Raw genomic sequence first — 57,671 nt, 5'->3', positions numbered from 1 at the left:
TCTCCAGGGTCGAAGGGGTGGCGCAGGCATTCGCGGTTGTCCGTTCGGATGATCATCGGGACGACCGCCTGGTCGGGTACGTCGTACCGGAAGCAGGCTCGGTTGTGGAAAGCTCGGTCGTTCTCGATGAGGTTTCGCAATTCTTGACTGCGTATATGGTGCCGTCTGCGGTGGTGGTGCTCGAGCAGGTGCCGTTGACGCCGAATGGGAAGTTGGATCGTAAGGCGTTGCCGGAGCCGGTGTTCGAGGTGCGGCAGTTCCGGGCGCCGTCGACTCCGGTGGAGGAGATCGTCGCGGGGGTGTTCGCCGAGGTGCTCGGGGTCGAGCGGGTCGGTGCCGATGATGATTTCTTTGCTCTCGGTGGTAATTCGTTGATTGCCACGCAGGTGGCGGCGCGGTTGGGTGCGGCGTTGGATACGTCGGTGCCGGTGCGTGTGTTGTTCGAGGCGTCGACGGTGGAGGCGTTGGCGGCTCGTGTCGAGGCGCATACTTTTGATGGTGGTCGTGCTCCGTTGGTGGCGCGGGAGCGTCCGGAGCGGGTGCCGTTGTCGTTGGCGCAGCAACGGATGTGGTTTTTGAACCGGTTCGATACCGGGTCGGCGGTGAACAATATTCCGGTGGCGATCCGGTTGTCCGGGGAGCTGGATGTGGCGGCGTTGCAGGCGGCGGTGGCCGATGTGCTCGGCCGGCACGAGTCGTTGCGGACGGTGTATCCCGAGGTCGACGGTGTCGGTTTCCAGCAGGTGTTGTCGGTGGCGGAGGTGGTGCCGGATCTGTCGCCGGTGGCGGTGGCGGAGTCCGATCTGCTCGCCCGGGCGACCGAGGTCGTCGGTGCCGGTTTCGATGTGACCGTTGAGGTGCCGTTGCGGGTGCGGTTGTTCGCGGTGTCGGAGTCCGAGCATGTGTTGGTGTTGGTGGTGCATCATATTGCGGCGGATGGTTTTTCGATGGGTCCGCTCACGCGTGATGTGGTGACGGCGTATGCCGCGCGGGTGGCGGGTGACGCTCCGCGGTGGGAGCCGCTGCAGGTGCAGTATGCGGATTTCGCGTTGTGGCAGCGGGAGGTGCTCGGTTCGGAGGATGATCCGGAGTCGCTGATCTCGTCGCAGGTCGGTTTCTGGAAGAACGCTCTGGCGGGTGTGCCGGAGCAGTTGGATCTGCCGGCGGATCGGCCGCGTCCGGCGGTGGCGTCGTATCGGGGTGCTGCGCATCGGTTCTCGATCGGTGCGGATCTGCGGTCGGCGATCGTCGATCTGGCGCGGCGGACGTCGACGACCGAGTTCATGGTGGTGCATGCGGCACTGTCGGTGGTGTTGGCGCGGTTGGCGAACACCGACGATGTGGCGATCGGTACTCCGGTGGCCGGTCGTGGTGAGGCCGCACTCGATGATCTGGTGGGGATGTTCGTCAACACGTTGGTGTTGCGGACGCGGGTCGATGTGGGGGAGTCGTTCGCCGAGTTGCTGGCACGGGTGCGTGCGGGTGATCTCGAGGCGTTCGGGCATGCGGATGTGCCGTTCGAGCGGTTGGTGGAGGTGCTCGATCCGGAGCGGTCGCAGGCGCGGCATCCGTTGTTCCAGGTGATGCTCTCGTTCCAGAATCTCGCGCAGCAGGTGTTCGAGTTGCCGGGGTTGAGGCTTTCCGGTGTCGATGCGGGCGCGGTGACGGCGAAGTTCGATCTACAGGTCACGGTTTCCGGCGACAGCACGGACGGTTATCTGGTCGAGTTGACTTATGCGACGGATCTGTTCGATGCCGCGACGATGGAGGTCTTCGCCGATCGGTTCACCCGTGTCCTCGGTGCAGCTGTGGCCGATCCGGTCCTGCCGGTGGGGGATGTGGATCTGCTCGACGAGGTCGAGCGCACCGAGGTGCTCGAGGTGTGGAATGCCACCGAGCACGAACTCGGTGGGGTTCGGACTCTGGTGGATGTGTTTGCCGGGCAGGTGGAGCGCACGTCGGATGCGGTCGCGGTGGTGTTCGAGGACGAGTCGCTGACCTACGCCGAGTTCTCCGATCGTGTGAATCGTCTTGCGCGGCATCTGATTGGGTTGGGTGTCGGCCCTGACGTGCGGGTGGGTCTGGCGATGCGCCGCTCGACGGAGTTGTTGGTGGGGATGTACGCGGTCGTCACGGCCGGTGGTGCGTATGTGCCGATCGATCCGGATCAGCCGGCCGAGCGTAATGGTTACATTCTCGATACGGCGGCGCCGGTGGTGGTGCTCACCTGTGAACGCGACGGTTTCGTGGTGCCGGGGGAGAGGTCTGTCCCGAGCCTGGCGATCGATACGCTGGATGTGTCGGGTGTCTCGGCCGAGCCGGTCACCGATGCCGATCGGGTTGCGGCGTTGTGTCCGGGCAATACGGCGTATGTGATCTTCACGTCGGGGTCGACGGGGCGGCCGAAGGGTGTGGCGGTGCCGCACGAGGCGGCGGTCAATCAGATCCGGTGGATCACGGCCGAGTACGGGTTGGGTCCGGCGGATGTGGTGTTGCAGAAGACGCCGGTCACCTTCGATGTGTCGGTGTGGGAGCTGTTCGGCACTCTCGCGGTGGGTGCGCGCATGGTACTGGCGACTCATGACGGTCACCGTGATCCGGTGTATCTGGGTCGGGTGATCCGGGAGCAGTCGGTGACGGCGACGTCGTTCGTGCCGTCGATGCTGGCGGTGTTCGCGACCTCGGTGACGCGGGAGGACTGTGTTTCGCTGCGCACGGTCTTGGTGGCGGGTGAGGCCTTCCCGTTCTCGACGGCCGAGCAGTTCTGGCGGATCTGTGATGCGCAGTTGCACAATCTTTATGGTCCGACGGAGACAACGGTGCACGCCACCGCACGTGCGGTCGACGTCGATGTGGTGTCGATGCCGATCGGTGGGCCGGTGTGGAATACGCGGGTTTATGTGCTCGATGGGCGGTTGCGGCCGGTTCCGGTGGGTGTTGCGGGTGAGTTGTATCTGGCGGGTGTGCAGTTGGCTCGTGGGTATGTGGCGCGGCCGGATCTGACGGCGGATCGGTTCGTGGCGTCGCCGTTCGGCGGTGGGGAGCGGTTGTATCGCACGGGGGATCTGGTGCGGTGGACCGCTGCCGGTGAGCTCGAGTACATCGGGCGTACCGATTTCCAGGTGAAGTTGCGGGGTCTGCGGATCGAGCTCGGCGAGATCGAGACTGCGCTGCTCGAACACGCGGCCGTTTCGCAGGCGGTGGCGGCGGTGCGTCGGGAGCAGTTGGTGGCGTATGTGGTGCCGGACGGTGGTGTGGTCTTCGATCAGGAGGCGGCGCGGTCGGCGCTGGCTGCGGTGCTGCCCGGTTATATGGTGCCGTCGACGTTCGTGGTGCTCGATCGGATGCCGGTGAATGCGTCGGGGAAGACCGATCGTAAGGCGTTGCCGGAGCCGGTGTTCGAGGTGCGGCAGTTCCGGGCGCCGTCGACTCCGGTGGAGGAGATCGTCGCGGGGGTGTTCGCCGAGGTGCTCGGGGTCGAGCGGGTCGGTGCCGATGATGATTTCTTTGCTCTCGGTGGTAATTCGTTGATTGCCACGCAGATTGTGTCCCGTCTCGGGGGGGCGCTCGACACCCAGGTGCCTGTGCGGGCGTTGTTCGAGACGTCGAGTGTCTGCGAGCTGGCGACATGGGTTGAGCAGGAGTCCGGTCGTAAGGTTCGAGTACCGCTCGTGGCGCGCATACGGCCCGAGTGGATTCCATTGTCCCCAGCGCAGCAGCGCATGTGGTTCCTCAACCGCTTCGACCCGGAGTCCACGGCCTACAGCATCCCGCTCGCGCTGCGCATGACCGGCACGCTTGACGTCGATGCTCTCGGAGCCGCCATCGGCGATCTTGTCGTGCGGCACGAAACGCTTCGTACGGTTTACCCCGAGACTACGAACGGTCCGATCCAGCAGATCCTGGCTGCCAGTCAGGTGCGGCTGGACTTCGAGCCCGAGGACGTTGCACCCGACGCTCTCGAGTCGCGTGTGCGCGCGATCGTAGCGGTCGGCTTCGATGTCACGGCCGACGTACCCGTGCGCATGCACCTACTTCGAGTGACCGACGAGGAACACGTGCTCGTCGTCGTGGTCCATCACATCAGTGCTGACGGTTTGTCGATGGTTCCTCTCGTTCGAGACATCATGACGGCCTACGTGGCTCGCACTGCCCACACCGTGCCGGCCTGGGAGCCGCTGGAGGTGCAGTATGCGGATTTCGCGTTGTGGCAGCGGGAGGTGCTCGGTTCGGAGGACGACCCGAACTCGGCGGCTTCGGAGCAACTCGATTACTGGCGCGAGGCTCTTGTCGAACTGCCCGACCAGATCGATCTGCCGCTCGATTATCCGCGACCTGCACAGCAGAGCTTCCGCGGCGATCGGATCGAGTTCACAATTGGTGCGCATCTCCACGCGAGCCTGCGTGACCTGGCGCGAGCTCGCAACGCCACGGTGTTCATGGCGGTACATGCGGCGTTCGCAGCCTTGCTTGCTCGGATCTCCGGCTCGTCGGACATTGCGGTGGGCACGCCCATCGCCGGACGCGCGGAGCAGGCTACCGAAGACATCATCGGCATGTTTGTCAACACTCTGGTGCTGCGGTTGCAAGTGGACGGCGGTGCGTCCTTCGCTGAGTTGCTCTCCAATGCCCGAGAAACCGACCTGCAGGCTTTTGCAAATGCCGACGTACCGTTCGAGCGGCTGGTCGAGGTGCTCAATCCGGTGCGTTCGACGTCGCGGCACCCGTTGGTTCAGGTGGGTTTCTCGTTCCAGAACTACGAACAGTCCGCACTCGAACTCCCGGGCCTGGAGATTGCGCCGCTCGACCTCGAAAGTGGTACTTCCCAGTTCGACTTACACTTGATCGTGATCGACCGTTACGGCGACGACGGCTCGCCGCAGGGCATCGACGCGATCCTCACCTACGCGACGGATCTGTTCGACCGCGAGACCGCGGAAGCCGTCGCGGCCCGTTTCGAGCAGTTGCTCGAAGCGCTCGTCGAGTCGCCGGCACTGCCCGTCGGTGATCACGCGTTGCTCCTGCCGCAGGAGCGCGACGCGGTGCTCGGCGCGTGGAACGACACCGCCCACGGAACCGACACCGGAGCGACCCTCGTCGGTTTGTTCGACGAGCAGGTCTCCGTGCACCGCGACGATGTTGCGTTGGTGTACGAGGGCCGGCGGTGGACCTACGGGGAGTTCGATTCGTCGGTCAACCGTTTGGCCCGGCACCTGCTCGGTCTCGGTGTGGGACCGGAGGATCGGGTGGCGTTGGTGATCCGTCGTTCACCCGAGTTGTTGGTGGGCATGTATGCGATCGCGAAGACCGGCGCTGCCTACGTGCCGGTCGATCCGGAGCAGCCTTCCGAGCGCAACACCTACATCCTCGACACGGCCGCTCCCGTCGCGATCGTGACGACGAGCGGCGACCGGGTCGAACACGGCACTGCGCCGGTCGTCGAACTCGACCTCCTCGACCTCGATGGGCTCTCCGACGATCCGGTCACCGACGACGACCGGTCGGCTCCGCTGCGGCCGGGCAACACGGCGTACGTGATCTTCACGTCGGGTTCGACGGGCCGGCCGAAGGGTGTGGCGGTCTCCCACGCTGCGATCGTCAACCAGTTGCTGTGGAAGCGTGAGTATTTCGGTATCGGGTCCGACGACGCGGTGCTGCTCAAGACCGTCGCGACGTTCGACTTGTCGGTGTGGGAGTTCTGGTCGGCGCTCACCTCCGGCGCCCGTCTGGTGATCGCCACCGCCGACGGACACCGCGACCCCGACTATCTGCTCGCGTTGCTGCGCGACGAGCAGGTGACCACGCTGCACACGGTGCCGTCCATGCTGTCGATGCTGATGACGGTCGCGGCCGGTGAGGTGGCGCCGTCGCTGCGGCAGATCCTCGCGATCGGTGAGGCACTGCCCGCGGCGGTGGCCCAGCAGTTCCGCGCGGACAACACCGCGACGCTGTACAACCTCTACGGTCCGACCGAGGCGGCGGTGTCGGTGACCGTCCACGAGGTCGGCGAGGCGGATCGGACCGTGGTCCCGATCGGTGTGCCGGAGTGGAACACCGCTGTCTATGTTCTCGACGACCGGTTGCGGCCGGTGCCGCCGGGCGTTGCGGGCGAGTTGTATTTGGCGGGTGCGCAGTTGGCGCGGGGCTACCACGACCGTCCGGACCTGTCCGCGGACCGGTTCGTCGCCGACCCGTTCGGACGCGGACGCATGTACCGCACGGGCGATATCGTGCGATGGAACCGTGCCGGTCGGCTCGAATACCTCGACCGGGCCGATTTCCAGGTCAAGGTGCGCGGTTACCGCATCGAACTCGGTGAGGTCGAGACCGTCCTACGAGAGTTGCCGGACGTGAAGGATGTCGCCGTCCTGGTGCGCAGCACCGCCCATCTCGGTGATCGTCTCGTCGCGTACGTCGTGCCGACCTCGGAGGCGTTCGACGCGGCGGCGACGGGTGCGGCGCTCGCGGAGCGACTGCCGTCGTACATGGTGCCGTCGGCCTTCGTCGAACTCGACGCGCTGCCGCTGAACACCAACGGCAAGCTCGACCGGCGGGCCCTGCCCGACCCCGAACTCGACGCGGGGCAGTTCCGCGCTCCGACCGATCCGGTCGAGGAGATCGTGGCCGTGACCGTCGCCGAACTGCTCGGTGTCGAGCGGGCCGGGCTCGACGACGATTTCTTCGAACTCGGCGGCAACTCGCTGCTCGCGACGCAGCTTACTGCCCGGCTCGGTGCGGCACTCGACACCCGCGTGCCGGTCCGGACCGTCTTCGAGGCGTCCACGGTGGTGGCGCTTGCTGCCCGGTTGCGGCCGTCGGTGGGGCACGGGGCACGTCCGGCGCTGACTGCGGTTCCGCGGCCGGACCGGATCCCGCTGTCGCTGGCGCAGCAGCGGATGTGGATTCTCAACCGGGTCGATCCCGAATCGGGTGTCTATAACATCCCCGTCGCCGTGCGGCTGACCGGTGCACTCGACGTGGACGCCCTGCGCGCAGCGGTAGCCGACCTGTTCGCACGGCACGAGGTGCTGCGCACCGTCTACCCGGACAGCGGTGACGGTCCGGTGCAGGTCGTGCTGCCTGTCGCGCAGGCCCTGCCCGAACTCGCCCCGGTGGACGTGACCGCCGACGAGCTCGTCGACCGCCTCACCGAGATCCTCGGCAGCGGATTCGACGTGACAGCATCGGTCCCGCCGGTGCGCGTCGCGCTGCTGCGTCTCGCTGCGGACGAACACGTCCTCGCGGTCGTCGCACACCACATCAGCGCCGACGGGTACTCGATGCGACCGCTCGTGCGCGACGTGATGACCGCCTATCTCGCGCACGCCGCGGGGGAGACCCCGGGCTGGGAACCGCTCGAGGTCCAGTACGCCGACTACACGCTGTGGCAACAGAGCATCCTCGGCTCCGAGGACGATCCCGAGAGCGAGCTGTCGCGTCAGCTCGACTACTGGGCCGACGAACTCTTCGGTGTCCCGGAGGTTCTCGCCCTGCCCACGGATCGTCCGCGCCCCGCCCGCCAGTCGACGGTCGGTGAGTCGTTCACCTTCACGATCGGTGAGGAACTCGCGCAGCGGATCGAGAAGACCGCCCGCGAGCACAACGCGACGGTCTTCATGACGATGCACGCCGCCTTCGCGGTGCTGCTCGCCCGCCTGTCGGGCAGCGAGGACATCGCGGTGGGTACACCGACCGCCGGTCGTGGTGAGGAAGCGCTCGACGACCTCGTCGGTATGTTCGTCAACACCCTCGTGCTCCGCACCCGGGTAGCCGGCTCGGCGACCTTCGCGGACCTGCTCGCGCAGGCCAAGGAGAAGGACCTCGCGGCGTTCGGTAACGCCGACGTGCCGTTCGAGCGGGTCGTCGAACGTCTCGGTGTGCGACGCAACAGCGCGTACACCCCGCTGTTCCAGGCGATGCTCACCTTCCAGAACATCGACACCGGCACCTTCGCCCTGCCGGGACTCGAGGTGGCCGCGCTCGAGACGGGAGCCGACCAGGCTAAGTTCGACCTGCAGTGCACGGTGGTCGAACGGTTCTCCGAGGCGGGAGCGCTGACCGCGCTCGATGTGACCTTCACCTACGCCACGGCACTGTTCGATGCCGCGACGGTCGAGACCTTCGGCGATCGCTTCGTCCGGATCCTCGAGGCCGTCGGCGCCGATCCGCAGGTCGTCCTCCGTTCGATCGACATCCGCACGGATGCCGAGCGGGCGCGGGCGGCCCGGCCGAAGAAGGCGCGCACCGTCGCCGATCTGCCGGCACTCGTGGCGGCAGCGGCCGCCGTGGCCCCGGACACCGTCGCCTTCCGGCACGGTGAGCGCGAGGTCACACTCGGCGAGTTCGCCCAGCGTCTGGACACCATGGCCACCACCACCGGCGGTGCGCTCACCGCCGAAGCGCTCGTATCGGTGGTTTTGAACGGCCTCGTACCGGGGATGCTGCCCCAACTCGGCGCCGACGGTCTCGCACAGTTGGTGCGCGATGTGATCGCCGTCGCGGAAGGCGTCGATGCCGATGCGGTGGGAGACGCGGATTAGTCCTGTGTCGGACACTTCGGGATAATGGAAGATCGGCTGTCGTTCGACTGCCCGGCCAGTACGGTGCCGGGTGGCAGCGGGGGGCGGTGTCGCGCACACAGCGTGGTGCCGAGCGCAGGTTATTTCAGGAGGCTGACGTAGATGACGGGTGACATGGCGGGCAAGCCGGCGCGGGCGATCGAGGACCTTCCCCGGTTGCTCGCCGCCGTCGCGGAGATCGAACCCAACCGCGTTGCCCTCACCGACGGCGACACCCGTATCGGCTACGCGCGCCTGCGCGACGAGATCGCCACGCTCGACATCGCCATGGGTGGCGCGCTCGGTCTCGACGCGCTGTTCCCGGTCGTCCTGTCGAACATCGCGCCCGCTCTGCTGGGTGCTCCGGGTCTCGCGGGGGTGGTCGACGCCCTGCTGGACGACGCCGTCGAGGTCCTCGGCGACGATGCGGCAGCACCGGCCACGGTCGATCCCGACACCCTCGTGGCGCGTTTCGACGCCCAGGTGGCGCGGACCCCCGATGCGGTCGCTCTCGAGTTCGACGGGCAGGCCCTGACCTACCGCGAATTCGATGTCCGCGCCAATCGTCTCGCACGTCACCTCATCGGTCTCGGTGTGGGCCCCGACGCACGCGTCGGTCTCGCCGTCCGCCGGTCGTTCGATTTGCTGGTCGGCATGTACGCGATCGTCAAGGCCGGCGGCGCCTACGTGCCGCTCGATCCCGACCATCCGGCCGACCGCCTCGCCTACGTCCTCGAGATCGCCGAGCCGGTCGCGGTCGTCACCACTGGACGCGACGCCGTCGATCTCCCCGGTTCCGTCCCGGCGCTGACGATCGACACCCTCGACCTGTCCGAGGCCTCCGGCGATCCGATCAGTCCGGAGGAGCGTCGCGGCGCGCTCACGGCCGATCACCTCGCCTACGTCATCTTCACGTCGGGTTCGACGGGACGACCCAAGGGCGTCGCCGTCGAGCACCGGGCGATCGTCGCGAACATCGACTGGCGTCAGTCCGAGTACGGCATGCGCGCCGACGACGTGGTTCTGCAGAAGACGCCGTTCACCTTCGACGTGTCGGTCTGGGAGTTCTTCTGGCCCCTGCAGGTGGGTGCCCGTCTCACGATCGCCGTGCCTGACGGGCACCGCGACCCGGCCTATCTCGCGCAGACGATGATCGAACGCGGCGTGACGACCGCGCACTTCGTGCCGTCGATGCTCGCCGTCTACCTCACCGAGCCCACCGCCGCGTCGGTGAGCACCCTCCGCTACGTCTTCGCCTCCGGTGAGGCGCTGCCCCCGCAGACCGTCGCCCGCTTCTACGAGATCTCCTCGGCGCGTCTGCACAACCTCTACGGGCCCACCGAAGCCGCGGTCGACGTCACCTATTTCGCGACCTCCGCCGACGACACCGTCGTGCCGATCGGTGCCGCCGTGGCCGATACCGGTCTCTACGTCCTCGACGAGGGTCTGCGCCCCGTCCCGGACGGTGTCGAGGGTGAGCTCTACCTCGCGGGCGTCCAGCTCGCGCGCGGCTACCTCCGTCGCCCCGATCTGACCTCCGATCGCTTCGTCGCCGACCCGTTCGGCGAGCCCGGCGACCGCATGTACCGCACCGGCGACCTCGTGAAGACGAACGAGGACGGGCAGATCGAGTACATCGGCCGCACCGACTTCCAGGTGAAGCTGCGTGGTCTGCGTATCGAACTCGGCGAGATCGAATCGGCGCTGCTCGACCACCCGGGCGTGCGGCAGTCGGTCGTCGTCGTGCACTCCGACCCCGCGCTCGGCGATCACCTCGTCGCCTATCTCGTCACCGACGGCCGCGACATCGAACGGTCGGAGCTCGCCGACGCCGTGCGCCGGCGCCTGCCCGACTACATGGTGCCGTCGCTGTTCGTCGAACTCGACGAGTTCCCGCTCGGCGGCAGCGGCAAGCTCGACCGGAAGGCCTTGCCCGCACCGGACTTCAGCTCCCTGCAGCGCGAGTACCGCGCACCGTCGACGGCCACCGAGCACGCCGTCGTCGCCGCCTTCGAGCAGGTCCTCGGCATCGAGCGGCTCGGTGTCGACGACGACTTCTTCGAACTCGGCGGCAACTCCCTGAGCGCGACGCGGGTCGTCGCGCGGCTCAGCGCCGATCACAAGGTCCGCATCGACGTCCGCGAGTTCTTCGATGCCCCGACAGCGGCCGAACTCGCTTCGCTCGTCGACGCCGCCATGGCCTCGGGCGGCGACGGACGCGCGCCGCTGGTCCCGCAGGTGCGTCCGGAACTGGTGCCGTTGTCGCTCGCGCAGCAGCGGATGTGGTTCCTCAACCGCTTCGAGCCCGAATCGGCGGTCAACAACATCCCCGTGGCGATCCGCCTGTCGGGGGCACTCGACGCGGCGGCCCTGCAGGCCGCGGTGACCGACGTGCTCGGCCGGCACGAGTCGCTGCGGACGATCTACCCGGACGTCGACGGCGTGGGCTACCAGCAGGTGCTGCTGGTGGACGAGGTGGTGCCCGACCTGACGCCGGTCCCCGTGGCCGAGTCCGATCTGATCGCCCGGGCCACCGAGATCGTCGGCACCGGCTTCGACGTGACGACGCAGGTCCCCTTCCGGGCCCGGTTGTTCGCCGTCACCGAGACCGGGACCGCGGCCGAGCACGTGCTGGTGCTGGTCGTGCACCACATCGCGTCCGACGGCTTCTCGATGGGTCCGCTGACGCGCGACGTCGTGACGGCCTACGCTGCGCGCGTCTCGGGCGACGCCCCACAGTGGGAGCCGCTCGCCGTGCAGTACGCCGACTTTGCGATCTGGCAGCGGGAAGTGCTCGGCTCGGAGGAGGATCCGGAGTCGCTGATCTCGTCGCAGGTCGCGTTCTGGCGGGAGACCCTCGCCGGTCTGCCCGAGCAGCTCGATCTGCCGGCGGACCGTCCGCGACCGGCGGTCGCGAGCTACCGCGGTGCCTCGCACCGGTTCGTCTTGGACTCCGGACTCCGTTCCGCCGTCCGCGATCTCGCCCGCCGCACCTCCACCACCGAGTTCATGGTCGTGCACGCGGCACTGGCGGTGCTGCTGGCGCGTCTGTCGGGCACCGACGACATCGCGATCGGCACTCCGGTGGCCGGTCGTGGCGACGCGGCGCTCGACGACCTGGTGGGCATGTTCGTCAACACCCTCGTGCTGCGCACCCAGGTGGAGGGCGGCGAGTCGTTCGAGCAGGTGCTCGGACAGGTGCGCGGCGCCGACCTCGAAGCGTTCGGGCAGGCCGACCTGCCGTTCGAGCGGCTCGTCGAGATCATCGCCCCCGAACGGTCGACGGCACGGCATCCGCTCTTCCAGGTGATGCTGACATTCCAGAACCTGGACTCGGAATCGCTCGACTTGTCCGGCCTGACGGTTGCGTCGTTCGACTTCGACGCTGCACTGGCGAAGTTCGATCTGCAGGTCACAGTGTCCGACGACGCCGAAGGTGGCTACCTCGTCGATCTCACTTATGCGACGGATCTGTTCGATGCCGCGACGATGGAGGTCTTCGCCGAGCGCTTGACGCGGATCCTCACCGCGGTGGTGACCGAACCCGCACTTGCGGTGGGGGATGTGGATCTGCTCGACGAGGTCGAGCGCGCCGAGGTGCTCGAGGTGTGGAATGCCGCCGAGCACGAACTCGGTGGGGTTCGGACTCTGGTGGATGTGTTTGCCGGGCAGGTGGAGCGCACGTCGGATGCGGTCGCGGTGGTGTTCGAGGACGAGTCGCTGACCTACGCCGAGTTCTCCGATCGTGTGAATCGTCTTGCGCGGCATCTGATTGGGTTGGGTGTCGGCCCTGACGTGCGGGTGGGTCTGGCGATGCGCCGCTCGACGGAGTTGTTGGTGGGGATGTACGCGGTCGTCACGGCCGGTGGTGCGTATGTGCCGATCGATCCGGATCAGCCGGCCGAGCGTAATGGTTACATTCTCGATACGGCGGCGCCGGTGGTGGTGCTCACCTGTGAACGCGACGGTTTCGTGGTGCCGGGGGAGAGGTCTGTCCCGAGCCTGGCGATCGATACGCTGGATGTGTCGGGTGTCTCGGCCGAGCCGGTCACCGATGCCGATCGGGTTGCGGCGTTGTGTCCGGGCAATACGGCGTATGTGATCTTCACGTCGGGGTCGACGGGGCGGCCGAAGGGTGTGGCGGTGCCGCATTCGGCGATCGTGAACCGGTTGGTGTGGATGCAGCACGAGTATCCGTTGGGCGTCGATGATGTGGTGTTGCAGAAGACGCCGGTCACCTTCGATGTGTCGGTGTGGGAGTTCTTCTGGCCGTTGCAGGTCGGTGCGCGGTTGGTGGTGGCGGCGCCCGACGGTCATCGGGATCCGGGTTATCTCGTCTCTGTGATTGCGCGTAATTCCGTCACGGTCGTGCATTTCGTGCCGTCGATGTTGGCGGTGTTCGTGGCGGAGTCTGCGGTTGTTGAATGTTCGTCGCTGCGTTATGTGTTCGCTTCGGGTGAGGCGTTGCCGCCGGCGTTGGCGGCCCGGGCGAGGGCCTTGTTGCCCGGTGCGGGGCTGCACAACCTGTATGGTCCGACCGAGGCTGCGGTGGATGTGACTTTCCATGAGGTCACCGATGCGGATGTGGTGTCGGTGCCGATCGGTGGGCCGGTGTGGAATACGCGGGTTTATGTGCTCGATGGGCGGTTGCGGCCGGTTCCGGTGGGTGTTGCGGGTGAGTTGTATCTGGCGGGTGTGCAGTTGGCTCGTGGGTATGTGGCGCGGCCGGATCTGACGGCGGATCGGTTCGTGGCGTCGCCGTTCGGCGGTGGGGAGCGGTTGTATCGCACGGGGGATCTGGTGCGGTGGACCGCTGCCGGTGAGCTCGAGTACATCGGGCGTACCGATTTCCAGGTGAAGTTGCGGGGTCTGCGGATCGAGCTCGGCGAGATCGAGACTGCGCTGCTCGAACACGCGGCCGTTTCGCAGGCGGTGGCGGCGGTGCGTCGGGAGCAGTTGGTGGCGTATGTGGTGCCGGACGGTGGTGTGGTCTTCGATCAGGAGGCGGCGCGGTCGGCGCTGGCTGCGGTGCTGCCCGGTTATATGGTGCCGTCGACGTTCGTGGTGCTCGATCGGATGCCGGTGAATGCGTCGGGGAAGACCGATCGTAAGGCGTTGCCGGAGCCGGTGTTCGAGGTGCGGCAGTTCCGGGCGCCGTCGACTCCGGTGGAGGAGATCGTCGCGGGGGTGTTCGCCGAGGTGCTCGGGGTCGAGCGGGTCGGTGCCGATGATGATTTCTTTGCTCTCGGTGGTAATTCGTTGATTGCCACGCAGGTGGCGGCGCGGTTGGGTGCGGCGTTGGATACGTCGGTGCCGGTGCGTGTGTTGTTCGAGGCGTCGACGGTGGAGGCGTTGGCGGCTCGTGTCGAGGCGCATACTTTTGATGGTGGTCGTGCTCCGTTGGTGGCGCGGGAGCGTCCGGAGCGGGTGCCGTTGTCGTTGGCGCAGCAACGGATGTGGTTTTTGAACCGGTTCGATACCGGGTCGGCGGTGAACAATATTCCGGTGGCGATCCGGTTGTCCGGGGAGCTGGATGTGGCGGCGTTGCAGGCGGCGGTGGCCGATGTGCTCGGCCGGCACGAGTCGTTGCGGACGGTGTATCCCGAGGTCGACGGTGTCGGTTTCCAGCAGGTGTTGTCGGTGGCGGAGGTGGTGCCGGATCTGTCGCCGGTGGCGGTGGCGGAGTCCGATCTGCTCGCCCGGGCGACCGAGGTCGTCGGTGCCGGTTTCGATGTGACCGTTGAGGTGCCGTTGCGGGTGCGGTTGTTCGCGGTGTCGGAGTCCGAGCATGTGTTGGTGTTGGTGGTGCATCATATTGCGGCGGATGGTTTTTCGATGGGTCCGCTCACGCGTGATGTGGTGACGGCGTATGCCGCGCGGGTGGCGGGTGACGCTCCGCGGTGGGAGCCGCTGCAGGTGCAGTATGCGGATTTCGCGTTGTGGCAGCGGGAGGTGCTCGGTTCGGAGGATGATCCGGAGTCGCTGATCTCGTCGCAGGTCGGTTTCTGGAAGAACGCTCTGGCGGGTGTGCCGGAGCAGTTGGATCTGCCGGCGGATCGGCCGCGTCCGGCGGTGGCGTCGTATCGGGGTGCTGCGCATCGGTTCTCGATCGGTGCGGATCTGCGGTCGGCGATCGTCGATCTGGCGCGGCGGACGTCGACGACCGAGTTCATGGTGGTGCATGCGGCACTGTCGGTGGTGTTGGCGCGGTTGGCGAACACCGACGATGTGGCGATCGGTACTCCGGTGGCCGGTCGTGGTGAGGCCGCACTCGATGATCTGGTGGGGATGTTCGTCAACACGTTGGTGTTGCGGACGCGGGTCGATGTGGGGGAGTCGTTCGCCGAGTTGCTGGCACGGGTGCGTGCGGGTGATCTCGAGGCGTTCGGGCATGCGGATGTGCCGTTCGAGCGGTTGGTGGAGGTGCTCGATCCGGAGCGGTCGCAGGCGCGGCATCCGTTGTTCCAGGTGATGCTCTCGTTCCAGAATCTCGCGCAGCAGGTGTTCGAGTTGCCGGGGTTGAGGCTTTCCGGTGTCGATGCGGGCGCGGTGACGGCGAAGTTCGATCTACAGGTCACGGTTTCCGGCGACAGCACGGACGGTTATCTGGTCGAGTTGACTTATGCGACGGATCTGTTCGATGCCGCGACGATGGAGGTCTTCGCCGATCGGTTCACCCGTGTCCTCGGTGCAGCTGTGGCCGATCCGGTCCTGCCGGTGGGGGATGTGGATCTGCTCGACGAGGTCGAGCGCACCGAGGTGCTCGAGGTGTGGAATGCCACCGAGCACGAACTCGGTGGGGTTCGGACTCTGGTGGATGTGTTTGCCGGGCAGGTGGAGCGCACGTCGGATGCGGTCGCGGTGGTGTTCGAGGACGAGTCGCTGACCTACGCCGAGTTCTCCGATCGTGTGAATCGTCTTGCGCGGCATCTGATTGGGTTGGGTGTCGGCCCTGACGTGCGGGTGGGTCTGGCGATGCGCCGCTCGACGGAGTTGTTGGTGGGGATGTACGCGGTCGTCACGGCCGGTGGTGCGTATGTGCCGATCGATCCGGATCAGCCGGCCGAGCGTAATGGTTACATTCTCGATACGGCGGCGCCGGTGGTGGTGCTCACCTGTGAACGCGACGGTTTCGTGGTGCCGGGGGAGAGGTCTGTCCCGAGCCTGGCGATCGATACGCTGGATGTGTCGGGTGTCTCGGCCGAGCCGGTCACCGATGCCGATCGGGTTGCGGCGTTGTGTCCGGGCAATACGGCGTATGTGATCTTCACGTCGGGGTCGACGGGGCGGCCGAAGGGTGTGGCGGTGCCGCACGAGGCGGCGGTCAATCAGATCCGGTGGATCACGGCCGAGTACGGGTTGGGTCCGGCGGATGTGGTGTTGCAGAAGACGCCGGTCACCTTCGATGTGTCGGTGTGGGAGCTGTTCGGCACTCTCGCGGTGGGTGCGCGCATGGTACTGGCGACTCATGACGGTCACCGTGATCCGGTGTATCTGGGTCGGGTGATCCGGGAGCAGTCGGTGACGGCGACGTCGTTCGTGCCGTCGATGCTGGCGGTGTTCGCGACCTCGGTGACGCGGGAGGACTGTGTTTCGCTGCGCACGGTCTTGGTGGCGGGTGAGGCCTTCCCGTTCTCGACGGCCGAGCAGTTCTGGCGGATCTGTGATGCGCAGTTGCACAATCTTTATGGTCCGACGGAGACAACGGTGCACGCCACCGCACGTGCGGTCGTCGGTGTCGAGGGTGGCTCGGTGCCGATGGGTGGGCCGGTGTGGAATACGCGGGTTTATGTGCTCGATGGGCGGTTGCGGCCGGTTCCGGTGGGTGTTGCGGGTGAGTTGTATCTGGCGGGTGTGCAGTTGGCTCGTGGGTATGTGGCGCGGCCGGATCTGACGGCGGATCGGTTCGTGGCGTCGCCGTTCGGCGGTGGGGAGCGGTTGTATCGCACGGGGGATCTGGTGCGGTGGACCGCTGCCGGTGAGCTCGAGTACATCGGGCGTACCGATTTCCAGGTGAAGTTGCGGGGTCTGCGGATCGAGCTCGGCGAGATCGAGACTGCGCTGCTCGAACACGCGGCCGTTTCGCAGGCGGTGGCGGCGGTGCGTCGGGAGCAGTTGGTGGCGTATGTGGTGCCGGACGGTGGTGTGGTCTTCGATCAGGAGGCGGCGCGGTCGGCGCTGGCTGCGGTGCTGCCCGGTTATATGGTGCCGTCGACGTTCGTGGTGCTCGATCGGATGCCGGTGAATGCGTCGGGGAAGACCGATCGTAAGGCGTTGCCGGAGCCGGTGTTCGAGGTGCGGCAGTTCCGGGCGCCGTCGACTCCGGTGGAGGAGATCGTCGCGGGGGTGTTCGCCGAGGTGCTCGGGGTCGAGCGGGTCGGTGCCGATGATGATTTCTTTGCTCTCGGTGGTAATTCGTTGATTGCCACGCAGGTGGCGGCGCGGTTGGGTGCGGCGTTGGATACGTCGGTGCCGGTGCGTGTGTTGTTCGAGGCGTCGACGGTGGAGGCGTTGGCGGCGCGTGTCGAGGCGCATACCTTCGATGGTGGTCGGGTGCCGTTGGTGGCGCGGGAGCGTCCGGAGCGGGTGCCGTTGTCGTTGGCGCAGCAGCGGTATTGGTTTCTCAACCAGTTCGACACAGAATCGTCCGCGGTGGACAATATCCCGATCGTCGTGCGTCTAGAGGGAGAACTCGATCTTCGAGCGCTACGGACGGCCGTCGCCGATGTCATTGCGCGTCACGAGACTCTCCGTACGGTATACCCGAATTCTCCGGGCGGACCGTACCAAGTAATTCTTCCGCCGGACCGCACTCTCCCTGATCTCGCCGTTCCAGAGGTTGCAGAGTCCGATCTGGAATCAGAAACTCTTGCGTTCCTGTCGACAACTTTCGATGTCACGCGCGAAGTGCCTGTTGCTATGCGCATTTTCCGCGTCCGTGAATCCGAGTACATTCTCGCTCTTGTTGTGCACCACGTCTCCGCAGATGGTGCGTCGATGACGCCCTTTGCTCGTGATGTGATGTCTGCTTATGTTGCGCGTATGCAGGGCGAGACTCCATCGTGGGAGCCTCTATCCGTGCAATATGCAGATTTCGCGTTGTGGCAACGCGAAGTGCTCGGCTCGGAGGACGATCCGGATTCGATTGTGGCGGCCCAAATCGAATATTGGAAACGGCAATTGTCAGGTTTGCCCGAGCAGATCGAACTGCCAACCGATCGGCCGCGGCCGCCGGTGCAAAGTTATCGCGGTGCGTCGTTGCACTTCACCGTGGATTCCGATCTCCACCATCGTTTGCTCACGGTGGCGCGTCGCAACAATGCGACCTTGTTCATGGTGGTGCATGCGGCGTTAGCAGGCTTGCTTGCTCGTTTGACGAGGACGAGCGACATCGCGATCGGTACTCCGATTGCGGGTCGGGGTGAGCGTGAACTGGACGATCTGATCGGTATGTTCGTCAATACGCTTGTATTTCGAACGCGAGTTGATCTGGCACAGAGCTTCGAAGAGTTGTTGAAGAAGACCCGTGATATCGATCTGGGTGCGTTCGGGCACGCCGACGTTCCGTTCGAACGTTTGGTAGAGCTGTTGAATCCTGTGCGATCAACCGCTCGTAATCCGCTCTTCCAGGTCGGGTTGTCATTCCAGAATCTTGCACCGGTTGGCTTCGACCTTCCCGGGTTGAAAATATCGACGCCTGATTACGAGTTGCCGCTCGCAAAAACGGACCTGCAATTGACGGTGTACGACCGCTACCGCGAGGACGGATCGCCGGAGCGAATTGATGCGACCTTCACATATGCGACGGACTTGTTCGACGAGCAGACGGTCGTGGGTTTTGTGGAACGATTCGTTCATCTGCTCGAGACGGTTGGTGTTGATCCGAGTGTGCCCCTAGGGGATATCGACCTGCTCACCGACTCAGAGCAGTCGCAGTTGTTCGGCGCGTGGAACGACACCGCCCACGGAACCGACACCGGAGCGACCCTCGTCGGTTTGTTCGACGAGCAGGTCTCCGTGCACCGCGACGATGTTGCGTTGGTGTACGAGGGCCGGCGGTGGACCTACGGGGAGTTCGATTCGTCGGTCAACCGTTTGGCCCGGCACCTGCTCGGTCTCGGTGTGGGACCGGAGGATCGGGTGGCGTTGGTGATCCGTCGTTCACCCGAGTTGTTGGTGGGCATGTATGCGATCGCGAAGACCGGCGCTGCCTACGTGCCGGTCGATCCGGAGCAGCCTTCCGAGCGCAACACCTACATCCTCGACACGGCCGCTCCCGTCGCGATCGTGACGACGAGCGGCGACCGGGTCGAACACGGCACTGCGCCGGTCGTCGAACTCGACCTCCTCGACCTCGATGGGCTCTCCGACGATCCGGTCACCGACGACGACCGGTCGGCTCCGCTGCGGCCGGGCAACACGGCGTACGTGATCTTCACGTCGGGTTCGACGGGCCGGCCGAAGGGTGTGGCGGTCTCCCACGCTGCGATCGTCAACCAGTTGCTGTGGAAGCGTGAGTATTTCGGTATCGGGTCCGACGACGCGGTGCTGCTCAAGACCGTCGCGACGTTCGACTTGTCGGTGTGGGAGTTCTGGTCGGCGCTCACCTCCGGCGCCCGTCTGGTGATCGCCACCGCCGACGGACACCGCGACCCCGACTATCTGCTCGCGTTGCTGCGCGACGAGCAGGTGACCACGCTGCACACGGTGCCGTCCATGCTGTCGATGCTGATGACGGTCGCGGCCGGTGAGGTGGCGCCGTCGCTGCGGCAGATCCTCGCGATCGGTGAGGCACTGCCCGCGGCGGTGGCCCAGCAGTTCCGCGCGGACAACACCGCGACGCTGTACAACCTCTACGGTCCGACCGAGGCGGCGGTGTCGGTGACCGTCCACGAGGTCGGCGAGGCGGATCGGACCGTGGTCCCGATCGGTGTGCCGGAGTGGAACACCGCTGTCTATGTTCTCGACGACCGGTTGCGGCCGGTGCCGCCGGGCGTTGCGGGCGAGTTGTATTTGGCGGGTGCGCAGTTGGCGCGGGGCTACCACGACCGTCCGGACCTGTCCGCGGACCGGTTCGTCGCCGACCCGTTCGGACGCGGACGCATGTACCGCACGGGCGATATCGTGCGATGGAACCGTGCCGGTCGGCTCGAATACCTCGACCGGGCCGATTTCCAGGTCAAGGTGCGCGGTTACCGCATCGAACTCGGTGAGGTCGAGACCGTCCTACGAGAGTTGCCGGACGTGAAGGATGTCGCCGTCCTGGTGCGCAGCACCGCCCATCTCGGTGATCGTCTCGTCGCGTACGTCGTGCCGACCTCGGAGGCGTTCGACGCGGCGGCGACGGGTGCGGCGCTCGCGGAGCGACTGCCGTCGTACATGGTGCCGTCGGCCTTCGTCGAACTCGACGCGCTGCCGCTGAACACCAACGGCAAGCTCGACCGGCGGGCCCTGCCCGACCCCGAACTCGACGCGGGGCAGTTCCGCGCTCCGACCGATCCGGTCGAGGAGATCGTGGCCGTGACCGTCGCCGAACTGCTCGGTGTCGAGCGGGCCGGGCTCGACGACGATTTCTTCGAACTCGGCGGCAACTCGCTGCTCGCGACGCAGCTTACTGCCCGGCTCGGTGCGGCACTCGACACCCGCGTGCCGGTCCGGACCGTCTTCGAGGCGTCCACGGTGGTGGCGCTTGCTGCCCGGTTGCGGCCGTCGGTGGGGCACGGGGCACGTCCGGCGCTGACTGCGGTTCCGCGGCCGGACCGGATCCCGCTGTCGCTGGCGCAGCAGCGGATGTGGATTCTCAACCGGGTCGATCCCGAATCGGGTGTCTACAACATCCCGCTGGTGCTCAGACTCGAGGGCGCACTGAACGTCGGAGCGCTGGAACGTGCGATCGATGCAGTGGTCCAACGTCACGAGACTCTTCGGACCAGGTATCCGAGCGACCAGGATGGCCCGTACCAGGGGTTGCTGCGGTCCGAGGAATTCGAGTTCGACTATCGGTTCGAGAAGATCTCGCCGGAAGTAGAATTGTCGGATCTTCTGAAGGAATCGGTAGGCAGAGGGTTCTCTCTGCACAGCGCTCCTCCTTGGCGCGTGAGGATCTGGGAGATCGCTCCCGAGGAACACATCCTGACGCTCGTTGTGCATCACATTGCGACAGACGGTGAATCGATGGCTCCCCTTGCCAGAGACGTGATGACCGCCTACACCGCATTCGCGAATGACGAGAGTCCCGGGTGGCAACCGCTGGCGGTCCAGTACGCCGACTACACGTTGTGGCAACGCGCAGTCCTCGGTTCGGAGAACGACCCCGAAGCTCCGATTGCAGCCCAGATCGAGTATTGGCGGAAGACTCTTGACTCCCTGCCCCAATGGTCCGGAGTGCCCGTAGATCGTCCTCGGCCCACGATTCCCTCGCACCAGGGTAGGACTCTCGCGTTCTCGGCGCCCTCATCCGTGCGTGAGAAGCTGGAGGCGCTCGCCCGAAAGTCTGGTGCCACTCTGTTCATCGTGACGCATGCTGCGCTCGCAGTGCTGCTTTCGCGGACAAGTGGTGACCGAGATTTCGCAATCGGAACGCCGGTTGCCGGGCGTGGACTCGAGGAGATCGATGACGTCGTTGGAATGTTCGTGAATACGCTTCCTTTGCGTACCCAGGTGCACCCTGAGCTTCCATTCGCCGAATTCCTCGACCTAGTTCGTGAGACGGATATCTCGGCATTCGACAACTCTGACGTTCCATTCGAGAGGATTGTGGAGATTTCCGGACGGAGCGGATCTCCTGATAGTCAGCTTTTTCAGGTCGTCTTTTCTTTCGAGCCCATGAAGAACGCCCGCTTCTCGATTCCTGGTCTCGAGATAGAATCCCTGGACCTGTTCGGCTCCACGGCCAAGTTCGACTTGCAGCTCACCATGGCGCAGAATCCGGATAACGGGGATTTCGTAGGGGAGTGGATCTACTCGGCAGACCTGTTCGAACAGGCCACCGTGCAACGCCTGACGGACCGATTCGTACGCGTCCTGACGGCGGTGAGCGATAACCCCTCTGTGGAGGTCGGACGCATTCCGATCCTGACGGAAGAAGAGAGACGGGCGTTGCTCGGAGGGAGCGAGACAAAGGACTCCGAATCCGGGAAGTTCTTAAGGTCTTCGCGCGTATTACCGCAACTGTTCGCCTCCAATGTCGAGGAGGATCCGGAAGCTCCCTGCCTCTCGATCGGTGAGACCGACTACACCTACCAAGAGGTCGATGCGCGCTCATCTCAAATTGCTCGACTGCTGGTGTCCGAAGGGTTGGGTACGGGAGACGCTGTCGGCATCGAGTTCGATGGGTCGTTCGACTCCCTGTGCAGCCTCTGGGCAATCCTCCAGGTCGGCGCGGCGATCTGTTCGCTCAATTCTGGCGTAAACGTCCAAGCCCGGCAGATGCTGTCGGCCGCAGTTGTGACCTCGCGCGCTGCGGAGAGCCTGGGCTCTGTAGGCCGCATCATCGATCTCGGTGATGCAAAAGTGCAGGATCGGCTGGCGGCCACCTCGACTCGGAGCTTCTCTTACTCGGAGCGTCTACGTCCGCTGACACCTGATTGTCCCGCGTGGATCGATATGGCAGGAGAGGGAACATTCACCGAATCCGTGGACCACGGCACGCTTGCCGGATGGCTGACGTTCACCCAGGACCGCATCGGGCTGACGTACGAGTCGCGACTTTCCAGATTGGGGCGCCTCGGAGATCTTGGCGGGATTACTGCCGTTCTATTGGCAGGTGTAACCGGTTCCGCTTACGTTGTGGCGGAGCAGAGGACCGGCTTCGAACGCGTTTCCGGTGATGCGGCGGACTCGGAATGGATTACGCACCTGGCGCTTCCGCCTGAAATGGTCAGTAGAGTCGCAGTGGGGGAGATAGAGGATCTGGAGTGTCTGATTCTGGACCGATTCGATGACTCCATCTCGGTCACCACTGAGGACGTCGAAGTGGTCTCTCTCGGATCCGAGCACCTCGGGGCCGCAGGGATGGTGCAAGACTGACTTGCGCTCGATGAGCACGACCAAACCATGGTGCACGACATCGACCGAGGGAACCAACGGGGCGATCTCGTGGCACGCCGGCGGGGAAATCGAGTTCTGGCATACAGACGGAGTCCAGAACTTTGGCAAATGGGAAGGGTGGTTCGCTTGACGCGCGGATCGAAGAACGCGACTCGCTCCTACGAGGTGGTCCAGCGATGAGTCCGCGTTCGCACGAGAGAGCTTCGAAGGTGGAGCGTCGACGTCCCGCGCGTGCACGTCGAGCATCGCGGAGCCGATCGGTTCTGCTGCCGCAGGTATTTTCAGCGGCCGTCGAACGGGCTCCGGAGGCTGTAGCCGCTGTTTTTCGGGACCGGACGTTATCGTATGCCGAACTCGATCGGCGCTCGTCCCAGTTGGCCAGGATTTTCGTCGCTCGCGGAATCGGTCCTGATGACCGGGTTGCGCTGGCTGTCCCGAGGTCGTTGGAATCGGTACTGGCCGTGTGGGCGGTTGCGAAAACCGGGGCGGCATTCGTACCGGTGGACCCCAAGTACCCCTCGGACCGGGTTCGCTACATGTTGGAGGACTCCCGGGCGACTATCGGGCTGACGGTGAGCAGTCAGATCGAATCCCTGCCGAAGGATTTCTCATGGCTGGTCGTCGACGGTGGCGAATTCGATTCGCTGACGTCCGGCGTTTCCGAGGATGCCTTCACCTACGACGACCGGATCCGCCCGCTGAGAGCTGATCACGCCGTCTGGATCATTTACACGTCCGGGTCCACCGGAATGCCCAAGGGTGTCGTTGTCACTCATGCAGGACTGGAATCCTTCCTCGCGCAGTTGTTGGTGAGAATGGAGCTTTCGGCGGCGGCCCGTGTTCTTCATTTTGCTTCTCCGAGTTTCGACGCATCGATGCTCGAAATTCTGATGGCGGCCATTTCCAGTAGTGCGTTGGTGATCGCTCCGCCGGACGTGTACGGAGGTCTGGATCTGGAAGACTTGATGCGGCAGCATCATGTCACGCACGCGTTCATCACACCCTCGGTGCTTGCGTCCCTGACGCCGTCTCGATTGCCGGAACTTCGTGTCGTGGGGGTAGGCGGCGAGGGGTTCTCGTCCGAAGTCGTGGACAAGTGGGCACCGACCCGCCGGTTCGTGAATGTCTACGGCCCCACCGAAGCCACGATAGCCACCAATCTGGAGCCCCTCTCAGTCGGATCGGGAACTCCGATCGGTTCTTCGCTGGACGGGGTGCTTTCCTATCTTCTCGATGAACGGCTCCAGCCCGTACCGGAAGGTGTTGTAGGGGAGCTCTACGTATCGGGGGCACAGGTCGCGCGTTGTTATCACGATCGTCCGGCTCTGACGTCTGCGCGATTCGTTGCGAACCCATTCGTGGACATGACGTCGACCGATTCTGTGGCCTCCCGTTTCGCGCGAATGTACCGTACCGGCGATCTCGCACGGAGGTCGGCCGATGGATCGACTGAAATCGTCGGCCGCAGTGACTTCCAAGTCAAAATTCGGGGCCTCCGTATCGAGTTGGGCGAGATCGACGCTGTACTTGCAGGAATAGCAGGAGTGACGTTCGCGGTTACAGAGGCTCGTCCTGGCCCGAGCGGGGACACGGTCCTTGTGGCGTATGTGCAGTTCGAGCCGCAGAGTAAGCTCGACGCTGCGGAACTGCTCGATCTCGCAAATCGCTCATTGCCGCGCCATATGGTGCCGTCTGCGGTGGTGGTGCTCGAGCAGGTGCCGTTGACGCCGAATGGGAAGTTGGATCGTAAGGCGTTGCCGGAGCCGGTGTTCGAGGTGCGGCAGTTCCGGGCGCCGTCGACTCCGGTGGAGGAGATCGTCGCGGGGGTGTTCGCCGAGGTGCTCGGGGTCGAGCGGGTCGGTGCCGATGATGATTTCTTTGCTCTCGGTGGTAATTCGTTGATTGCCACGCAGGTGGCGGCGCGGTTGGGTGCGGCGTTGGATACGTCGGTGCCGGTGCGTGTGTTGTTCGAGGCGTCGACGGTGGAGGCGTTGGCGGCTCGTGTCGAGGCGCATACTTTTGATGGTGGTCGTGCTCCGTTGGTGGCGCGGGAGCGTCCGGAGCGGGTGCCGTTGTCGTTGGCGCAGCAACGGATGTGGTTTTTGAACCGGTTCGATACCGGGTCGGCGGTGAACAATATTCCGGTGGCGATCCGGTTGTCCGGGGAGCTGGATGTGGCGGCGTTGCAGGCGGCGGTGGCCGATGTGCTCGGCCGGCACGAGTCGTTGCGGACGGTGTATCCCGAGGTCGACGGTGTCGGTTTCCAGCAGGTGTTGTCGGTGGCGGAGGTGGTGCCGGATCTGTCGCCGGTGGCGGTGGCGGAGTCCGATCTGCTCGCCCGGGCGACCGAGGTCGTCGGTGCCGGTTTCGATGTGACCGTTGAGGTGCCGTTGCGGGTGCGGTTGTTCGCGGTGTCGGAGTCCGAGCATGTGTTGGTGTTGGTGGTGCATCATATTGCGGCGGATGGTTTTTCGATGGGTCCGCTCACGCGTGATGTGGTGACGGCGTATGCCGCGCGGGTGGCGGGTGACGCTCCGCGGTGGGAGCCGCTGCAGGTGCAGTATGCGGATTTCGCGTTGTGGCAGCGGGAGGTGCTCGGTTCGGAGGATGATCCGGAGTCGCTGATCTCGTCGCAGGTCGGTTTCTGGAAGAACGCTCTGGCGGGTGTGCCGGAGCAGTTGGATCTGCCGGCGGATCGGCCGCGTCCGGCGGTGGCGTCGTATCGGGGTGCTGCGCATCGGTTCTCGATCGGTGCGGATCTGCGGTCGGCGATCGTCGATCTGGCGCGGCGGACGTCGACGACCGAGTTCATGGTGGTGCATGCGGCACTGTCGGTGGTGTTGGCGCGGTTGGCGAACACCGACGATGTGGCGATCGGTACTCCGGTGGCCGGTCGTGGTGAGGCCGCACTCGATGATCTGGTGGGGATGTTCGTCAACACGTTGGTGTTGCGGACGCGGGTCGATGTGGGGGAGTCGTTCGCCGAGTTGCTGGCACGGGTGCGTGCGGGTGATCTCGAGGCGTTCGGGCATGCGGATGTGCCGTTCGAGCGGTTGGTGGAGGTGCTCGATCCGGAGCGGTCGCAGGCGCGGCATCCGTTGTTCCAGGTGATGCTCTCGTTCCAGAATCTCGCGCAGCAGGTGTTCGAGTTGCCGGGGTTGAGGCTTTCCGGTGTCGATGCGGGCGCGGTGACGGCGAAGTTCGATCTACAGGTCACGGTTTCCGGCGACAGCACGGACGGTTATCTGGTCGAGTTGACTTATGCGACGGATCTGTTCGATGCCGCGACGATGGAGGTCTTCGCCGATCGGTTCACCCGTGTCCTCGGTGCAGCTGTGGCCGATCCGGTCCTGCCGGTGGGGGATGTGGATCTGCTCGACGAGGTCGAGCGCACCGAGGTGCTCGAGGTGTGGAATGCCACCGAGCACGAACTCGGTGGGGTTCGGACTCTGGTGGATGTGTTTGCCGGGCAGGTGGAGCGCACGTCGGATGCGGTCGCGGTGGTGTTCGAGGACGAGTCGCTGACCTACGCCGAGTTCTCCGATCGTGTGAATCGTCTTGCGCGGCATCTGATTGGGTTGGGTGTCGGCCCTGACGTGCGGGTGGGTCTGGCGATGCGCCGCTCGACGGAGTTGTTGGTGGGGATGTACGCGGTCGTCACGGCCGGTGGTGCGTATGTGCCGATCGATCCGGATCAGCCGGCCGAGCGTAATGGTTACATTCTCGATACGGCGGCGCCGGTGGTGGTGCTCACCTGTGAACGCGACGGTTTCGTGGTGCCGGGGGAGAGGTCTGTCCCGAGCCTGGCGATCGATACGCTGGATGTGTCGGGTGTCTCGGCCGAGCCGGTCACCGATGCCGATCGGGTTGCGGCGTTGTGTCCGGGCAATACGGCGTATGTGATCTTCACGTCGGGGTCGACGGGGCGGCCGAAGGGTGTGGCGGTGCCGCACGAGGCGGCGGTCAATCAGATCCGGTGGATCACGGCCGAGTACGGGTTGGGTCCGGCGGATGTGGTGTTGCAGAAGACGCCGGTCACCTTCGATGTGTCGGTGTGGGAGCTGTTCGGCACTCTCGCGGTGGGTGCGCGCATGGTACTGGCGACTCATGACGGTCACCGTGATCCGGTGTATCTGGGTCGGGTGATCCGGGAGCAGTCGGTGACGGCGACGTCGTTCGTGCCGTCGATGCTGGCGGTGTTCGCGACCTCGGTGACGCGGGAGGACTGTGTTTCGCTGCGCACGGTCTTGGTGGCGGGTGAGGCCTTCCCGTTCTCGACGGCCGAGCAGTTCTGGCGGATCTGTGATGCGCAGTTGCACAATCTTTATGGTCCGACGGAGACAACGGTGCACGCCACCGCACGTGCGGTCGTCGGTGTCGAGGGTGGCTCGGTGCCGATGGGTGGGCCGGTGTGGAATACGCGGGTTTATGTGCTCGATGGGCGGTTGCGGCCGGTTCCGGTGGGTGTTGCGGGTGAGTTGTATCTGGCGGGTGTGCAGTTGGCTCGTGGGTATGTGGCGCGGCCGGATCTGACGGCGGATCGGTTCGTGGCGTCGCCGTTCGGCGGTGGGGAGCGGTTGTATCGCACGGGGGATCTGGTGCGGTGGACCGCTGCCGGTGAGCTCGAGTACATCGGGCGTACCGATTTCCAGGTGAAGTTGCGGGGTCTGCGGATCGAGCTCGGCGAGATCGAGACTGCGCTGCTCGAACACGCGGCCGTTTCGCAGGCGGTGGCGGCGGTGCGTCGGGAGCAGTTGGTGGCGTATGTGGTGCCGGACGGTGGTGTGGTCTTCGATCAGGAGGCGGCGCGGTCGGCGCTGGCTGCGGTGCTGCCCGGTTATATGGTGCCGTCGACGTTCGTGGTGCTCGATCGGATGCCGGTGAATGCGTCGGGGAAGACCGATCGTAAGGCGTTGCCGGAGCCGGTGTTCGAGGTGCGGCAGTTCCGGGCGCCGTCGACTCCGGTGGAGGAGATCGTCGCGGGGGTGTTCGCCGAGGTGCTCGGTGTCGAGCGGGTCGGTGCCGATGATGATTTCTTTGCTCTCGGTGGTAATTCGTTGATTGCCACGCAGGTGGCGGCGCGGTTGGGTGCGGCGTTGGATACGTCGGTGCCGGTGCGTGTGTTGTTCGAGGCGTCGACGGTGGAGGCGTTGGCGGCTCGTGTCGAGGCGCATACTTTTGATGGTGGTCGTGCTCCGTTGGTGGCGCGGGAGCGTCCGGAGCGGGTGCCGTTGTCGTTGGCGCAGCAACGGATGTGGTTTTTGAACCGGTTCGATACCGGGTCGGCGGTGAACAATATTCCGGTGGCGATCCGGTTGTCCGGGGAGCTGGATGTGGCGGCGTTGCAGGCGGCGGTGGCCGATGTGCTCGGCCGGCACGAGTCGTTGCGGACGGTGTATCCCGAGGTCGACGGTGTCGGTTTCCAGCAGGTGTTGTCGGTGGCGGAGGTGGTGCCGGATCTGTCGCCGGTGGCGGTGGCGGAGTCCGATCTGCTCGCCCGGGCGACCGAGGTCGTCGGTGCCGGTTTCGATGTGACCGTTGAGGTGCCGTTGCGGGTGCGGTTGTTCGCGGTGTCGGAGTCCGAGCATGTGTTGGTGTTGGTGGTGCATCATATTGCGGCGGATGGTTTTTCGATGGGTCCGCTCACGCGTGATGTGGTGACGGCGTATGCCGCGCGGGTGGCGGGTGACGCTCCGCGGTGGGAGCCGCTGCAGGTGCAGTATGCGGATTTCGCGTTGTGGCAGCGGGAGGTGCTCGGTTCGGAGGATGATCCGGAGTCGCTGATCTCGTCGCAGGTCGGTTTCTGGAAGAACGCTCTGGCGGGTGTGCCGGAGCAGTTGGATCTGCCGGCGGATCGGCCGCGTCCGGCGGTGGCGTCGTATCGGGGTGCTGCGCATCGGTTCTCGATCGGTGCGGATCTGCGGTCGGCGATCGTCGATCTGGCGCGGCGGACGTCGACGACCGAGTTCATGGTGGTGCATGCGGCACTGTCGGTGGTGTTGGCGCGGTTGGCGAACACCGACGATGTGGCGATCGGTACTCCGGTGGCCGGTCGTGGTGAGGCCGCACTCGATGATCTGGTGGGGATGTTCGTCAACACGTTGGTGTTGCGGACGCGGGTCGATGTGGGGGAGTCGTTCGCCGAGTTGCTGGCACGGGTGCGTGCGGGTGATCTCGAGGCGTTCGGGCATGCGGATGTGCCGTTCGAGCGGTTGGTGGAGGTGCTCGATCCGGAGCGGTCGCAGGCGCGGCATCCGTTGTTCCAGGTGATGCTCTCGTTCCAGAATCTCGCGCAGCAGGTGTTCGAGTTGCCGGGGTTGAGGCTTTCCGGTGTCGATGCGGGCGCGGTGACGGCGAAGTTCGATCTACAGGTCACGGTTTCCGGCGACAGCACGGACGGTTATCTGGTCGAGTTGACTTATGCGACGGATCTGTTCGATGCCGCGACGATGGAGGTCTTCGCCGATCGGTTCACCCGTGTCCTCGGTGCAGCTGTGGCCGATCCGGTCCTGCCGGTGGGGGATGTGGATCTGCTCGACGAGGTCGAGCGCACCGAGGTGCTCGAGGTGTGGAATGCCACCGAGCACGAACTCGGTGGGGTTCGGACTCTGGTGGATGTGTTTGCCGGGCAGGTGGAGCGCACGTCGGATGCGGTCGCGGTGGTGTTCGAGGACGAGTCGCTGACCTACGCCGAGTTCTCCGATCGTGTGAATCGTCTTGCGCGGCATCTGATTGGGTTGGGTGTCGGCCCTGACGTGCGGGTGGGTCTGGCGATGCGCCGCTCGACGGAGTTGTTGGTGGGGATGTACGCGGTCGTCACGGCCGGTGGTGCGTATGTGCCGATCGATCCGGATCAGCCGGCCGAGCGTAATGGTTACATTCTCGATACGGCGGCGCCGGTGGTGGTGCTCACCTGTGAACGCGACGGTTTCGTGGTGCCGGGGGAGAGGTCTGTCCCGAGCCTGGCGATCGATACGCTGGATGTGTCGGGTGTCTCGGCCGAGCCGGTCACCGATGCCGATCGGGTTGCGGCGTTGTGTCCGGGCAATACGGCGTATGTGATCTTCACGTCGGGGTCGACGGGGCGGCCGAAGGGTGTGGCGGTGCCGCATTCGGCGATCGTGAACCGGTTGGTGTGGATGCAGCACGAGTATCCGTTGGGCGTCGATGATGTGGTGTTGCAGAAGACGCCGGTCACCTTCGATGTGTCGGTGTGGGAGTTCTTCTGGCCGTTGCAGGTCGGTGCGCGGTTGGTGGTGGCGGCGCCCGACGGTCATCGGGATCCGGGTTATCTCGTCTCTGTGATTGCGCGTAATTCCGTCACGGTCGTGCATTTCGTGCCGTCGATGTTGGCGGTGTTCGTGGCGGAGTCTGCGGTTGTTGAATGTTCGTCGCTGCGTTATGTGTTCGCTTCGGGTGAGGCGTTGCCGCCGGCGTTGGCGGCCCGGGCGAGGGCCTTGTTGCCCGGTGCGGGGCTGCACAACCTGTATGGTCCGACCGAGGCTGCGGTGGATGTGACTTTCCATGAGGTCACCGATGCGGATGTGGTGTCGGTGCCGATCGGTGGGCCGGTGTGGAATACGCGGGTTTATGTGCTCGATGGGCGGTTGCGGCCGGTTCCGGTGGGTGTTGCGGGTGAGTTGTATCTGGCGGGTGTGCAGTTGGCTCGTGGGTATGTGGCGCGGCCGGATCTGACGGCGGATCGGTTCGTGGCGTCGCCGTTCGGCGGTGGGGAGCGGTTGTATCGCACGGGGGATCTGGTGCGGTGGACCGCTGCCGGTGAGCTCGAGTACATCGGGCGTACCGATTTCCAGGTGAAGTTGCGGGGTCTGCGGATCGAGCTCGGCGAGATCGAGACTGCGCTGCTCGAACACGCGGCCGTTTCGCAGGCGGTGGCGGCGGTGCGTCGGGAGCAGTTGGTGGCGTATGTGGTGCCGGACGGTGGTGTGGTCTTCGATCAGGAGGCGGCGCGGTCGGCGCTGGCTGCGGTGCTGCCCGGTTATATGGTGCCGTCGACGTTCGTGGTGCTCGATCGGATGCCGGTGAATGCGTCGGGGAAGACCGATCGTAAGGCGTTGCCGGAGCCGGTGTTCGAGGTGCGGCAGTTCCGGGCGCCGTCGACTCCGGTGGAGGAGATCGTCGCGGGGGTGTTCGCCGAGGTGCTCGGGGTCGAGCGGGTCGGTGCCGATGATGATTTCTTTGCTCTCGGTGGTAATTCGCTGTTAGCTGTCCGTGTCGCGTCGCAGCTGAAGAAATATGGGCTGACGATGAAGCTGCAATGGCTTTTCGTCGATTCGACACCTGCCGGGCTGGCGGAGCGCCTGGACAATATGACAGACGATTCGAATTCGGGTTTCGAGGTCCTGCTTCCTTTACGCGTCGCCGGGAACGGCCGGCCATTGTTCTGCGTTCATCCAATTATTGGGTTGGCATGGTGTTATTCAGGGCTTGCGAAATATATCCCAGAGGAAAGACCGCTCTATGGTCTGCAGACTCCATCTCTGACGTCACCTGACTTCAATCCGGAATCTCTCCGTCAAATTGCAGAACGGTACATTCTTGAAATCCGTAAAATTGCACCGGAAGGGCCGTACGATCTACTTGGCTGGTCTCTGGGTGGAGTGATAGCACACGAAATGGCGGTTCAATTGCAGGCGGATGGTGCGGAAGTGGGCGCCCTGATAATGATCGACAGTTTTAGCGCTATGCCGTTGTTTACAGTCGATGATTTTTATAAACTTTCCACAAATGAAGTGATGAAAGGATTGGGCTTAAACCGTGCCGAGTTGGACGTGAACAACGGCACGGAAGCGGCGGTAGTTGATGCGGTTGTCGAAACATACGGCCTGGATCCCGAGCGAGCGCGGACTCTCGTGTCGAAGCTGATAGTCAACGCCAGTCGGGATTCGCTACTTGCTCAGCAGGCTACGCCCGGCATCTACCGTGGAGACGTCGGCTTCGTGACCGCCGGAGCTGACGACCCTACAGGCGAGCGTGCGCGATCGTCCTGGCTCCCGTATGTCGAAGGGAACATAGGAAATACTGTCGTATCCGAGACTCATTGGAAAATGATGTCATCCGAGGTCTTCGCCGTTATCAGTACCATGTTACGGCGTGAGGAGGCAGACGAGGCTGAGTAACATAGTCCGACTCAGCATCGATGTTGACAGAAAGCCCGACCCAGCCCAGCGTGTTCCAAGGACACGAGTGTAAACAGCGAAGGTGAATGAACAAGATGGTGCAAGCCAGAAGAGGGTCCCGTTCAGTGCAGCGAGCGGCGGGTGCTGTACTTGCTGCGGTAGCCATGACTGCATCGATGACCGGTGTGGCGAACGCCGAAGCCGGTCCGGATGGTGACGTGGTCACTCGGGTGGCGGAAGCGCCGAACGGGTCAAGGATCACCGATGTCGAATCGCGCGGGGAACAGCAAGTCATGATCACCGTGTATTCGGCTTCGATGGACAGAGAAGTAAAGCTGGACGTATGGCGGCCGGCTGACACCAGCCAACCACGCCCCACCTTATATTTGCTCAATGGAGCGGGAGGCGGCGAGGACAGCGCGAATTGGCGTTTTCGCACCGATGCAATCGATTTTTTTAAAGACAAGAACGTGAATGTGGTGTCTCCGGTCGGGGGGAAATGGAGTTATTACACTGATTGGAAAAGCGAAGATCCTGTCCTCGGCGTAAATAAGTGGGAAACGTTCTTGACGGATGAAGTTCCCCCAATTATTGACGCGGCGCTCGGCACCAATGGTACAAACGCGATCGCTGGTCTGTCGTCGTCGGGGACATCTGTGCTGCAACTTCCGATCTCAGCTCCAGGCTTGTACCAGGGTGTCGCGGCCTACAGCGGCTGTGCTCAGACCTCTGATCCGATCGGGCAACAATTCGTCAAACTCGTCGTTGAAACCTGGGGAGGTGGTGACACTCGCAATATGTGGGGGGAGCTGGATGATCCTGCTTGGTCCGAGAACGATCCGTACGTGAATGCCGAAAAGCTACGTGGACTTGAATTATACATCTCAAATAAGACCGGCCTTCCCGGTCGTTACGACACCCTCGATGGTCCGCAAATCGAGGGGCAGGGGGATATGCTGGCAAACCAGATTGTGATAGGTGGAGTAATCGAAGCGGCGACCAATTACTGCACGCACAATTTGAAATCCCGCCTGGAGGAACTGGGGATTCCTGCGACATACAGTCTCGGGGAGCCGGGTACCCATTCGTGGGGATACTGGCAAGATGACCTCAAGGACTCCTGGCCGGTCCTGCAGAAGTCTCTTGGACTTTAGCGGCTTGCGTAACAGCTGAGGTGCCCCCTTCGGAATATTCTGAGGGGGGGTTTCTTGCTATTCGAAAGTGTCTATGCATTTCTTTGACGCGTGCTGAAAAGCTGGCGTGGGATCGATCGTGACGTGCGTCAAACGGCGGGAGCGTGAACGCCATGCGCTGTGCTGGCCAGCCACTCCTGGTACTATCAAGAAATGCAAGAAGGTAAATTAACTGTGGTCGTACCCGCGCATAACGAATCGAATTACATTCGTAAGTGTCTGGAAGCGCTGCTTGAGCAACATGAGGACATCCATGAGATTTTGGTAGTAGACAATAACTCCTCTGACGGAACGGCCCAAATAGTCGACAGTATTTCTGCCGAGTATCCAATCGTGCGTCGCGTCTTTGAGGAGCGACCGGGTGTTGTTTTTGCGCGAAATGCGGGTTTCGAAGCAGCCTCTGGCGAATTCATTGGGCGAATTGATGCGGATACTCGAGTTCGACCAGGTTGGGCAAAAACGGTGCTGGAGTACTTTGTCCGCGAAGATTCTTCGAAGGTCGGTGCTATATGCGGATTGAATAATTCTTACGATTCACCCTTTCGTGCCGTCAAGGGTTTATTTGTAAAATTTTTGGTCAAAGTCGGAGTTTATGGAGGCGAAAAACGAGTAGGTAACCTGCATGGGGCGAACATGGCCCTCCGTAAATCCGCGTGGGAACGCGTTCGCGAGAGCGTGAGCCTGGACCCGGTGGTTCACGAAGATTTAGATCTGGCATTATGTTTACGGAAAAACAAACTCGAAATTTCTCAACTGGATGCTATGTTCGTGGATATATCGCCACGCCGCGCCTATACGCCACCTTCTGAGTATACGCGATATATCGAATCTGGCTTTGCAACCTTTAATTTGCATGGTCTGTTGACACCTAAGGTTCGTCGAATTGTGCGTTTGCAATGGTGGTGTCACGCATTCGTTTACATGAGTTACAAATTTTATGATCCGGCTATTGGTAGATTTTCTTTGCGTAGGCAGGTTAGCGACTATTCAAGTCGTGCAATGCCGATTGACCTGAGATAGCGGATCTCAGCGGATATGCCGTCCTCGAAGTGGATCGTGAAACTGCTCGTCGAATGCATGAAATTTAAGTTTCGGCACGTTCGGATTTAATTGAGGTATTGACTTAAAGTGCGATTCGGACTTGAAGGGGCTTTAGATCTGGGGTTCAACGGCCGGGGTCTGCGGGCAAATGTCCTGAACGGCACCGTTCATGGCAATGATCGGTTGATCGCGATCAAAGCGGTGCTGACCTTCAAGTGCGGAACCATGCGGAGCACCGCGAGACCGTCGCGGCAGTTCAGGTGATCCCCATGAGTAGGCACGGCCACTGCAGCTGTGTTCCCTCAATGCCGCCCAGGGGCCCTGCCCGACGCGGGCCCTTCTACCTGAGTTAGGCCTGACTTGCACAGATTTAGTGCCCGCTCCGATCACCGAGTCGGTAGACCCAGCGCGGTGAGGATGCGGACCGCGTCCGGGTCGAGGGGGTCGGTAGCGGTGTGGGGGTAGCCGGCGATGGTGATGGTGATTTCCTGGAGCGGGCGCAGGGTCCGGACCAGGGAGCGAAGAGAAGTCCCGGTCTCGGCCTGGAGATAGCGGGCGATCGCGAGTGCGGTGAAGACGACCGTGAGGTGGGCTTCGATCGCGTCGCGGGTGTGGTGGAACATCGGCCGTGCCCGCAGGTCGGTTTTCGACATGCGAAACGACTGCTCGACATGCCACAGGTCGTGGTAGGGACTGCTGCACGGATAGGTGACATCTGAACTGTGGTGCCGTGAGGCACTGCTGGAAGGATGGACCCCGTGCCCAAGCCCTATCCGAAAGAGTTCCGCGACGACGTCGTCCGTGTGGCCCGCAACCGCGAACCGGGCCAGCACCTGCGGCAGATCGCCGCGGACTTCGGCATCAGCGAATCGTGCCTGACCAACTGGATGCGCGCCGCCGACGTCGAGGACGGCATCACACCCGGCACCACTGCCGGTGAAAGCGCCGAGCTGCGGGAAGCACGTAAACGCATCCGGCTGCTCGAGCAGGAGAACGAGGTGCTCCGCCGGGCTGCCGCGTATCTGTCGCAGGCGAATCTTCCTGGAAAAGGCTCTACCCGCTCGTGAAACAGCTCGCCGCGGACGGGATCCCCGTCGCGGTGTCGTGCCGGGTCCTCGAGCTCGCCCGCCAGCCCTACTACCGATGGCTCGCCGACCCGGTCACCGACGCCGAACTCGAGGAAGCGTATCGGGCGAATGCCCTGTTCGACGCCCATCGCGAGGACCCGGAGTTCGGCTACCGATTCCTCGCCGACGAGGCCCGCGATGCCGGTGAGCGGATATCGGACCGCACGGCCTGGCGGATCTGCTCCGAGAACCGGTGGTGGAGTTCCTTCGGCAAGAAACGTGGCTCGAAGAGCGGCCGTTCCGGGCCACCGGTGCACGACGATCTCGTCGGCCGCATTTTCACCGCGGAGGCTCCGAACCGGTTGTGGCTCACCGATATCACGGAGCATCGCACCGAGGAGGGCAAGCTCTACTTGTGTGCGGTCAAGGACGTCTACTCGAACCGGATCGTCGGCTACTCGATCAGTGATCGGATGAAGTCCCGGCTTGCCGTCGCCGCCCTCGAATCCGCAGTAGCACGGCGGGACTCGGTCGCCGGGTGTGTGGTCCACTCCGATCGTGGGTCGCAATTTCGTAGCCGGAAATTCGTCCGAGCCCTCGCCCGCCACGATCTGGTCGGATCGATGGGCCGGGTCGGTGCGGCCGGCGACAACGCCGCGATGGAGTCCTTCTTCGCGCTCCTACAGAAAAATGTCCTCGACCGGCAGCGTTGGGCCACACGCGAGCAGCTACGCATTGCGATCGTGACCTGGATCGAGCGGACCTATCACCGCCGGCGACGTCAGCTCAGGCTCGGCAGATTGACGCCTGTCGAGTTCGAGACGATCATGACCACACCAGCCGCACAGGCTGCGTGACCGAAACTGTCACCCGATCGTGCAGCAGTCCCATCAGTCCCGTGGGTGCGTGTGACGCTACAGCGAAAGAGAAAACAGGAGCGGAGGAAAGGTACCGACTTAAGTATGCGCTCATGAGAACACCTGGCGGGCCGTCGAGAACGAATTCAACGACGACCGCGCTGAGTCTTCCAGGACTGCTTGCCGACAACATTATTCGACGTGTTGCTAAACTCTCAATCGTCCTGAGCGCTGCAATGATATCTAGAATGCGGGGCAGAACCGCCCATCCTTCGAGCGCCGTCAATCAATTGATCCGCGCGTCCCGATCGTCAAGGGTCGTTGTGGTCCTATTCGCGATAGTCTCAGGAAAGACGCCTGTCCTTTCCTGGCTTGGGAATACGGAGGATTGCAGTCGGTTAAACTCGGAACTGAGCTTTCTCTCATACTCTACGGCGTCGTCCATTACCGTTGTGTTGGCGCAAAATGCGATATTGAGAACATCGCCGAGGGATGACACTGCATGCCCTATTCCCCATTCTCGACGAGAGGGTAGCGTGAAGAACACTCCGATTGCAGGGCTGTCGCCAAAATTCATCCCGATTGCGGGACCGAAAGGAACGTTGGAAACCGCCGTGTTGGATAGTGGGACATTTTCCGAGGATGTCTTGTAATTCTGACGCAGCCAACGATGGACGGTTAGCTTTGCTGCAATAGATGGTGCGCGATCCATGAATGCTTCAATCGTCCTTGTTTCGGAAAGATCGGTGCGCTCTTTCTCGCACTTGGACGAGTTGTGTATGAGGTGCAACCGGGTTAAGGGATCGGCCTCATTCGTGTGGAGGTCGATATGCATTGCTGTGATCTTATTTGCTGCCGGGACGTTGTATTGGTTGCGGATCGATCGAGGAACTCGTGCCGCTAAGGAACACTTTGGAAGGTAGCTGGTTTCTGAAAGGAATTCGCGTAAAGCGCCGGAAACGACGCTTAGTATGACATCGTTTATCGAAGTACCGGTAATGTGAGCGAGAGTGGAAACATCCTGCAATTTTAGCTGGACGCGTCCCAGCCTTTGCTCGCTGTTTTCTTTCTGATTGATTAAGGTGCGTGGCCGATCTGCCTCTGGCAGTTTAATAGTCCCGGTGCGCGCCATCAGCGAGAGTGATCTCCGAGCGCGAAGCGCGTGGACCAGAGAAATGCCATACTGCGCAAAATGGGCTGGCAGGCTCACGAGCGCCATCGCGGGATTTTTGACCTTGACTGCAGGCTCGGGCTGAGCGGTGACGTGATGGTCGCTGAATAGTGCACGAGCGATTTGGGTGCACCCTAGACCATCTGTTAGAGCGTGATGTACCCGCAGGGCAACAATCGTCGCCCGCCTGGGAAGGTCCGACACGCCTTCGATATCGGCGAGAATTTCGATCTCCCAAGGAGGCAGGGTGAGATCGATAGGACGTTCTATTATTGCCTCGAGTCGGCGATGCAATTCACGGCGCGTCGTGCAACCGATGGTGGTGAACCGGGTGGTCTGCTCCAGATCGATGCTGGAATCCACCCAATAAGGGTAGTCGAGGTCTGCGGTTATCCTGTGCAGACGCCGGTGTAGCACCGGAGCTCGATGCAAGCGTTCACTCAGCCATGCCAGCGCGTCTACCCGTGTCTGGATAGGATGCGCACTACTTGTGGTGTCAAAGACGAAGAAGTTTGTGATCACTCGAGGGGTGTCCATGTCGGCTTCTTCGAAAAAGAGGTAGAAGGCATCGCGTGCGCCGAGCTGTGGTGCCATGTGACTGGTCATCGAATGACTCCCGGGGTTAGGCAGGACGTAGCCGTTCGATTGAACCAGTAGGCGGATCGAAAATCTACGCTGTAGTTCGTCCGGACCGCGCACTGTCAAGGGACATGAGAGCGTCCCTGTAGGCGGACAGGTCATGTCCCTGCGCGCGGACAGCTGATCTCCCTGTCGGCGGTCAGCCGATCTCCCGCACCAGGTCAGGTCAACGGCATCACCCCGCGTCCGGCGGTGGCGTCCTGCAGCCGCAGTGAGGTGCCCTCGGTGATCACGACATGCGCATGGTGCAGCAATCGGTCGACGGCGGCGGTGGCTAGGGTCTTCGGCATGATCGTGTCGAAGCCGGACGGGTGGAGGTTGCTGGTCACCACCACGCTGCGCCGCTCATAGGCAGCGTCGACGAGACGGTAGAACGCCTCGGCAGCAGCCTGCCCCGACGGCAGCATGCCGATATCGTCGACGACGATCATCTCGGCGCGAGTGATGCGGGTGATGGTCTTGGTGATCGATCCGTCCACCGCAGCCCGCCCGATCGCGGCGGTCAACGATTCGAGACTGAACCAGGACACCCGCATCCCCGCGTCGATGACCGCATGCGCGAGTGCCTCGACGAAGTGGGTCTTGCCGGTTCCCGACGGCCCGCTGACCGCAAGATTCTCGGCACGCCCCACCCACTCCAACGTGGCCAGAGCGTGCTGGGTGGGTAGCGGGATCGACGAATCCGTCTCGCGCCAGGAGGAAAACGTCTTGCCCGCGGGAAGCCCTGCAGTTTTTCGGCGCATCGCCTTCGTCGCCTCATCCCGACCGCGGACCTCCTCGTCGAGAAGAACCTTGAGGACCTCGGTGGGATCCCATCGCTGCGCTTTGGCGGTGGCCAGCACCTCCGGTGCGGCGGCGCGGAGATACGGTAGCCGCATCCGTTTGAGGACGGCGATGAGATCGTCGGGTAGTGGTGGTGCAGAGGCGTTCATGACCCGACTCCGGTTCCGGCGGCACCGAATCCCGCCCAGGCCGCGGTGCCGGGTTGGACCGAATGAGCCTCGTCGGCGACGACGAGCCCGGTCTCGGCTGCGGTGGCGGTGTGATGCGCGACGATCGCCGGCAGATCACCGTCGGCGAAGCGGCCGGCCTCGGCCGCGACCGCCAACGCGGCATCGACGGCGGCGGCGCCGACAAATGCGGCCAACTCGACCGCGCCGGTCATCTTCGCCCGGATCCGGACCGTCCCGGCCGCCGACGCGGCGATCAACCAGGTGTGCGCACCGGGGCCGAGGTCGAGGAACCGGGCCTCGGCCGCGGAGCGAGCCTTCGGGACCGGCGGCTTCGGTGACCCGTCCGGATCCTGCGGATGATCGGGATAATGCGCCGGGTCGATCTGCGGGTTGCCCGGTGTCGAAAGCAGATGCCGGGCAACCTCACTCAAACCCCGTCTGTTCTCAGCCCAGTCCGGAACCCGGGGCAGGGCATCGAGATCGGCCACGACGACCAGTTCGGTGCCGGCAACGCGCACCCGCACTTCGGAGCCGACCAACCCGGGCGGGGTCGAATACCGCACTGACCCGAAGCGGATCGTCTGGTCGGTGCCGACACTGCGGGTGGTGCCCAGTGCCAGGGTGTGCGGGCTGGCCGGCAGGGTGTGCAGGCGGGCGCGTTCCTCGGCCACCGCCTCGGTGGGGATGCGGGCGCTTTCGCGGTGCCGACGGCCGTTGACGGTGGCGCAGAACCGCTCGCAGGCCGCCTCGAGTTCGACGAACGACACATAGTCCGGCAGCAGATTCGCGTCAGTGGGCACCAGATCGGCCTTGGCGATCTTGACGGTTGCTTCGCTGCCGCCCTTCGATTCCGGATCGTAAGGGATGCAGGTGTGCACGGTCATGCCGTAGTGGCGGGCGGTCTCGACGATCTGCGGATGCCGCACCGGGATTCCGGTGATGTGATCGATGCTCACGGTGCGCGGATTGTCGGTCAACGCGTAGGTCGGGACTCCGCCGAAGCGACGCACCGTGGCGTCGAGACACGCGATCAACGTCGGCAACGTCTGATCCCAGACCGGGATCACCACCCGGTAGCGGGACCATGCCAACCAGGCGCAGAACAACAAGGTCGAGCGTAGAACCCCGCCCGGGCCAGGAACTTTCGGGCCGTCGCCCCAGTCGAACTGCATCCACAACCCGGGCTCGGTGATCCACGGTCGATAGGTGCGGCGATGGCCGGCCTGCCATGCTGCTTTCACATCTGCGACGGCGCGTCGGGTGGTGCGTTCGGTGCCGTCGAAACCGAGATCGACGAGGCGTTCGTGGACGATGTCGGCGCGGACCTTGCCTTTACTGCGCTCGACCCATTCTTCGATCTTGGGCATGTAGTCGTCGATGATGCGTGGCCGTCGCGACGGGCCGGTCAGCGGCATACCGGCGTCTCGGGCGGCGACGTAGCGTCGGACGGTTTTCGGATCGACCCCGGCCAGCTGCGCTGCGGAGTGCGCGTTGCCGGTGGTGTCGTAGGCCTCGAGAATTTCCATGATGTCCCTGTCAGACTTCTTCATGCGTCCCTCCGGTGGGAGTTGCTCGTAGGTGGTCGAAGACCTCGAGCAAAACCCCGGAGGGGCGTCTGTGTCAGGACCGACACACCGCCGGCCCCCGTGTCCATCGGAAGGGAGATCAGCTGTCCGTCAGCAGGGACGAACCTGTCCGCCTATAGGGAGATTGGCATGTCCGCTTGCACGCACTGGATGGTATGGAGTGACGCACGATCGTCGTAAACTTTTTTTGGGGCGGGTGAACAACGACTGGGTAGCACCAGACAGGTCTGGACACCGCACCGGCGGCGGGCCCTTACGCGCAGGATTTTGTCAGCTACGAGCCGATAGGCCTCTTCTCGTGCGTCAGATTTCCTGGCAGGATACCGGAGTTTAACCTCAATCTTTCTTGAGTCCCGCGTGCCGGCCTGAGCGGCTTCGGATTGGGTGTGGAGACCGCAGATCCGGTGTGCACCCACGCTCGAGCACCCGAGCCGGTCGGGTCACGCCGGGGTCCACGGCCCCGGAAAGGTGTCCTTCCGTCTCGATGAAGCAGATACGTGCAGGTCACGTGGGTGCAGGCAACGCGGTGAGACGACTCAGTCCGGCCATGATGACCTCGACATCCGGAGCCGATGCGGCCAGCCGCAGCCGAACCTTACGGGCATGCCGGGCGATCCTCCCCGCGATCGACAGCAACCGCAGCCGCACCCGTTTCGGTTCCCACCGCCGCGCCGCGACATCGGTCAACGCGAGCATCTGCATCCACGCGAGCAGCTCACACGCAAGTTGCACGAGCGCCAACCAGATCCGATTCTGATCGAACCCGTGCAACGGGAGATTCTGCAACCCAGTGACTTTCGCTGCCCGGATCCGATCCTCACACCGAGCCCGACGCCGGTGCCGCAACTCCAGATCGGGTAGTTGCCCGCTTCGGGTGTTCGTCACGAACGCGGTCAGGCGCAGCCCGTCACGATCGGTGAACCGCAACTGCGCACCCGGATGCGGGCGCTCCTTCCGGACCACCACCCGCATGCCCTTCGGCCACGACGACAGGTCGAGCAGGTCGGTGATCTCGGTGACCCAGGCCCCGTCGCGGACCTGCCCATCGGCGTCGTAGGCCGGTGTCCACGCTCGCTCCGGGACCAGATCGATCGCCTCGGCATGGGCGTCGGTCGATCCGAACCCCACCGAATACGAGAGCCTGCGCTTGGTCAGATACTCGATCAGGTGGTGGGTGCCGCCGGCGCCGTCGATACGCACCAGCACCTTCTTCCCGACCCGGTATCCCGGGTCGAACGGCAACTGTGCCAGTGCCTCCTGCACCACGGTGACGTGATCGGCAGCGGTATTCGACCCCGAATTCCCCGGCCGCAGCAGCATCGCGACGGGTTCACCGGTGCCGTCGGCGCCGTGGTCGACGAACGCACACAACGGATGGAAACCGAAGCCTCGCTTGAACGTCGGGGCGGCCTGTTCCTTCTCGGAATGTGCGGTGACCAGGGTGGCATCGATATCGAGGACCAGCGGATGGTGCTCGTCGATGGCATGGTCGGGAGCCGACGTACCGGCGGCAGTCCAGGCATGGGTGCGGGCGGTGGCGCGGGCACGTCCGATCGCGGCGAGTGCGGTATCGGCGTCGGCGGCCAACACGCCGATCAGGCGGGAGACGGTCGGGTCGGAAGCCACCTGTCCGAAGACTTCCGGGTGAGCACGCAGTTGCGCGATGTCGGCGAGGCAGTCTCCGCCGAGTGCCAGTGCTGTCGCGAGATCGAGCACGATCTTGCCGGGATCGTGTCGGGCCAGCGGTTTTCGATATGGTGCGAGTTCGGTCGTCAACGCCGCAGCGAGGCCGGTCTTCTCCGCGGTGCGCAGCAGCAGGACCGCTCCGGCGTGCGACACGACACCGGTTCCGGTGGCCGATGCGGACAGATGGGGGTAGGGGGACGTAGACTTGCTCACCTGAATGGTGCTCCTCGAACTGCGGCGGACATGACCCTAGACAAGTCATATTTTTGCAGTTCAGGGCACCATTCTTCGTTCACGATACCCTGCAATCAAGAATTACCGTGAAAGCGGCAGGTTAATGATTCGGCCACGGGTCAGGAGGGGTAGTCGTGCGGCGAGGTCACGGCGGACGAAGATTCCAGTCAAGGTCAAGACGCGGGTCGTGCCGGCGGCGTTGTCCGGAGAGATGAGCGACGCCGAGGCTACTTGCCGGCATGGGGTGGCGGACATGTCGCTGTCGAAGTAAGAACAGCAGTTCTTCAACACCAGCGGGCAGCGGCTTGAGGAAGAACTGTCCTGACCGGCCGGGCACCGCACAGTCGAGGAGCGACGTCTGCGCAGTGAGAACGAACAGCTCAAGTTGCGTTGACGGAAGTTGCGGTGCAACTGCGGATCTGGCAGCACGGCGCGAAGCGGGTTGGTCAGGTCCATTCGCAACCCTCGAATCGCTGAAAGAGGAAGCCGGGCTCCCAGTTCGAGGTTTGCACCACTGGCTCAAATCGCCGAACGCACCTACCGCCGCCGCCTCGCTTGACGCCGCGCCGGAGAACCGTGCAAATGACCGTGACCAGCACCGAAAGTCGACCGCTACGTGGCCTGCGCCGCCGCGGACTGCTGTTGCCGGTCGGGTTCCGCGCCGACCGCCGGGCGTGGGAGAAACTGCGGCGGAGGGTGTCCACGAACCCACTGACGGTCACGAATCGGTGCGGCAGACCGGCCGCTCCGAGTTCCAGACCACCGGTGACGGAATGTGGCGATCTGCGCGGTCGTCGATTACGCCACCAGATATTCTCTTGCAATCACCGTGACCCCGACCTCGACTGAAGCCGACACCGTGGCGTGCGTCGGCCTCGCAGTAGCCGAAGCACAGCGGATCCTCGACCTCGACGACCTGCGCAATGACCGCGGACTGATGGATGCCGTCGACGACATCGGCACAGTGACCGGCCAGGCTCCGGCATCGATCGCATTGGTCTCCGTGCTTTCGCAGTGGCACGTTCGCCGAACTGTTCGCCAGCGACGATCCGTTGCTTCGGCATGTGCGGACCCGGGTCGATCGCTGCAAACCAATGGTGTGATCGAGGGATTCTTCGGCACATCGAAGTACGAGCACGTCCATCGGGGATCATCCATCGGCGACGGCGACGCCCCCGACATGGAAGTCCACCGCTACCAGAATATCGACAACACCATCCAATCCCACCGGGCCGTGTCGAACCGGATCCCATCCTGGGCTTACCGGCCCGGAAACCGGTAGCTCTTGCCGCATCCACACTCGAACTGACAGCAATTCAGCAGACAACGCGATATCTGCGGGGTGTGAGATTCACCTTTTCGCCTGGTGCGGAGTCCCCAAGAGCGGATGCTCGTGACGACTTATCACCTATGGGTCGTGCCATTGGGTAGATGGTGCCGCAACCGATGCCATGTCTGAGCGCGATCCGATCCCCGTCGATTATGACGGAATCAACGTGCATGCGATCCTCGACGGCCGTGTCAGTTCAGTCCGCCCACGGAATGCGGTCGAGGCCGCGGGCCGGCCTGTGACCGTGTGGGTGGACTACCGGTTCGTCGTCGACGACGGAACCTTCATCCCTGCGCAGGGAAAACCGCATGGGGCGGTTCCATATCTTCAGTACAGCATTGCCGCCCCTCAAGGCTGTTCGTATGATTTGGTCCACGCCACCGGTGGGCCTCAGTCCGCTCTACCTCTACGCCCCCGATCCCAACAGCGCCGATCGGCGCTTCGAAGTGGGGGTGTTCTTCTCGGCTGAGAACTACAGATCGATGCTCCACTGGACGTCGATTGGCAGAATCGGGCGAGCCGCCACCCGTGCAGTTGCACCGTCTACCGGAGCAGGTCGACTCGCACCTCCTCGTCGTGGAGTGCCGCTCGCTGAACAACCGGTTCTATCAGCCGCACGTGGATCACCGCGGCATCGACTGGGATCTTCGAATCCAGCCGCCACCTGAGGATTCTGGGCTTGGGCTTGTTCGCCGTCGCCGTGACCGCGTTGGCAAGGAGAGGGATGATCTGCGGCCGCTCGCGCTCGAATGGGTGCTTCGACCTGTCGCGCCAGTAGGCCGCGGCATCCACGACACCACCGTCGTATCCATCTTTCTCCGGACCCGGTTCCGTCGCTGCTACCGCCCCGAGATGCAGTTCCCCACCAACGAGCGGATGCGCCTTGGCGGATTCCTTCTTCCCGGCAGCATGGTGGATACCCAGGAACCGCACCAGTTCGCTGTCGGACTGGTGTCGATGCTGTTCGAACGCCTGCCGCACCGCCCCGGCCCTATTTGGGAGCGAGCGCGCCTACCTGGCCCCTCTGACCGCCATCGGAGCGTATCTACGGGTGGCTCACCAAAGGAGCATTCTCAGGTGTGCAGCATCCAGCCATCGCGGGTCAAAGCCTGCCACTTCCTGCCACAACACAGGCCCGATGTGGACGACTTGTTACGTCGATCGAAGAGATAGCCGGCCCTTGAATTCACCCCGTTCGTGCTCCGGATGCGAGGTCTGCAAGGGTTGCTACTTCGACCGACGTCGCGTTGGCAGTGGCGAGGGATTGCTGAAGGTGTCCTATGGATCGGATTGAGTCGTTCGTCAGAATGGCGCAGTCGGATTGTTTGTGGGCGATGCGAATGCCCCGTCCCTTGCCGAGCAGTGGGGGTTCTCGATTGTAGTCGGCACCGGAGTGTGGAAGATCAATTCTGTTCGGCCGAGCGCCGATATCCGACGACGGCGGGGACCACGAAGACCGCCACCATCCCGGCCGACCACAGGACGGTCTTCAGGAACGGTTCCGCGATCGGACCACCCATCGCGAGCGAGCGCATGGTGTCGATTGCGCAGGACATCGGCTGGTTCGCCACCACGGGTTGCAGCCAGCTCGGATATGCCATGACCGGCACGAACCCCGAGTTGAAGAACATGAGCAGGGTGCACAGGATCGAGACGGTCTCGACGAGGGGTGTGCGTCCCGGCAGGGTCGCCAGAGCCGTCACCATCATCGCGAATCCCAGACCGAAGATCAGCGGGACCACAAGGCTGAGCAGGGTGGGGCCGATGCCCTGCGTGAACCGGAAACCCAACGCCATGCCGGCGGCGAAGATCACGAGAGAGGTGACGAACACACGCACCATCTCCGCCATCAATCGTCCCACCAGACCGGACGAGCGGTGGACGGGCAGCGTGTGGAACCGGCTCAGCAGGCCGGAATCGCGTTCGGTGCGCAGCCCCACCGCGCTGACGACCGAGCCGAACATCGCGCCGACGAGCACGATCATGGGCACGGTGCCGAAGATCGACGAATAGCCGGTCGCGGCGGTGATGCTGTCGCCGAGCACGATGCGGAACATCACCAGGGTGAGCGCCGGATAGATGAGCGCCTGGATCATCGTGGCCGGATCGCGGGCCCACCGGAGCAGCAGGCGACCGCACTGCAGGCGGCTGTGCTCCCACAGTGCGCCGAGGGAACTCTCGCTGCGGACGCGATCCGGTTCGGGATAGGCGAAGGCGCGACCCGGAGTCCCTGCCCGCTCTCGCGATCGGGCCCGTGCCCGCTGTGTCTCGACGGTCTTGCTCATCGACTCACTCCCGCCTCGTCGCGGCCCACACGGCGCCCGGGATGCAGATCACGGCCAGCCCGATCATCCAGAACAGGCTCGGCCGGAAGACCTCCCAGGTCACGCCGTCCTGGGCCATGTCGCGCATCGCGAAGGAGAACTGTGAGATCGGCTGGTTGCGGACGAACGGTCTGATCCACTCGGGGAATCCCTCCTCGGGCACGAAACCGCACGAGAGCATCCCGAGGATCAGCTGTGGCAGGGTCAGCGCCTGCGCTGTGGCCTCGGGGCTCCGGGACAGACATCCGATCGCGTCGGCGCCCAGGCACAACAACAGGCTGATGATCAGTGCGGTCGCGCAGAACAACGCTGCCTGCCCGGGCCCGGCGGAGAAACGGAAACCGATGAGATAACCGAATCCGATCGCCGCGGCCAAGGAGATGACCGACCGCACCATGCTCGCCGTCATCCGTGACGCCAGGGGCGCCGCCGGGGCGACGGGCATCGTCTGCAGACGCGAGGTCACACCGGTCGTGCCCTCCTGCGCTGCCAGCTGCGCCGCGGAGATGGCGGTGAACGCCATCGACTGCAACACGATGATGGGCATCAGGAACTGCGCGTAGTCGATGCCCTGCAACTGCATCACGAACTTGAGCGGCAGATAGAAGCCGAGACCGAAGACGAACGGTGCCAGGACCGCGAGGACCAACTCGCCGTACCGCGCCATCGTGCGCAACGACCGGAGCGTCAGCACCCACCACTGCTCGACGCCCGACGGCGTGATCCGGCGGTGGACACCTCCCCGACGTGCGGGAAGGGTGGACGAGGAGTCGGTGAACGAGACCGTGGAGGCTTCCGTCCCGCGGACCGTCTCGTCGGTGCGGGCCGTCACGGCCGCTCACCTGCCGGCGCAGGCACCGCTCGTTCCGCCTCGGGCGGCGCTGTCGGGCCGCCGTTCGTGGGGCCACCGTCCGTCGGACCGCCGCCGTCGGAAGCAGAGTGCCCGGTGAGGCGGAGGAAGACGTCGTCGAGCGAGGGACGTCGCAGACCGATGTCGGCGAGTTCGATGCCCAGGGGTTCGATGCGCCGCAGCACCTCGGTGAGGGTCGCGGCGCCGTCCGGTGCCGGGACGGACACCCGATCCGTGTCGGGGACCGTACCCACCAGGACGTCCTGGGGGAGCAGACCGTCCAGGGCGTGCAGGATCTCGGGTATCGCCCGCGGGTCGGCCGGAACGATCTCGCAGTGGGTGCCACCCGCGGAGGACTTCAGCTGGTTCGCGGTGCCCTCCGCGATCACGGTGCCCTTGTCGATGACGATGATGTTGTCGCTCAGCACGTCGGCCTCTTCGAGGTACTGCGTCGTCAGGAGCACCGTGATGCCCTGGTCCTTGAGCGCCGCCACCAGCGACCACACGCCCTGCCGGCTGCGCGGGTCGAGACCGGTGGTCGGCTCGTCGAGGAAGACCACCTTGGGACGGACCACGAGGCCGCACGCGATGTCGACCCGGCGGCGCATACCGCCGGAATAACCCTTCACGGGGCGACGACCGGCGTCGACGAGATCGAACTCCCGGAGCAGATCGTCGGCGCGCCGGGTGGCCGACTTCTTGTCCAGACCCATCAGGCGGCCGAACAGGATCAGGTTCTCCCGGCCGGTGAGGGTGTCGTCGAGCGCGGCGAACTGGCCGGTCATCATGATCGACCGCCGGACCGCTGCGGCGTCGGCGACCACATCGTGCCCGGCGACCACGGCGCGACCCGAGGTGGGACGCAACAGTGTCGACAGCACCTTGACCATCGTGGTCTTGCCGGCGCCGTTGGGGCCGAGGATGCCGAGGACACGGCCCGGCGGTGCAGAGAAGCTGATCCCGTCGAGTGCGTGGACGTCGCCGAACGACTTGTGGACGTCCTCCACGAGAACTGCCTGGTCGTGATCGCTCACATCACACCCCGCCGTAGATCTCGGTCCCCGTCGGGGACGGGTCGGTCCGTCACCGTCGGAATCGTACCGGTGCGCACGATCCCGGGAGGGGTGGACGGACATGCGCGTCGGCGCCGACGTCCGTTCCCCTCGGGGTGTTCACGCCGGTCGGTCAGGACCAGACGCCGAGATCTTCGAGGTGTTCGACGAGTCGGTGGGCTCCGTCGGTGAAGTGTTCGCGCGTCTCGCGTCCGGCGGCCTCGACGTCACCGGTGCGCAGCGCCTGCAGCAACCGCTCGTGCGAGGCGATCGCCGCCGTCCCCCAGTTGCGATCGTCGGAGTAGAAGTGCACGGGGGTGTACCGGGTCGCGTTGTGGAGGAACCACGCGAGCTTGCGCGAACGCGCCACCCGGTTCAACGTCCGGTGGAACTCGAATTCGAGGTCCTCGATGCGCGCGCCGTCACCGGCCCGCACGGCCTCGGCGAAACGCGCGGCCAGCTCGTCGAGCTCCGCGAGGGTCTCGGCCGTCATCAGGGTCGCGGCGCGCTCCACGAGCCGCTCGGCGAGTCTGCCCTGGAGCCAGAAGATGTCGTCGATGTCCGATCTGTCGAGCGGGGACACCACGTACCCGCGATGGGGGACGAGTTCGACGAGCCCCTCACCACGGAGGGTGAGCAGAGCCTCGCGCACCGGGGTCACGCTCACCCCGAGTTCGGCCGCGGTCTCGTCCAGACGGACGAAATCGCCGGGTCGCACACCGCCGGACATGATGAGGTTTCTCACGTGCGCCGCCACGTCGTCCGAGAGCTGCGGTCGCCGACGAATCTTCGGAGACCGTGATGATCCGGACGAAGCGGACGAGTTCATGGCATGCGCCTTCCTCTGGTGGACGGCTCGCATTATCACCGCACGGTCTCGGCGGCATCACGGCCGGGGGTGACATGTGGCACACATTCCCCGCCTCGCCCGGATCGTGACGCAGTTCGTGGTTTGGTTGGCGGGGTGAGCACCGGAGTATCACGCCGACGGTTACTGGGAGGGGCCGCCGGCGGATTGTTCGCGTGGGGTGCGACCGCGGGGAGCGGTCGTGCGGCTCCGCCACGCAGGCTCCCTCCACCCGACACCGTCACCGTCACCGATCCCGCGAGGATGAGTGCGGTCGAGGCGGCGGCGCTGCTGCACGCCGGCGAACTGCACCCCCGGGAACTGCTCGACGCCTGTCTGGACCGCACCCGCTCGTACGACGGAGCGATCGGTGCGTGGATCCGGCTCTACCCCGAGATCGCCTACGCGGCGGCCGACGCGGCGGGGGAGCGGCTCGCCCGCGCGCGCCGCGACCAGGCCCCGGCACCGCTCGTGTGCGGGCTTCCGATCGCTCTCAAGGACATCTTCGCGGTCTCCGGACTTCCGCTCACCGCGTCGAGTCGCGTCCTCGAGGGCAACATCGCGGCCGGGCACTCGGGTGTGTGGCGCCGACTCGAGGACGCCGGCGCGGTGCTCATGGGGCACGCGCACACCGACGAATTCGCGATCGGTGTCGCCACCCCGCAGGTGGGCAACCCGTGGAACACCGAGATGTCGCCCGGCGGATCGTCCGGCGGCAGCGCGGCCGTGCTCGCCGCGCGGTTCGCGCCCCTCGCGCTCGGCAGCGACACCGGCGGTTCGGTCCGGTTCCCGGCGAGCGCCTGTGGTGTCTCCTCGATCAAGCCGACCTACGGGCGCATCACCTCGCACGGCATGATCCCGCTGACCTGGACCCGCGACCACGTGGGTCCGATGGGCCGCAGCGTCGCGGACGCGTCCCTGATGATGACCGTGCTCGCGGGCGCGGACCCGGCCGACCCGATCACGGCACTCGGCCCCGACGTTCCCGAGGGCGGTTACCCGGTGACGGCGGCCGGGGGAGCGAGTCCCCTCGCCGGCGTGCGCATCGGGCTGCCCGTGAACACGAATCCCGCACCTCCCGAGGCCGTGCAGCGCGTCGTCGACGACGCGGCGCGGGTGGCGGAGTCGCTCGGCGCGGTCACCGTCCCGGTGACGATGCCGCCGCTGCCCGAATCTCTCGCGACCGGCGATCAGGTCGAGATGGGCGCCTACCACCAGCAGTTCACCGACCGGCTCGGCCTGTACCGCCCCGAGAACGCGGTGGCCGCAGGCACGGCGGTGGCCTCGCTGGCCGTGCCGGTGGGCGACTACCTCACCTTCGAACGCGACCGCCTGCGCTACCAGAGCGACTACAACCGGATGTTCGTCGACCAGGATCTCGACGCGATCATGCTGCCCGGCGCCTCCGTCGACGGCGCACGACGCCAGGAGTTCCTCGGCATCAGTGTCACGGCCGGAGTGACGGGCCCCGTGCGCTGGGCGAACTACTCCGGTGCCCCCGTGGTGACCCTGCCTGCCGGGTACTCCGCCGCGACGGGGATGCCGGTCGGTGTGCAGCTCGGTGCGCGGCCGTGGCAGGACGAACGTCTCATCGGCATCGGGCTCGAACTGCAGGAGGCCCTGCCGATCTGGCGCGACGAGCCGCAGCTCGTCGCCGCCGGCGCACGGGTCCCCGAGGTCGCGCTGGTGCCGCCGGGCCCCGGTCCCGACCCGACGAATACGATCGGGGCGGCCGCTCCGGTTCGGACCCTGCCGATGAACCCCATCGGCTAGGCTCGACCACGCGGACCCGACCGCGCGGCGTATCGCCGAGGTGCACATCACGCACCGTCGTGAGTTGAACTCTCGGCCGTGCTCCTGCATACTGGTCGGGTTGCCTTGACCGGGCCATGGATGTTTCGCGGCTCGGAACGGGAAAGACGTGACAGTCGCGGATCGAGCCTCACGGCCTGGTCGCGGCCACATGCAAGACGGAAGCAGTACCCCTGTGCGCTCCTGCGGAGCGCAGCCGGTTCCGTTCCTTGCGGTGTCGAAGCCTTCGAGCATCGACGCCGGGGAATGAGCGGCGGGCCGACACGCCCGACCGCGTGGACCGGAGAACAATGACAGATGAACAGCGGCAAGCGGATCGGATACGTCCGGCTCGCACTGTGTTTCGAGTGCTGTTCTCGGTCGCCGTTCCCTGGGGAACTGTGCAGACGAGGTGGTTTCCGGCTCCGCCGGGGATCACGAAACGCGGCAAGAAAAGGACACTAAGCGTGGCGGGACAGAAGATCCGCATCAGGCTCAAGGCCTATGACCACGAGGCGATCGACGCATCTGCGCGCAAGATCGTCGAGACGGTGACCCGTACGGGTGCCCGCGTGGTCGGCCCGGTGCCGTTGCCCACTGAAAAGAACGTGTACTGCGTCATCCGCTCGCCGCACAAGTACAAGGACTCGCGCGAGCACTTCGAGATGCGGACGCACAAGCGGCTCATCGACATTCTCGACCCGACGCCGAAGACCGTCGACGCGCTCATGCGCATCGATCTCCCGGCGAGTGTCGACGTCAACATTCAGTGACATTCGATTACAGCGAGCTTGTGAAAGACGCAGCGGAGACAACACATGACTAACCAGATCAAGGGAATCCTGGGCACCAAGCTCGGCATGACCCAGGTCTTCGACGAGAACAACCGGGTCGTTCCGGTCACCGTCGTCAAGGCCGGACCGAACGTGGTCACGCAGATCCGCACCGAGGAGCGCGACGGCTACAACGCCGTGCAGCTCGCCTACGGTGCCATCGCGCCGCGCAAGGTCAACAAGCCGGTTCGCGGCCAGTTCGAGAAGGCCGGCGTCACGCCGCGCCGTCACCTGGTCGAGCTCCGGATCGAGGACGCCTCCGAGTACGAGGTCGGCCAGGAACTCACCGCAGAGGTGTTCGAGGACGGCGCCTACGTCGACGTCACCGGCACCTCGAAGGGCAAGGGCTTCGCCGGCACGATGAAGCGTCACGGCTTCGCCGGCCAGGGTGCGTCGCACGGTACGCAGGCCGTGCACCGTCGTCCGGGCTCCATCGGTGGTTGCGCCACCCCGGGCCGCGTGTTCAAGGGCACGCGCATGTCCGGCCGTATGGGCTCCGACCGCATCACGACGCAGAACCTCTCGGTCCACAAGGTGGACGCCGAGAACGGTCTGCTGCTGATCAAGGGCGCGATCCCGGGTCGCAAGGGCGGCCTCGTGATCGTCAAGACCGCAGTGAAGGGTGGTGCACGGGCATGACCAGCACCGAGACCGCAACCAAGCTGACCCTGGACGTCAAGGCCCCCGGTGGCCAGACCTCCGGCTCCGTCGATCTCCCCGCCGAGATCTTCGACGCTCCCGCGAACATCGCGCTGCTGCACCAGGTCGTCACCGCGCAGCTCGCCGCGGCCCGCCAGGGAACGCACGCCACCAAGACCCGCGGCGAGGTTCGCGGCGGTGGCAAGAAGCCGTACCGCCAGAAGGGCACCGGCCGCGCACGTCAGGGCTCGACCCGTGCGCCGCAGTTCGCCGGCGGTGGCACCGTCCACGGCCCGCAGCCGCGCGACTACAGCCAGCGCACCCCCAAGAAGATGAAGGCCGCCGCCCTGCGCGGAGCCCTCTCCGACCGGGCGCGCAACGAGCGCATCCACGTGATCACCGAACTCGTCCCCGGTCAGACCCCGTCGACGAAGAGTGCTCGCACGTTCCTGGGCGAGATCAGCGACCGCAAGAAGGTCCTGCTCGTCGTCGGCCGTGAAGACGTGGCGGCGTGGAAGTCGGTTCAGAACCTTCCCAACGTCCACGCGCTCGCGCCGGATCAGCTGAACACCTACGACGTGCTCTACAGCGATGACGTCGTGTTCAGCGTCGAGGCGCTCAACACGTTCATCCACGGGCCGGCCGAGTCCGGCCAGGAAGTGAAGGAGGAGAGCAAGTGAGCACGATCGCCGATCCTCGCGACATCCTGCTGGCTCCCGTCGTCTCCGAGAAGTCCTACGGGCTGATGGAAGAGGGCACCTACACCTTCCTGGTCCACCCGGACTCGAACAAGACGCAGATCAAGATTGCCGTCGAGAAGGTCTTCGGCGTCAAGGTGAGCAGCGTCAACACCGCCAACCGTCAGGGCAAGCGCAAGCGGACCCGGTTCGGTTACGGCAAGCGCAAGAACACCAAGCGCGCGCTCGTGACCCTCACGGCCGACAGCAAGCCCATCGAGATCTTCGGAGGCCCGGTCGCCTAGCGATCGGAACTCTCGAGAGATAGAGGACGAGAAGACTCATGGCAATCCGTAAGTACAAGCCGACTACGCCGGGCCGTCGTGGCGCCAGCGTGGCGGACTTCGCCGAGATCACTCGGTCGACGCCCGAGAAGTCGCTGGTGCGCCCGCTGCACGGTCGCGGTGGACGTAACGCGCACGGCCGCATCACCACCCGTCACAAGGGTGGCGGACACAAGCGCGCCTACCGCCTGATCGATTTCCGTCGCAACGACAAGGACGGCGTGCCGGCCAAGGTCGCTCACATCGAGTACGACCCCAACCGCACCGCGCGCATCGCGCTGCTCCACTACGTGGACGGCGAGAAGCGCTACATCATCGCCCCCAAGGGCCTCGTGCAGGGTGCCCCGGTCGAGTCGGGCCCCAACGCCGACATCAAGCCCGGCAACAACCTGCCGCTGCGCAACATCCCGACGGGTACGACCATCCACGCGGTCGAGCTGCGTCCGGGTGGCGGCGCCAAGATGGCCCGCTCCGCCGGTGCGAGCATCCAGCTCCTCGGTAAGGAAGGCACCTACGCCACGCTGCGTATGCCCTCCGGCGAGATCCGTCGCGTCGACGTGCGCTGCCGCGCCACCGTCGGCGAGGTCGGCAACGCCGAGCAGTCGAACATCAACTGGGGCAAGGCCGGCCGTATGCGCTGGAAGGGCAAGCGCCCGACCGTCCGTGGTGTCGTGATGAACCCGGTCGACCACCCGCACGGTGGTGGCGAGGGCAAGACCTCGGGTGGTCGCCACCCGGTCAGCCCGTGGGGCAAGCCCGAGGGCCGCACCCGCAAGAACAAGGCGTCCGACAAGCTCATCGTCCGTCGTCGCCGTACCGGCAAGAAGCGCTAGTCAAGGAGGGAGTTAGAGAATGCCACGCAGCCTCAAGAAGGGCCCGTTCGTCGACGACCACCTCCTGGCGAAGGTGGACACGCAGAACGAGAAGGGCACCAAGCAGGTCATCAAGACCTGGTCGCGCCGTTCCACGATTCTGCCCGACTTCATCGGTCATACGTTCGCTGTCCACGATGGACGCAAGCACGTGCCGGTGTTCGTCTCGGAGTCCATGGTCGGTCACAAGCTCGGTGAGTTCGCGCCGACCCGTACGTTCAAGGGCCACATCAAGGACGACCGGAAGAGCAAGCGTCGATGAGCACTGAAACCACCACCAACAGCGCTCGGGCTGTTGCGCGCCACGTGCGTGTGACCCCGATGAAGGCGCGCCGCGTCGTCGACATCGTTCGCGGTAAGTCCGTCGAGGAGGCCCTGGCCATCCTCAAGTTCGCGCCGCAGGCCGCGGCCGAGCCGGTCGCCAAGGTGATCGCGTCGGCCGCTGCGAACGCGCAGAACAACTACAACCTCGACCCCAGCACGCTCGTCGTCGCGACTGCGTACGTGGACGAGGGCGCGACCCTGAAGCGGTTCCAGCCGCGTGCCCAGGGCCGTGCGTTCCGCATCCGCAAGCGGTCGAGCCACATCACCGTGATCGTGGAAAGCGTCGGGTCGGCCTCGACTCGTAACCGCCGGAAGGGAGCTCAGTAGTGGGCCAGAAGATCAACCCGCACGGCTTCCGTCTGGGCGTCACCACCGACTGGAAGTCTCGTTGGTACGCGGACAAGCAGTACGCGGACTACGTCAAGGAAGATGTCGCGATCCGCAAGTTCCTGGCCTCCGGCCTCGAGCGCGCCGGCATCGCGAAGGTCGAGATCGAGCGCACCCGCGACCGTGTGCGTGTGGACATCCACACCGCTCGTCCGGGCATCGTCATCGGACGCCGCGGCGCCGAGGCCGATCGCATCCGCGCCGAGCTCGAGAAGCTGACCGGTAAGCAGGTCCAGCTGAACATCCTCGAGGTCAAGAACTCCGAGTCCGAGGCTCAGCTCGTGGCGCAGGGCGTCGCCGAGCAGCTCTCGAACCGTGTCGCCTTCCGTCGTGCGATGCGCAAGGCCATCCAGTCGGCCATGCGTCAGCCGAACGTCAAGGGCATCCGCGTGCAGTGCTCGGGCCGCCTCGGTGGCGCCGAGATGTCGCGTTCGGAGTTCTACCGCGAAGGTCGCGTCCCGCTGCACACGCTGCGCGCGGACATCGACTACGGCCTCTACGAGGCACGGACCACCTTCGGCCGTATCGGCGTGAAGGTCTGGATCTACAAGGGCGACATCGTCGGTGGCCGTCGTGAGCTTGCTGCTGCTGCAGCTGCTCCCGCCGACCGGCCGCGTCGTGAGCGTCCGAGCCGCCCGCGTCGTTCCGGCGCGTCGGGCACCACCGCGACGAGCACCGAGGCCGGCCGCGCCGCATCGAGCGACGCCCCTGCCTCGACCGAGAACAAGGAGGGCTGACGCAATGTTGATCCCCCGGCGGGTCAAACACCGCAAGCAGCACCATCCGAGCCGTACGGGTGCCGCCAAGGGCGGAACCCAGGTGGCCTTCGGTGACTACGGCATCCAGGCTCTCGAGCCGGCCTACATCACCAACCGGCAGATCGAGTCCGCTCGTATCGCCATGACCCGGCACATCAAGCGTGGCGGCAAGATCTGGATCAACATCTTCCCGGATCGCCCCCTCACCAAGAAGCCTGCCGAGACCCGCATGGGTTCCGGTAAGGGTTCGCCGGAGTGGTGGGTCGCGAACGTCAAGCCCGGTCGCGTGCTGTTCGAGATGAGCTACCCCAACGAGGAGATTGCGCGCGAGGCCCTGCGTCGCGCGATGCACAAGCTCCCCTGCAAGTGCCGCATCGTGACGAGGGAGGAGCAGTTCTGATGGCTACCGGTACCCCCGCCGCGGAACTCCGCGAGCTGAGCGACGAAGAGCTGACCGACAAGCTCCGCGAAGCCAAGGAAGAGCTGTTCAACCTCCGCTTCCAGATGGCCACCGGTCAGCTGGACAACAACCGTCGGCTCCGCGTCGTGCGCAACGAGATCGCCCGTATCTACACGGTGCTGCGCGAGCGCGAGCTCGGACTGGCCACCGGCCCGAATGCGGGTGACGTGGCATGAGTGAGGAAAAGGCAGTGAGCAACCAGGAACAGCGCGCGAGCCGCAAGGTCCGCATCGGTTACGTCGTCTCGGACAAGATGGAGAAGACCATCGTCGTCGAGCTCGAGGACCGTGTGAAGCACCCGCTGTACGGCAAGATCATCCGCCGTACGACCAAGGTGAAGGCGCACGACGAGAACGGTCTGGCCGGCATCGGCGACCGCGTGCAGCTGATGGAGACCCGTCCGCTGTCCGCGTCGAAGCGCTGGCGTCTGGTCGAGGTGCTCGAGAAGGCCAAGTAAGGCCTCCTCGTCCTCGAGAGGACCGAGAACATGCAGCACCCCACCACCCGCACCGCGGGTGGTGGGGTGCTGTGCGTCCGGTAGTAGGTGCAGCCCTCGCGTGGGGGACGGTGGACGTCGCTGCGACACGCCCGGTGCCGGGGTGGGGAGTGACATCACAATTCGCGAATTTGCCCTGCGTACGGTATATGGCCTACTCTGGACGGGTTGCTTACAGGACCCGTGTGTGATTCGCACGTGCGCTGCAGGCAGCCGACGACCGCGTACGTCCAGGTCGGAAATCTGACGTACACACCAATCCAGGTCAAGGAGAAGTAAGTGATCCAGCAGGAGTCGCGACTGCGCGTCGCCGACAACACGGGTGCCAAGGAGATCCTCTGCATCCGCGTTCTCGGTGGCTCGTCCCGTCGCTACGCCGGAATCGGTGACGTCATCGTCGCCACCGTCAAGGACGCGATCCCCGGCGGCAACGTCAAGCGTGGCGATGTCGTCAAGGCCGTGATCGTGCGCACCGCCAAGGAGCGCCGCCGTCCGGACGGTTCCTACATCAAGTTCGACGAGAACGCTGCCGTCATCATCAAGGGCGACAACGATCCTCGCGGCACCCGCATCTTCGGACCCGTCGGTCGCGAGCTCCGCGACAAGCGGTTCATGAAGATCGTCTCGCTCGCTCCGGAGGTGCTGTGATGAAGGTGCACAAGGGTGACACCGTGCTCGTCATCTCGGGCAAGGACAAGGGCGCCAAGGGCAAGGTCATCGCGGCCTACCCGGCGACCGGCAAGGTCCTCGTCGAGGGCGTGAACCGTATCAAGAAGCACACCGCCGTCTCTGCGAACGAGCGTGGCGCCTCCTCCGGCGGCATCGTGGCGCAGGAGGCCCCGATCCACGTTTCCAACGTTGCGGTCGTCGACTCGGACGGAAACCCCACCCGCGTGGGCTACCGCACCGATGAGGAAACCGGCAAGCGCGTTCGGATTTCCCGGAAGAACGGGAAGGACCTCTGACATGACTTCCACCGAGAACAAGACCCAGCCGCGCCTGAAGGCCCGCTACCGCGCCGAGATCAAGGACGCGCTGAACGCGGAGTTCGACTACGCGAACGTCATGCAGATCCCCGGCGTCGTGAAGGTCGTCGTCAACATGGGTGTCGGCGACGCCGCCCGCGACGCGAAGCTCATCAACGGAGCCGTCAACGACCTCGCGCTCATCACCGGTCAGAAGCCGGAGATCCGCAAGGCCCGCAAGTCCATCGCACAGTTCAAGCTGCGCGAGGGCATGCCGATCGGTGCGCGCGTCACGCTGCGCGGCGACCGCATGTGGGAGTTCCTGGACCGTCTCGTGTCCATCGCGCTTCCCCGTATCCGGGACTTCCGCGGCCTCAACGGCAACCAGTTCGACGGCAACGGCAACTACACGTTCGGCCTGAACGAGCAGTCGATGTTCCACGAGATCGACGTGGACAAGATCGATCGCCCGCGCGGCATGGACATCACTGTCGTGACCACCGCTACCAACAACGAAGAAGGCCGTGCCCTGCTCAAGCACCTCGGCT

The 57,671-nt window shown here is 64.6% G+C and carries 31 protein-coding genes and 1 pseudogene (2 of these 32 only partly in view); 22 read left to right on the top strand and 10 right to left on the bottom strand.

The window, feature by feature from the left end; all coding sequences use genetic code 11:
- The 5 genes from LPH33_RS17860 to LPH33_RS17840 all read left to right on the top strand — a co-directional run.
- A protein-coding gene (locus tag LPH33_RS17860; RefSeq protein ID WP_420714499.1) for a non-ribosomal peptide synthase/polyketide synthase crosses the window boundary here: on the top strand, positions 1-8,540 show its 3' end. 18,484 nt of this gene lie to the left of the window's left edge; 8,540 of the gene's 27,024 nt are visible here — the last part of the coding sequence; its start codon lies beyond the left edge, outside the window; it ends in the stop codon at positions 8,538-8,540.
- A 141-nt stretch (positions 8,541-8,681) separates the two neighbouring features.
- Positions 8,682-22,586, top strand: coding sequence for a non-ribosomal peptide synthetase (locus tag LPH33_RS17855; protein WP_229565300.1), 13,905 nt, complete (start codon positions 8,682-8,684; stop codon positions 22,584-22,586).
- A gap of 197 nt (positions 22,587-22,783) precedes the next feature.
- Positions 22,784-31,747: a non-ribosomal peptide synthetase gene (locus LPH33_RS17850; RefSeq protein ID WP_324256218.1), complete on the top strand. Its 8,964-nt coding sequence runs from the start codon at positions 22,784-22,786 to the stop codon at positions 31,745-31,747.
- Between the two features lie 164 nt (positions 31,748-31,911).
- Positions 31,912-32,901, top strand: a complete 990-nt coding sequence (locus LPH33_RS17845; RefSeq protein ID WP_324256217.1) for an alpha/beta hydrolase family protein — start codon at positions 31,912-31,914, stop codon at positions 32,899-32,901.
- Positions 32,902-33,093: 192 nt separating this feature from the next.
- Positions 33,094-33,960 (top strand): glycosyltransferase, encoded by an 867-nt coding sequence (locus LPH33_RS17840; protein WP_229565299.1) that lies wholly within the window; start codon positions 33,094-33,096, stop codon positions 33,958-33,960.
- Positions 33,961-34,367: 407 nt separating this feature from the next.
- On the opposite strand, the pseudogene LPH33_RS17835 reads toward LPH33_RS17840, so the two are convergent.
- Positions 34,368-34,670 (bottom strand): annotated as a pseudogene (locus tag LPH33_RS17835) (IS1634 family transposase); the annotation flags it as partial.
- A 69-nt stretch (positions 34,671-34,739) separates the two neighbouring features.
- Between LPH33_RS17835 and LPH33_RS17830 the strand changes: the two are divergent.
- Positions 34,740-35,905, top strand: a protein-coding gene (locus LPH33_RS17830; protein WP_229565297.1) for an IS3 family transposase whose coding sequence is annotated in 2 segments (ribosomal slippage) — positions 34,740-35,012 and positions 35,015-35,905 — 1,164 coding nt in all. Because the reading frame shifts where the segments join, the coding sequence is not laid out codon by codon here.
- A 286-nt stretch (positions 35,906-36,191) separates the two neighbouring features.
- Here the strand turns inward: LPH33_RS17830 and LPH33_RS17825 are convergent.
- The 4 genes from LPH33_RS17825 to LPH33_RS17810 all read right to left on the bottom strand — a co-directional run bounded on the left by LPH33_RS17825 (position 36,192) and on the right by LPH33_RS17810 (position 42,153).
- A complete protein-coding gene (locus LPH33_RS17825; protein ID WP_229565296.1) occupies positions 36,192-37,682 on the bottom strand; it encodes a wax ester/triacylglycerol synthase domain-containing protein in 1,491 nt (496 codons plus the stop codon).
- A 194-nt stretch (positions 37,683-37,876) separates the two neighbouring features.
- Positions 37,877-38,647, bottom strand: a complete 771-nt coding sequence (gene istB / locus LPH33_RS17820) for an IS21-like element helper ATPase IstB (RefSeq protein ID WP_159418243.1) — start codon at positions 38,645-38,647, stop codon at positions 37,877-37,879.
- The gene (gene istA, locus LPH33_RS17815; RefSeq protein WP_324256216.1) at positions 38,644-40,218 is read right to left on the bottom strand and encodes an IS21 family transposase; all 1,575 of its coding nucleotides are present in this window, start codon (positions 40,216-40,218) and stop codon (positions 38,644-38,646) included. The genes istB and istA overlap by 4 nt, the downstream gene beginning before the upstream one ends.
- 540 nt (positions 40,219-40,758) lie before the next feature.
- Complete coding sequence (locus LPH33_RS17810) at positions 40,759-42,153, bottom strand: IS1380 family transposase (protein WP_229565294.1); 1,395 nt, start codon at positions 42,151-42,153, stop codon at positions 40,759-40,761.
- A 796-nt stretch (positions 42,154-42,949) separates the two neighbouring features.
- Here LPH33_RS17810 and LPH33_RS17805 point away from each other — a divergent pair.
- Positions 42,950-43,456 carry a hypothetical protein gene (locus tag LPH33_RS17805; RefSeq protein ID WP_229565293.1) on the top strand — a complete coding sequence of 169 codons (507 nt, stop codon included), beginning with the start codon at positions 42,950-42,952 and terminating at the stop codon, positions 43,454-43,456.
- A gap of 591 nt (positions 43,457-44,047) precedes the next feature.
- Here the strand turns inward: LPH33_RS17805 and LPH33_RS17800 are convergent.
- The 5 genes from LPH33_RS17800 to LPH33_RS17780 all read right to left on the bottom strand — a co-directional run bounded on the left by LPH33_RS17800 (position 44,048) and on the right by LPH33_RS17780 (position 48,559).
- On the bottom strand, positions 44,048-44,485 hold the full coding sequence (locus LPH33_RS17800) for a hypothetical protein (RefSeq protein WP_229565292.1): 438 nt from the start codon (positions 44,483-44,485) through the stop codon (positions 44,048-44,050).
- A gap of 422 nt (positions 44,486-44,907) precedes the next feature.
- Entirely contained in the window at positions 44,908-45,789 is an 882-nt protein-coding gene (locus tag LPH33_RS17795) for an ABC transporter permease (protein WP_229565291.1), read from the bottom strand.
- 4 nt (positions 45,790-45,793) lie between these two features.
- Complete coding sequence (locus LPH33_RS17790) at positions 45,794-46,660, bottom strand: ABC transporter permease (protein ID WP_033096988.1); 867 nt, start codon at positions 46,658-46,660, stop codon at positions 45,794-45,796.
- Entirely contained in the window at positions 46,657-47,712 is a 1,056-nt protein-coding gene (locus LPH33_RS17785; protein ID WP_088897612.1) for an ATP-binding cassette domain-containing protein, read from the bottom strand. Before LPH33_RS17785 ends, LPH33_RS17790 begins: the two co-directional genes overlap by 4 nt.
- A 151-nt stretch (positions 47,713-47,863) precedes the next feature.
- Positions 47,864-48,559 (bottom strand): GntR family transcriptional regulator, encoded by a 696-nt coding sequence (locus LPH33_RS17780; protein ID WP_088897613.1) that lies wholly within the window; start codon positions 48,557-48,559, stop codon positions 47,864-47,866.
- A 282-nt stretch (positions 48,560-48,841) separates the two neighbouring features.
- Here LPH33_RS17780 and LPH33_RS17775 point away from each other — a divergent pair, with 282 nt between their 5' ends.
- The 15 genes from LPH33_RS17775 to rplE all read left to right on the top strand — a co-directional run.
- On the top strand, positions 48,842-50,350 hold the full coding sequence (locus tag LPH33_RS17775) for an amidase (RefSeq protein WP_041803423.1): 1,509 nt from the start codon (positions 48,842-48,844) through the stop codon (positions 50,348-50,350).
- Between the two features lie 485 nt (positions 50,351-50,835).
- Positions 50,836-51,141 carry a 30S ribosomal protein S10 gene (rpsJ, locus tag LPH33_RS17770; RefSeq protein ID WP_003938093.1) on the top strand — a complete coding sequence of 102 codons (306 nt, stop codon included), beginning with the start codon at positions 50,836-50,838 and terminating at the stop codon, positions 51,139-51,141.
- Between the two features lie 45 nt (positions 51,142-51,186).
- Positions 51,187-51,840 (top strand): 50S ribosomal protein L3, encoded by a 654-nt coding sequence (gene rplC, locus LPH33_RS17765; RefSeq protein ID WP_006554610.1) that lies wholly within the window; start codon positions 51,187-51,189, stop codon positions 51,838-51,840.
- Positions 51,837-52,520 (top strand): 50S ribosomal protein L4, encoded by a 684-nt coding sequence (gene rplD, locus LPH33_RS17760; protein ID WP_159417811.1) that lies wholly within the window; start codon positions 51,837-51,839, stop codon positions 52,518-52,520. The genes rplC and rplD overlap by 4 nt, the downstream gene beginning before the upstream one ends.
- Positions 52,517-52,822 carry a 50S ribosomal protein L23 gene (gene rplW, locus LPH33_RS17755; RefSeq protein WP_006554608.1) on the top strand — a complete coding sequence of 102 codons (306 nt, stop codon included), beginning with the start codon at positions 52,517-52,519 and terminating at the stop codon, positions 52,820-52,822. The genes rplD and rplW overlap by 4 nt, the downstream gene beginning before the upstream one ends.
- 38 nt (positions 52,823-52,860) lie before the next feature.
- Complete coding sequence (gene rplB / locus LPH33_RS17750) at positions 52,861-53,694, top strand: 50S ribosomal protein L2 (protein WP_024101620.1); 834 nt, start codon at positions 52,861-52,863, stop codon at positions 53,692-53,694.
- A 19-nt stretch (positions 53,695-53,713) separates the two neighbouring features.
- Positions 53,714-53,995, top strand: coding sequence for a 30S ribosomal protein S19 (gene rpsS / locus LPH33_RS17745; protein ID WP_003938088.1), 282 nt, complete (start codon positions 53,714-53,716; stop codon positions 53,993-53,995).
- The gene (gene rplV, locus LPH33_RS17740; protein WP_006554606.1) at positions 53,992-54,384 is read left to right on the top strand and encodes a 50S ribosomal protein L22; all 393 of its coding nucleotides are present in this window, start codon (positions 53,992-53,994) and stop codon (positions 54,382-54,384) included. Before rpsS ends, rplV begins: the two co-directional genes overlap by 4 nt.
- The gene (gene rpsC / locus LPH33_RS17735) at positions 54,384-55,181 is read left to right on the top strand and encodes a 30S ribosomal protein S3 (protein ID WP_006554605.1); all 798 of its coding nucleotides are present in this window, start codon (positions 54,384-54,386) and stop codon (positions 55,179-55,181) included. Before rplV ends, rpsC begins: the two co-directional genes overlap by 1 nt.
- A gap of 4 nt (positions 55,182-55,185) precedes the next feature.
- Entirely contained in the window at positions 55,186-55,602 is a 417-nt protein-coding gene (rplP, locus tag LPH33_RS17730; protein WP_006554604.1) for a 50S ribosomal protein L16, read from the top strand.
- A complete protein-coding gene (gene rpmC / locus LPH33_RS17725) occupies positions 55,602-55,838 on the top strand; it encodes a 50S ribosomal protein L29 (protein ID WP_006554603.1) in 237 nt (78 codons plus the stop codon). Before rplP ends, rpmC begins: the two co-directional genes overlap by 1 nt.
- Entirely contained in the window at positions 55,835-56,119 is a 285-nt protein-coding gene (gene rpsQ, locus LPH33_RS17720; protein ID WP_024101619.1) for a 30S ribosomal protein S17, read from the top strand. Before rpmC ends, rpsQ begins: the two co-directional genes overlap by 4 nt.
- A 318-nt stretch (positions 56,120-56,437) precedes the next feature.
- A complete protein-coding gene (gene rplN, locus LPH33_RS17715) occupies positions 56,438-56,806 on the top strand; it encodes a 50S ribosomal protein L14 (protein WP_006554601.1) in 369 nt (122 codons plus the stop codon).
- On the top strand, positions 56,806-57,123 hold the full coding sequence (gene rplX / locus LPH33_RS17710; RefSeq protein ID WP_229565290.1) for a 50S ribosomal protein L24: 318 nt from the start codon (positions 56,806-56,808) through the stop codon (positions 57,121-57,123). Before rplN ends, rplX begins: the two co-directional genes overlap by 1 nt.
- Before the next feature lies 1 nt (position 57,124).
- On the top strand, positions 57,125-57,671 hold the 5' portion of the coding sequence (gene rplE, locus LPH33_RS17705) for a 50S ribosomal protein L5 (protein WP_006554599.1). 20 nt of this gene lie beyond the right edge of the window; the window shows 547 of its 567 coding nt (coding positions 1-547); its start codon is at positions 57,125-57,127; its stop codon lies beyond the right edge, outside the window.

This window comes from Rhodococcus sp. RDE2, assembly GCF_020885655.1.
Lineage (GTDB): Bacteria > Actinomycetota > Actinomycetes > Mycobacteriales > Mycobacteriaceae > Rhodococcus > Rhodococcus pyridinivorans.
The sequence above is the reverse complement of the archived record's forward strand: the minus strand, read 5'-3'. Positions and strand labels throughout refer to the sequence as shown.

Bases quoted from the DNA above. Each gene is read 5' to 3' on its own strand.
- LPH33_RS17855 (WP_229565300.1), top strand. From the start codon at position 8,682: ATGACGGGTGACATGGCGGGCAAGCCGGCGCGGGCGATCGAGGACCTT.
- LPH33_RS17850 (WP_324256218.1), top strand. From the start codon at position 22,784: ATGAGTCCGCGTTCGCACGAGAGAGCTTCGAAGGTGGAGCGTCGACGT.
- LPH33_RS17845 (WP_324256217.1), top strand. From the start codon at position 31,912: ATGACTGCATCGATGACCGGTGTGGCGAACGCCGAAGCCGGTCCGGAT.
- LPH33_RS17840 (WP_229565299.1), top strand. From the start codon at position 33,094: ATGCAAGAAGGTAAATTAACTGTGGTCGTACCCGCGCATAACGAATCG.
- LPH33_RS17825 (WP_229565296.1), bottom strand. From the start codon at position 37,682: ATGACCAGTCACATGGCACCACAGCTCGGCGCACGCGATGCCTTCTAC.
- istB (WP_159418243.1), bottom strand. From the start codon at position 38,647: ATGAACGCCTCTGCACCACCACTACCCGACGATCTCATCGCCGTCCTC.
- istA (WP_324256216.1), bottom strand. From the start codon at position 40,218: ATGAAGAAGTCTGACAGGGACATCATGGAAATTCTCGAGGCCTACGAC.
- LPH33_RS17795 (WP_229565291.1), bottom strand. From the start codon at position 45,789: ATGAGCAAGACCGTCGAGACACAGCGGGCACGGGCCCGATCGCGAGAG.
- LPH33_RS17780 (WP_088897613.1), bottom strand. From the start codon at position 48,559: ATGAACTCGTCCGCTTCGTCCGGATCATCACGGTCTCCGAAGATTCGT.
- LPH33_RS17775 (WP_041803423.1), top strand. From the start codon at position 48,842: ATGAGTGCGGTCGAGGCGGCGGCGCTGCTGCACGCCGGCGAACTGCAC.
- rplC (WP_006554610.1), top strand. From the start codon at position 51,187: ATGACTAACCAGATCAAGGGAATCCTGGGCACCAAGCTCGGCATGACC.
- rplD (WP_159417811.1), top strand. From the start codon at position 51,837: ATGACCAGCACCGAGACCGCAACCAAGCTGACCCTGGACGTCAAGGCC.
- rplB (WP_024101620.1), top strand. From the start codon at position 52,861: ATGGCAATCCGTAAGTACAAGCCGACTACGCCGGGCCGTCGTGGCGCC.
- rpsS (WP_003938088.1), top strand. From the start codon at position 53,714: ATGCCACGCAGCCTCAAGAAGGGCCCGTTCGTCGACGACCACCTCCTG.
- rplV (WP_006554606.1), top strand. From the start codon at position 53,992: ATGAGCACTGAAACCACCACCAACAGCGCTCGGGCTGTTGCGCGCCAC.
- rplP (WP_006554604.1), top strand. From the start codon at position 55,186: ATGTTGATCCCCCGGCGGGTCAAACACCGCAAGCAGCACCATCCGAGC.
- rpmC (WP_006554603.1), top strand. From the start codon at position 55,602: ATGGCTACCGGTACCCCCGCCGCGGAACTCCGCGAGCTGAGCGACGAA.
- rpsQ (WP_024101619.1), top strand. From the start codon at position 55,835: ATGAGTGAGGAAAAGGCAGTGAGCAACCAGGAACAGCGCGCGAGCCGC.
- rplX (WP_229565290.1), top strand. From the start codon at position 56,806: ATGAAGGTGCACAAGGGTGACACCGTGCTCGTCATCTCGGGCAAGGAC.